The sequence below is a fragment of the Tsuneonella sp. HG094 genome (assembly GCF_053819285.1).
The window spans coordinates 2,521,057-2,576,656 of record NZ_JBSORA010000001.1 but is presented as its reverse complement, the minus strand read 5'-3'; the positions used below and the strand labels follow the sequence as shown (position 1 = coordinate 2,576,656).

Here is a 55,600-nt window from a genome sequence, read left to right as displayed (position 1 = left end):
AGAACCGCTACATGCACGTGCCCGAATTGAACCGCATGGGCGCGCACATCGAAACTTCGGGACGCACCGCGATCGTCCATGGGGTGGCCAAGCTGACCGGCGCAGAAGTTATGGCGACCGACCTGCGTGCTTCGATGAGCCTGGTCATCGCGGGCCTCGCTGCCGAAGGGCAGACCGAGGTGCGCCGCCTGTACCACCTCGATCGCGGCTACGAGCGGCTCGAGGAAAAGCTCGCGCTGGTCGGTGCGCAGGTGGAGCGTGTGGGCGACGAATGATCGCAGCCGCGAATCGGTGACGAATCGAGGCGGCACTCGATTCGTCGATTCGGCCACGATCGCGGGACACTTTTCCGGTTCACCGGCGTTGGCTGGTAAACGGAAAGAGAGGTTCGCAATGCTGCTCAAACTCACGGCGCTCGGCGCGCTCGGGTATGTAGGTTACCAGTACTACAGGAAAAATGTCGCCGGCCACGATTCCCGCGCTGCCTTTGCCGGTGGCCAGGGGCACGAAGGCAACATTCATCAGGTGCGCGAAGCCGGACCTGATGCTATGCGAGACGATACCGCGGCCAACTGGGACAAGGCGGACCAGGCCAGCGATGAAAGCTTCCCCGCCAGCGATCCCCCGGCGACCTATTAAAGGAGCAACGGGACTGGATCGCTCCTGACGGGGCGAGAGGCGGGCGGAACCCTTGATGGGCTCCGCCCGCTTTTTTAATGCTGGCGCACTATTGCGGGCCGAAATCGGCGTGCTAGTGCATCGGTAGCGGGGCAAAGCGGCCTCCCGCTCAGGCACGGACGGTGCCCAAGCGTCGCGGTTCAGCGGGCGAATTTCGTCCGAAGGAGCGCGCATGACACCTGCCCTGGCCCCCTCTTTTTCCGAACTGGTCAGAACTTCCGCCCGCGTCGGCGCCCTCAGCTTTGGCGGGCCCGCCGGGCAGATCGCGCTGATGCACCGCGAAATCGTCGACGAGCGCAAGTGGGTCGACGAAGGCGCGTTCCTGCGCGCGCTCAACCTGTGCCACCTGCTGCCAGGACCCGAGGCGCAGCAGCTCGCGACGTGGATCGGCTGGCGCCTCCACGGAGTGCGCGGGGGGCTGGTCGCGGGCCTGCTGTTCGTGCTGCCCGGTGCGGCGGTCATGCTGGCGCTGTCGATGCTGTACGTCGCGGCGGCCGGGCTCGGCTGGTTCGCCGCGTTGTTCCTCGGGATCAAGGCGGCGGTTCTCGCGATCGTCGCGCAGGCGCTTTGGCGGGTCGCCGGGCGGGCGCTCAGGACCCGGTTCAAGCAGGCGTTGGCGGTGGTCGCATTTCTCGCGCTGGCCATCGCCGGGGCACCGTTCCCGGTGGTCGTGGCAATCGCGGGCGTGATCGGCGCGGTCGTGGCGCGGATCCGGCCCGAATGGCTCGATACCCACGCCCCGCAAGCCGAAGCGCGCACCGAGCCAAGTGGACAGTCACTGGCGCGTTCCACCGCCATTACGGTCGTGGCCTGGCTTGCCATCTGGGCCGCTCCGATGGTTTTGGTCGCCGCAACGCTGGGCACTGACCACGTGCTGTGGGACGTCGGCGCGTTTTTTTCGAAGCTTGCTGTCGTCACCTTCGGCGGGGCCTACGCGGTGCTCGGCTACATGGCGCAGGAGGCGGCGGGCGGGCTCGGCTGGTTGCGGCCCGGCGAGATGGCCGATGGCCTCGGCCTCGCGGAGACGACGCCCGGTCCCCTGATCATGGTGACCCAGTTCGTCGGCTTCCTCGCGGGTTGGCGCGATGCCGCGCCGCTGACGCCCTTGGCCGGCGCGGTCGCGGCGGCGGCGCTGACGACATGGGTGACGTTCGCGCCCTGCTTCCTGTGGATTTTCGCCTGCGCCCCGTGGATGGACCGGCTCGAGCGCAGCCCGGCGCTGCAGGGCGCGCTGGCGGCGATCACCGCCGCAGTGGTGGGAGTGATCGCCAACCTCGCGCTGTGGTTCGGCTGGCACGTGCTGTTCCCGGCGTTCGATACCTCGGTGCCGGGATGGGGCTTCGACTGGCGCGCGGGGGTAATTGCCCTGGTGGCGTTGGGGCTGATCTTCGTGTTCAAGCGCGGGATTCTCACCACGCTCGCCGTCTGCGCCGCTTTAGGCTTGGCGCTCGGCCTCGCCTTCCCGCTCGGTTGAAACCAGCCAGAGCCGGATAGCCCCCGCTAGCCCGCACGGCGTGGCGCTGGCGATGCGCTCCTCGTCGATCTGCGCGACGAGAGCATTTAGCGGGACCCCCTCCCGCACAGCGGCCCCGCGGAGCATGTCCCAGAACATCGGCTCGAGGCTGATCGAGGTCTTGTGTCCGGCGATCTCGACCGAGCGCTTGACCGGCGGGTGGTACGGTGTGGCCATCGCCAGAGCGCTAAGGCGAACCTGTCGCCTGCACAACAACGCGATACGCCGCCATACAGGCGCGATCCAGTAGGGGCGGATGGATGGACGAGGTGGGCCTTCCATACGCGGCGCAGCGACGCCGGTTCCTCACCGGCGCGGGTGTCGCGGCGGTCGGGCTGACGCTGCCGCTGCTCTCGAGCGGGTTGCGGCCCGCGCCTTTCGCCGCGCCGCTGCCGGCGATCCTCCCAGCCGCTTCGCGCGCCGAACCCGACCTCGCCATGCCGCGCCTCTATCCGCGCGCGATGGCCGCGCTCGACCGGCATGGCGGCTCGATCGTCCACCGCGACCGGATCGGCATCGTCGACTTTTCGCAACCCTCGCGAGAGCCGCGTCTGCACCTCGTCGACCTCGAAAGCGGCAAAGTCGATTCGCTGCTCGTATCGCATGGCAAGGGTTCGGACCCGGCGCGCAGCGGGTGGCTCCAGAGCTTTTCCAATGTGCCCGATTCCGAGGCCTCCTCGCGCGGCGCCTACCTCACTGGCGCGGAATACATCGGCAAGCACGGCCGCTCGCGGAGATTGGCCGGGCTCGACCCGGATAACAACCTCGCGCAGCCGCGCGCGATCGTGATCCACGGCGCGGAATATGTGAGCGAGGCGATGGCCTCGGCGCAGGGACTGGTCGGGCGCAGCCAGGGCTGTTTCGCGGTGGCGCAGGATGCGATCGGCGATGTGCTCGAGCGGCTGGGCGAGGGGCGGTTGCTGTTTGCGTGGAAGTGAGGGGATAGCGAGGGGAAAGCCGCCGCCGAGAGCCTGCCCCGGCGAAGTCGGGCATCGAATGGGTTTGTCGGCTGTCAGCCGCCAACCCGCCGGCCGAGCCGGGCGGTGCCGCATTCTGTGCGGCCCCGGCGCCGACGTGACCGCGCCTCCGCCCGTCAGTACATGTGCTGGCCGCCGTTGATGCTCATCGTCGAACCGGTGACGAAGCCGCCTGCGTCGCTCGTCAGGAAGGCCACACCGCGGGCGATTTCGTCCGCTTGGCCGAGGCGGCCGACGGGGATTTTGGCGACGATCTTTTCCAGCACCGGTTCGGGCACCGCGGCGACCATGTCGGTGTCGATGTAGCCTGGGGCGATCGCGTTCACGGTGACGCCCTTCTTGGCGCCTTCCTGTGCCAGCGCCTTGGTGAAGCCGTGAATGCCGCTCTTGGCCGCGGCATAGTTGACCTGGCCGTACTGGCCGGCCTGCCCGTTGATCGAGCCGATATTGACGATCCGGCCCCAGCCGCGCTGGACCATGCCGCCGAACGTGGCCTTCGCCATGTTGAAGCACCCACCGAGGTTGATGCGCATGACGTCGTTCCAGTCGTCGAAGCTCATCCGCGCGAGTGTGCCGTCGCGGGTGATGCCGGCGTTGTTCACGACGATATCGACCGGGCCGATGTCCGCCTCGATCTGCGCGCACCCGTCGATGCAGGCCTGGTGATCGCCCACGTCCCAGCGATAGACCGCGATCCCGTGCGCGTCGGCGAACGCCTTCGCCTTGGCATCGTTGCCGGCGTAGTTGGCGACGACGGTGCGCCCCTGTTCCTTAAGCGCGAGGCTGATCGCCTCGCCGATACCGCGGGTACCCCCGGTCACGATTGCCACGCGCGTCATGTCGGCTCCTTGCCTGTCAGGTTTGCCTCTCCAGGCTTCTGACTAGGCCACCGCCGGGGATTCGCAATGAAAAACCCGGCACATGGCCGGGCGTTCATACCAATTCACGAGTTCCGGGCGGCGACGTCAGAAACGGAACTGCGTGCCCACGTAAACCGCTTGGTCGTCGCGCACCGCGTCGGTGAGCGGGGCGAGACGATCGCGGTCCTGCGACAGGCGCAGGCCGGCGGTGACGTTGAGGTTGCGCGACAGACGGTATCCGGCGCCGAGATCGACAGCCTGCTCGCCGGCACCGGCCAGCGTTCGCGGGCTGCGACCGGCTTCGCTGACCGCTTCGAGCGCAAGGCGCGGCTGGAGGCGGCCCGGCGCTTCCTTGGCGCCTTCGCGCGGGCGGTAGCTGGCAAGGTCGGGCATCTCGATCTTCTTCAGGTCGAGTGCGGGGGCGGTGGTCTTCGCGAAGCTTTCGTACCCGCGCGAAATGCCGAGGTTGTAGCGGCCGCGGGCGAGGGTCGCGATCGACGGGCCGTTGCCCGGTTCGCCCTGCGCGGCGGCGATGGCGCTGCGCACCGAAATCGCGCGCGCCTCGTCGGGAGCGACGCGGATCGCAACCGTCGCGCGGCGATCGCTGTCGAGCGCGGTGCCGGCGGGGGTGAAGCGCATCGAATGTCCGCGCGCGGCCATCTTGGCAGCGACGCGCCGGGCGATTGCCGGATCGACATTGGCAGGAGTGAATGGAGCGAAGCGCGCCATGCTCGGTGCGGCAGGGACGCTATCATCGGGAACCGCGAGAACCGCGGTCGGGACGGCCGCGAGCAGCGCAGCCGCAAGCAGCAGCGATGAGCCGCGACCGGCTCCGCCACCCTTTTGCCCCGCACTGTTCCCCGCGTGAATCACGCCAAAAGCCTTCCCGTTCTCCCCGCCAGCATCTCGCTCATCCCTTTGTCCAGCGAGACTGAACGATCCATGAGTCATCCGGTTTCGCCTGAAACCGACTCACCCCGGATCGTTCCGGCGGGCATATTTCATAGATTCATCCCAATGATTTTTCCAGCTTTTCCACATCCGCAATGCGGTTCGCGGCGGATGTGTTGCCTTGACCGCACAAAACTCCGGCTTGGGCGATTAAGCGGCTATTCAGCGCTCCGGACGGTTAGTGCCGACGACGCCTTGCCCGCATCGCGCGGGCGCACTAGAGGCGATGACGACTTACCTCATGAGGACCTTTCCTTGAGCATGACCGCCCCTTCGCGCCCCGTCCGTCTGTCTCGCGCCGCTGTCGCCATCGCCGCGCTTGCCGCGCTTGCCGCGTGCGGTGGCAAGGAGCGCCCCAAGGCCGACCTCGCCGCCAGCCAAGTGACGACGATCGGCGTCAACGCCTACCTCTGGCGCGCCGCGCTCGAAACCGTGAGCTTTGCTCCGCTGCTCCAGTCCGACAGCAATGGCGGCGTGATCGTGACCGACTGGTACGCCAACCCGCGCAACCCGGGTGAGCGGGTCAAGATGACCGTCTCGATTCTCGACCAGGACCTGCGCGCCGATGCGGTGCGCGTCGCTGCGAGCCGCCAGGTGTCGCAAGGCGGCCAGTGGGTCGATGCTCCGGTCCAGGCGGCCACCGTGCAGAAGCTCGAGGACATCATTCTCACCAAGGCGCGCGCGCTGCGCCGCCAGGCGATCGCCTCCTGATTTGCCGCGAGGCGGCCTGCAAAGCGAGGCCGCCTCCGCTTCCGGTGCTCACGACCCGGAAGGTCACCGCGCGCCGATTCTCGATGGCCCCAATTTGGCCTTTGGCCAGCTTCGCTTCCGCCTTCGCCTGACGACAAATCACAGGTATGCGAATTTCATGACTGCCGAACGCTTCGAACCCGGATCCGCTGATGCGAAGTGGCAGCGCGCCTGGGACGAGGCCGAGGCATTCCGGGCCGACAGCGCCAGCAACAAGCCCAAGAGCTACGTGCTCGAGATGTTCCCCTACCCCTCGGGGCGCATCCACATCGGCCACGTGCGCAACTACACGATGGGCGACGTCCTTGCCCGCTACAAGAAGCTGACCGGACACGAAGTGCTCCACCCGATGGGGTGGGACGCGTTCGGGATGCCGGCCGAAAACGCGGCGATGGAAAAGGGCGTCCATCCGGGCGGCTGGACCCGCGCGAACATCGATCACATGAAGGCGCAACTGAAGCGCCTCGGCTTCGCGCTTGACTGGAGCCGCGAGCTCGCGACCTGCGACCCCGAATACTACGGGCACGAACAGGCGCTGTTCCTCAAGCTCTACGAAGCCGGCCTCGTCTACCGCAAGGAAAGCGAGGTCAACTGGGACCCGGTCGATATGACCGTGCTCGCCAACGAGCAGGTCATCGACGGCAAGGGCTGGCGCTCGGGCGCTGAGGTCGAGAAGCGCAAGCTGAGCCAGTGGTTCCTGCGGATCACCCAGTTCGCCGAGGAACTGCTCGACGGGCTCGGCAGCCTCGATACCTGGCCCGACAAGGTCCGGCTGATGCAGGAGAACTGGATCGGCAAGAGCCAGGGCCTGCGCGCGACGTTTAGGCTGGTCGACAGCCCGACCGGAATCGAGGTGTTCACCACCCGGCCCGATACGCTTTACGGCGCCAGCTTCGTGGCAATCGCCGCCGACCATCCGCTTGCCCGCAGCATGGCACAGAACGTGCCCGAACTCGCCGCGTTCATCGCCGAGTGCAAGAAGGGCGGCACCACCGCGGCGGAAATCGAGACGCAGGAGAAGAAGGGCTTCAACACCGGCCTTTCGGTGTCGCACCCGCTCGAACCGGCGTGGCACCTGCCGGTCTACGTCGCGAACTTCGTGCTGATGGAATACGGCACCGGGGCGATCTTCGGCTGCCCGGCGCACGACCAGCGCGACCTCGATTTCGCAAGGAAATACGAACTGCCGGTCCACCGCGTCGTGGCTGACGGCGACGATGACGGCGAGGTGTTCACCGGCAGCGAGGCCTACACCGGGCCGGGGCGGATCGTTAATTCGCGCTGGCTCGACGGGATGACCGTCGAAGAGGCGAAGGCGGCGGTGGCTGCCAAGGCGCAGCACGAGGGCTGGGGCCAGGGCGAGACGCAGTGGCGCCTGCGCGACTGGGGCGTCAGCCGCCAGCGCTACTGGGGCACGCCGATCCCGTTCATCCACTGCGGCACCTGCGGCATCGTCCCGGTGCCGGAGGCGCAGCTCCCCGTCGTGCTGCCCGACGACGTCGACTTCCAGACGCCGGGCAATCCGCTCGATCGCCATCCGACGTGGAAGCACGTCGACTGCCCCCAATGCGGCAGCGCGGCCACGCGCGAGACCGACACGCTTGATACCTTCGTCGATTCGAGCTGGTACTTCCTGCGCTTCGCCAGCCAGCCGGGCGACAAGCCGTTCGACCGCGACGAGGTGGCGAAGTGGCTGCCGGTCGAGCAGTACATCGGCGGCATCGAGCACGCGATCCTGCACCTGCTCTACGCCCGCTTCTGGACCCGCGCGCTCAAGCACATCGGCCTGATCGACTTCGCCGAGCCGTTCGCCTCGCTGTTCACGCAAGGCATGGTGACGCACGAGACCTACTCGCGCCGCGACACCGATCGCGACGTGTGGTTCGGCCCCGACGAAGTGGCCCGCTCCGGCAACGGCGCGACCCTGCTCGCCGATGGCGCGCCGGTGACGATCGGCAAGGTCGTCAAGATGTCGAAGTCGAAGAAGAACGTCGTCGATCCCGACACGATCATCGACCGCTTCGGCGCGGATGCCGTCCGCTGGTTCATGCTGTCCGACAGCCCGCCCGAACGCGACCTGCCGTGGTCTGAAGCGGGGATCGAAGGCTGCTCGCGCTTCGTGCAGCGCCTCTGGCGCCTGTTCGGCGAACACGATGCAGCGGTTTCGGGTGCCGATGCAGCGATTGATCGCAAGCTCCACCAGACGATCGACGCGGTCGGCCGCGATATCGAGGCGCTGGCCTTCAACAAGGCCGTCGCGCGGATTTACGAGCTGACCAGTGCGGTCGAAAAGGCCGCGCATTCCGCCAGCCGCAGCCTTGCGATCCGCACGCTCGTCCAGCTCGTCGCGCCGATGATGCCGCACCTTGCGGAAGAGGCATGGTCGCAGCTCGGGCAGCCCGGCCTCGTCGCGCAGTCGGACTGGCCAGCGGTCGATCCCGCGCTGCTGGTCGAGGACGAGGTCACCATCGCAGTGCAGGTCAAGGGCAAGCTGCGCGATACGCTGACGGTTGCCAAGGGCCTGCCGCAGGCCGAGCTTGAAGCTCTTGCGCTCGCCTCCGACAAGGTCCAGCGTTCGCTCGAAGGAGCAGCCGTGCGCAAGGTGATCGTGGTGCCCGACCGTCTGGTGAATATCGTCGCATGACGCGTCTCGCAGCCCTCGTCGCGGCGTCGCTCGCGCTGGCCGGATGCGGCCTCCAGCCGATGTACGCGGGCGGGTCGAGCGGGGTGGTCGCGAGCCAGCTCGCCTCGGTCGAGGTGCCGGCGATCCAGGGCCAGGCGGGCTGGCTCGTGCGTAATGCGCTGGTCGACCGGCTCGGCGCCGGCGGACAGGCCGCCGCGCGCTACCGGCTCGACGTCGCGCTGGATGACAAGCTGCAGGGACTCGGCGTGCTGAGCGACGACACGGTCGGCCGCGAACGGCGCACGTTGCGCGCGCGCTACCAGCTTGTGGACCTGTCGAACGGCACAATCCTTCTCGACGAGACCGCCGGATCTGATGCGGGCATCGACGTCGTGTCGAGCGAGTACGCGACCATCGCGGCCGAGCAGACCGCGCTCGAGAACCTGTCGAAGGAAGTCGCTTCGCAGATCACCAGCCGGCTCGCGCTCGCCCTGCGCGAGCAGCGATGAAGGCGACCCAGAAGGACTTCGCCGCTGTCGCCCCCCGCGCGGTGCGGGCGTGCAAGACCTACTTCTTCTGCGGGCCCGACGAAGCCGGTGCCGCCGCCGCCGCGCAGCGCATCGCAGCGATGCTCGAAAATCCGGGCGAACGCATCGAGCTGTCAGGCGCGGACCTGCGACGCGATCCGGTTCTGCTGGCCGACGAAGCACGCTCGACCTCGCTGTTTGCCGAAGCGCGGCACGTGGTGGTGCGGGCGAGCGGCGACGAGGCGCACGATGCGCTGGCCAACCACCTCGCCGCGATCGACGCCGATGAGGGGGCGCCGTGCCCGGTGCTGGTGGTGGCAACGTCGGCGACCGACAAGGCCCGCAGCGCGAAGCTCCTCGAAGGGCGCGCCGATGCGCTCGTCGCGATGTTCTACCCGCCGGACCTGGCGCAGATTCGCGAATCGATCCGCACCATGGGCGAGGAGCGCGGCTTGCGCATGTCCGGGCAGCTCGCGGAGCGGATCGCGCGGGCGACCAGCTTCGACGTGCGCCTCGCCCAGTCCGAGATCGAGAAGCTGGCGCTTTATCTCGATGCCGCGCCCGAAGCACCCGTAACTCCCGACGCGCAGGCGCTCGACGCGATCGGCGCGCGCACCGAAGACGACGGTTTCATGCCGCTGGTGAATGCCGTCCTGTCCGGCCAGACCGATCGGCTCGCGGCGGAGCTGTCGCGCTTTCGCGAGCTGTCGATCAATCCGGTCGGCCTGCTGCTGGCCTTCGAGCGCCGCGCCGCGCAGCTCGCCCAGCTCAATGCGCGGCTTCCACGCGGGGGACGGGTGAAGGATTTCGTGCAGGCCGAAAGCAAAGCACGGCGGGTCTTCTTCAAGGACGTGCCGGACATCTCGGTCCAGCTCGAACGGTGGCGCGGACGGCGGCTCGAGAGGCTGGTTGCCCGGCTGGTCGAACTCCACCGCGAGCTCCTTGCCAACAGCGCGGCGAGCGAGACGCTGATCGCCCAGGCGATGGCGGGCATGGCCGGCATGGGCCAGCGACCGGCCGAGCGGGGGTCCGGCATTCCGACCCGATAGTTTCGTTTGCCGGGGCGCTCGACAGTGGTTACTGCATGCATGTTGCTGCAATGCAGCGCAAAAGTGTGATAGCGACCCGCTGCAATAGTACCGGCGAAGTAGCACACGAGTTGAGCCGGTCATCGCGGAGCGGAGCATGAATGCGCCTGTGAACGACCACTCAAAGACGGGCGCGGCAATACCGCTGGTGCCGTCGCTCGAGCGGCGGCGGGTGCGCATCTACCTCTTCATGGTCCTGCTCGATGTCGCGATCCTGCTCGGATCGTTCGCCTTGGTGAGCGAGGCGTATGCTTTCGGACGGGCGTCGCGATCCAACCTGTTCGAGGCGCAACTGCTGTTGCCGCTCTATCTCACACTGGCGCTCTACCAGCCGACCTACTCGATCAATTCGCTCCAGACGTGGCAGTTCGCCGCACGCAAGGCGATCTGGGCGCTGGCGCTGTCGGCCGCGCTGCTGCTGTTCGTGACGTTCTTTGCGAAAAGCACTGCCGTGTTTTCGCGCGTGGTCCTGACCGGCGGCCTGGTGACGACCGCCTCCATGCTCCTGGTGAGCCGGGTCGCTCTCGCGTCGTGGATCCGGCGCTCGTGGGGAATGCGGGTCATCAACACGCTGGTGATCGACGCCGGCGGCCCTGCTGTGCCGCTCGCGAATGCGTTCCGCCTCGACGCCGGCAACCTCGATGTCGTGCCCGATTCCTCCAGTCCGCGCGCGCTCGATCGTCTCGGGCGATACCTGCTCAACATGGACCGGGTCGTGGTGAGTTGTCCGTTCGAGACTCGCAGCGATTGGTCGCGAGTATTGCGCGCGGCGGGCGTGCGCGGCGAGATCGTGACCGACCGGCTGGAGGATCTCGCGCCGATCGGCCTTGCCGTCGAAGACGGCTGGCGCTCGCTGGTGGTCTCGACCGGTCCGCTCGGCCTGCGCCAGCGCGTGATGAAGCGCGGGTTCGATTGCGTGGTGGCGGTCGGGGCTGCGATCGTCCTCGCGCCGGTGATGGCGCTCACCGCGATCGCCATTAAGCTGGAGGATGGCGGCCCGATCCTGTTCGTCCAGCCGCGGCTCGGCCGGGGGAACCGGTTCTTCGACATGCTCAAGTTCCGTTCGATGCGCAGCGAGGCATCCGATCACGCGGGCAACCGGTCGACGGCGCGCGACGACGACCGGACGACACGGGTCGGACGCTTCATCCGCCGGACCAGCATCGACGAACTGCCGCAGCTCTTCAACGTGATCGCCGGCGACATGAGCATCGTCGGCCCTCGGCCGCACGCGATCGGCTCGCAGGCGGGCAACAAGCTGTTCTGGGAGGTCGACGGGGCATACTGGAACCGCCACACGCTCAAGCCGGGGTTGACCGGACTGGCGCAGATTCGCGGCTATCGCGGGGCGACGGACGAGGAACGACACCTTGTCGACCGACTCGACGCCGACCTCGAATACATCGCAGACTGGAGCCTGTGGACCGATGCCCTGATCGTCTTGAAGACGATCGGGGTGGTCATCCATCCCCGCGCGTTCTGACCTGTCTCGGTTGCGCTTAGTTGCCTTGGGGCACGCTGAACGACCCGCTGACCCGGCCGCCGCTCGAGCCGCTGACGTTGCCTGTCACCGACGACGATCCGTTCGCGCGCCCGTCGACGCTCGAGATGCCGCTCTTGAGGTCGATCACGAGCCTTCCGCCGTTGAGTGTATCGCCGCCACGGTTGAGGCGAACGTTGCCGGCCATCGTGATGACCCGCCGGTTGAAGTCGTAGACCGCCACATCGCCCGCCGCGCGCTCGCCGCCGCGGGTCACCGTTACCCCGCCGGTCGCGGTTATGCGCTGGATCTTGAGCGACCCGGCATCGGAGTAGTTCACTTGGGTCCGCGCCGCCTGCAGGCGCAGGCCGGCCTGGGTGATGTCGACCCCGCCCGACAGGACCACGCGGTTCTGCTTGTCCTGCAATTCGATCCTGTCGGCGGCGTAGTTCACCGGGGCGTTGGAATTGTGCCCGGCGATCCCCTGCGCGCCCGCCTGGATCCCGGCGAACACCGCCGCCGTGGCGAGGAACGAGGCGAGGCCCCAGCGGGCCGCGGTGCTGGCGTGAGACTTCATCAGGGCATCCTCAGCTTGCCGGGGACCATGTTGAGCCGGGCATTGCCCGACAGGGTGACGGTGCGCGCATCGAGGTCGGCCTCGAGCCGGTTGGCCGAGAACGTGCCGGCGGGGATCGCCCCGCTGACCCCGCCCGAACCGACCATGCGCTTTTCGGGAATATCGACCGAGACGCCTGTCGCGGTCATCCGGTAGCCGTCGGAGGCGACCACCCGCACGCCATCGGGCACGCTCATCACTTCGTCGCGGATGTCGTACTGGCCGCTGGTCGCGGTTACGCTGGCGGGCCCCTCGGGCAGCAGGATGCGCGCGACGAGGTTACTCAGGCGCACGATGCCTTCGGCGCCGGAGCGCTGCACCGCCTCGCCCGCGGTCAACGAGAACGGGCGGCCTTGCGCGTCGGCACCGCGATACATCGCATTGTCGACCCGCAGCCGCTCGTCGATCACCTGCACCTTGTTGCGGTCGAGCAGAAAGCTGACTTCGCCGCGGGGGGACAGCGGCGTCACCACCATCAGCGCCGCGATCACCCCGATACCCATCGGCAGGGCGCGAGCAAGAAACGCGACGACCTTGTCGTGCGATCCGCCGGGCGCGGCGAAGTGCTGGCGCGCACTGCGCAGCGCCTTGGCCTCCTGGGTCTCGATGCGGGGGGAAAGGGTCATTGCATTGGCCTAACGCGCGAACGCCCTAATCGTGGCTGAACATGTCGCGATCGGCCCAGCCGGCCAGGTCGAGCCGGGCCCGCGTAGGCAGGAAATCGAAGCACGCTTGCGCGATCTCGGTGCGGTTCTCGCGCGCGAGGCGCTCGGTCAGCACTTCCTGCAGCCGGTGAAGATAGCGCACGTCGGACGCCGCGTATTCGCGCTGAGCGTCGGTAAGCACCGGGGCGCCCCAGTCGGACAGCTGCTGCTGCTTCGAGATGTCGGCGGCGAGCAGTTCCGAGACGAGGTTCTTGAGCCCGTGGCGATCGGTGTACGTGCGCGTCAGCTTGCTGGCGATCTTGGTGCAGAACACCGGCGCGGCCATGAAGCCGAGGTAGAAGTACATCGCCGCAAGATCGAACCGGGCATAGTGGAACAGCTTCAACCGGCCGGGATCGCCGAGCAGCGCCTTGAGGTTCGGCGCATCGTACTTGCTGCCGGGATTGAAGCGCACCAGGTGCTCGTCGCCGTGCCCGTCGGACAGCTGGACCACGCACAGCCGGTCGCGGTGGGTGATCAGGCCGAGCGTCTCGGTATCGACAGCGATCGGGCCGTCGGCAAATTCGAGCCCGGCGGGCAGGTCTTCTTCGTGGAAATGGACAGTCATCGGGGCAAGGCCTTAGGCGCATCGGGGATAGAGGGAAAGGGCCGCTGGCGCAGCCGCAAACGGGGGCGTAGCCGGGGCCGATGGGCAGCGAGGCGATCCCCAAAAGCTGGCGGCCGGTGCTGGAGCCCGTGCTCGCGGCGCCCGAGGCTCGGCGCCTCGGCGGCTGGCTGAGTGCGGAGGAAGCGGCGGGCAGGACCGTCTACCCGCCGCGCGGCAGCCGGTTGAAGGCATTCGCACTGACCTCGCTCGATGCGGTGCGAGTCGTGATCCTCGGTCAGGACCCCTACCACGGACCGGGACAGGCGATGGGTCTCGCGTTTTCGGTCCCCCACGGCGAGCGCCCACCGCCGAGCCTTTCGAATATCTACAAGGAGATGGAAGTTGACCTCGGCCTGCCGCGCCCCGCTCACGGCGACCTGACGCACTGGGCGCAGCAGGGCGTGCTGCTGCTGAACACCAGCCTCACGGTCGAGGCGGGCAAGGCGGGCAGTCATGCGGGGCGCGGTTGGGAGGCGCTGACCGACGCGGCGATCGAAGCGGTCGCCGCACGGCCCGATCCGACGGTGTTCGTCCTTTGGGGCAGCCACGCGCAGGGCAAGGTGGCGCGCATTCCCGGGTTGCAGGACGGCTCGCGCCATCTCGTGATCCGGAGTCCGCATCCGAGTCCCCTGTCGGCGCATCGCGGATTCTTTGGTTCGCGCCCGTTCAGCCGCGCCAACGCCTTCCTGGAAGAGCATGGGAGGGGTACGATAGACTGGGACCTGTCACACTGACCGGCCGGTTTTCCGAAATGGAACGCGTCTACATTTCTCTCGCAGTCCCAAAGGTTTGCGGCCGTACAGCGGGCCGCATGTATGACTTTCGCGAATCGCGCGGAGCGGCGGTGGCGTAGGAGTGGGTCGGCGATCATTTCGGCACCCAAACACTGGTCCCCCTCTGTAGGAAAATCGTTTCGCGTATTTTCGCTTCCGTTGCCAAAGGCGGCGTAGCATCAGGGAGCGATGAATCGCTTCGTTCCGGGACTTCTCGCCCTCCTCGCCACAAGTTGCGCCGCCACGATGGCGGCTCCCGACGCCCCCGCCCCCTCGGCCGATGCTCCGAGTGCTGCCGCGACCTCGCGCCCGTTGTTCGACATGGGCCCGGCCTATCTCGGCGGCCCGCTGCCGGGCGGCGAGACGCTGGTCGGTCCGCCGCCTGCCGAGGGGTCGGAGGCGCTCGCCCGCGACCGCGCTGCGAACGCGGCCGCGCTCAAGTTGTATGGATCGGCGCGGTTCGCGCTTGCCGGGCGCGATGCCGACCTCGGCCCCGGCGCGGTGCCGCACGCGTTTTCCTGCGCGGCGGGCGTGGCGATCTCGGATGCCGGCACCCCCGCGATCGCGCACCTGCTGCGCCGCGTAACCGCCGATTTCGGCGATTCGACCAGCGGCGTGAAGAAGCTCCACATGCGCGCGCGGCCCTATACCGTGAACAACGCGCCGACCTGCACGCCCGAAGCGGAAGCCGCGCTCAGGACCAACGGCTCCTACCCCAGCGGCCACAGCGCGATCGGGTATGGCGACGCGCTGGTGCTGGCGGCGGTCTTCCCGGCGCGCGCGGCGGCGATCATGAAACGCGGCATCGACCACGGCGACAGCCGCCGCGTCTGCAACGTCCACTGGCTGAGCGATGTCGAGGCGGGCCGCACCGTCGCCGCCGCGACCTTCGCGCGGCTCCAGTCCGATCCGGCCTTCCGCGCCGACCTCGTGAAGGCACAGGAAGAGGCCAAGGGCAGCTTGCCCGCGCCGGATGCGTCGGCCTGCGCTTTGGACAGCTCGGCGATGGCGTCGGGCTGAGGCAACCCGCCGCCAGATCGAGGATCAGTCCGCGATCAGCGAGCCGATGAATTCGCGACCGTCGGTGTGGGCCACGTTGAAGATGATGAAGGCTTCCTCGCGGTTCGGTCCAGCGAGCGCACCGACGAAGGTGCCCTTGAAGGCATTGGTCGTGTCGTCGATCGTGCCGTTGAACGCGTCGCCGGTTCCCAGCGTCGCCGAGATCGGCAGGACCGCGCGGACGGTGGCCGTGCCGCCGACGGTCTCGACGATCGTGATGGTAGCGGCGATCTTCTTGTCGCTGGCGGTGACCGTCAGCGTCGTCGGCTGCGCGCTGAACACGCCCGGCGGGGTCGTCTTGGGCGTGCCGCCGGCAACCGTCGCGGTGCCGGTGTAGACGAGGTTGGTCGCGATCGCGGCGGTCGTCGTGACTTCGTTGAAGAACAAGGTCACGCGGTTGCTGCGGAGCAGACCCGCAACGCTGTCGCGCGTGAAGTTCTCGACCTTTTCGTAGGTCACGCGCAGCACGTTCTGAAACGGCAGTTCCAGCGTGATGGCGTTCGTGCCGTTGCGATAGGTGCGCAGCGTGGTTGTCGCGGTCTGTCGGTCGGCGCCGGTGAAGCCCGCCAGAGTCGCCGCATCGGGCCAGGTGAACGCGACGCTCTCGGGCGAGACGGCGTACTTGATCGTGCTGGTGCCGTTCTGGCGCGAACCGTCGTTCCAGGTTTCGGTCCCGCCGGTGGGCGCGAAATAGGCAAACACGTACGAAGCATTGGTCACGCTGTCTTCAAACGCCGAGGCGAAGCCGAAGGCGACCGGCGTGGGCGTTGCGGTCGGCGTGGGGGTGGGCGTTGCGGTTGCGGTGGGCGTTGGCGTGGGCGTGTCGCCACCGCCTCCGCCGAAGCACGCTGCGACCAGGGTGCAGCTTGCCGCCACGCCCAGCATGAGACCAATCTTGCGGTGCACGAAGGGGCACTCCCGTCCAGAACTGCGCCCGCGGGGGTACGGGCGGAACAGCGCGCCTACCCGTCTTTGCGAAAGGCCCGCAAGCAAATTGAGACGGATAGCGCCTGTGCAGCCGGGCCCGGCGGGCTCAGCGCGGCAGTTCCGATGCTCCCATCAGCGACAGGTCGACCGCGCGGGCGGCCTGGCGGCCTTCGCGGATCGCCCATACGATGAGGCTCTGCCCCCGGCGCATGTCGCCGCAGGCGAAGACCTGGGGATCGCTGGTGACATAGTCGGTCACGTTCGCCGCGACGTTGCCGCGCGCATCGAGCGCGACGCCGGCCTGGTCGACCATGCCCGCCTTGATCGGGCCGGTAAAACCCATCGCCAGCAGGATGAGGTCGGCGGGAATGGTGAACTCGCTGCCCGCGACTTCTTCCATCTGGCCGTTCTTCCACTCGACGCGGACGCATTCGAGGCCGGTCACGGTATCGCCTTCGCCTGCGACGCGCTTGGTCAGCACGGCCCAGTCGCGTTGGGCGCCTTCCTCGTGGCTGGAGGACGTGCGCAGCTTCAGCGGCCAGTCGGGCCAGGTCAGCGCCTTGTCTTCCTTTTCGGGCGGGCGCGGCATGATTTCCAGTTGGACGACGCTTTCCGCGCCCTGCCGGTTGCTGGTGCCGACGCAGTCGCTGCCGGTATCGCCGCCGCCGATCACGACGACCTTCTTGCCCGTGGCCACCAGGCTGCCGCGCGGCGCAGCGCGCACTTCGTCGTCGCCGGCGTTGCGCTTGTTCTGCTGGGTGAGGAATTCCATCGCGAGGCGCACCCCGGGCAGCTCCGCCCCGGGGATGCCGAGCCGCCGCGGCTCTTCCGCGCCGCCAGCCAGGACGACCGCGTCGAAGTTCTCCTTGAGCGAAGCGAACGACACGTCGACGCCGACTTCGGTGCTGGTGCGGAAGTTCACGCCCTCGGCTTCCATCTGCACCGCTCGCCGGTTGACGAGGTGCTTTTCCATCTTGAAGTCGGGGATGCCGTAGCGGAGCAGGCCGCCGAGGCGGTCGTTCTTCTCGAACACGGTGACCGAGTGTCCCGCGCGGGCAAGCTGCTGCGCACAGGCGAGGCCCGCGGGGCCGCTGCCGACGACCGCGATGCGCTTGCCGGTCTTCTCGGCCGGGGGCTGGGGCACGATCCAGCCCTCGTTCCACCCGCGATCGACGATGGCGCATTCGATCGATTTGATGGTCACCGGCTGGTCGACGATGTTGAGCGTGCAGCTCGCCTCGCATGGGGCGGGGCAGACGCGGCCGGTGAATTCGGGGAAGTTGTTGGTGCTGTGGAGCGCCTCGAGCGCGTTCTTCCAATCCGCCTCGTAGACGAGGTGGTTCCAGTCGGGGATCAGGTTGTTCACCGGGCACCCGTTGTGACAATACGGGATGCCGCAGTTCATGCACCGCGCCGCCTGCAGCCGCAGGTCGGGTTCGGCGTGGGGGACGACGAACTCCTTGTAGTGGCGCACGCGTTCCTTCGGATCGGCGTAGCTGCGATCCTTGCGCTCGTATTCGAGGAAGCCGGTTTCCTTGCCCATTATTCTGCCGCTTCCATTTCAGCTTCGGCCCGTTCGGCCTCGAGTTGCTTGAGCGCCCGTGCATAGTCGGTCGGCATGACCTTCACGAACCGGCCTACTGCATTGTCCCAGTCGTCGAGGATGGCGCCCGCCTTCTTGCTGCCGGTGTGCAGCTTGTGCCGCTCGACGAGCACGCGCAGCCGCTCGGCGTCGTGGCGCAGCATATCGCCGAGGCCCAAGTCGTCGACCGAACGCGGACGCTGGAGCGGGCGACCGGTGCCATCCTCCTCGTCGCGCGCGTTTTCGACCGGCGAAAGCTCGACCTGCGCCGTGTTGCACAGCTTCGCGAACGCGCCGTCCTCGTCGTAGACATAGGCGACGCCGCCGCTCATCCCGGCCGCGAAGTTGCGACCGGTCTTGCCGAGCACCACCACCGCGCCGCCGGTCATGTACTCGCAGCCGTGGTCGCCGCAACCTTCGACCACTGCGATCGCGCCCGAATTGCGCACCGCGAACCGCTCGCCCGCAACGCCTCCGAGGTAGGCCTCGCCCGCGATCGCGCCGTAGAGCACGGTGTTGCCGACGATGATGTTCGCCCCGGGGTCGCGCGCGACGCCGTCGGGCTGGCGCACCACGATGCGGCCGCCCGAGAGGCCCTTGCCGACATAGTCGTTGGCATCGCCGGTCAGCCGCAGGGTGATCCCGTGCGCAAGCCAGGCGCCGAAGCTCTGCCCCGCGACTCCGGTGAATTCGATGCGGATCGTTTCGGGCGCCAAGCCCGCGTGACCATGCGACTTGGCGACTTCGCCCGACAGCATCGCGCCGGCGGTGCGATTGACGTTGCGGATCGCGCGGTCGAGCTGGACGGGGGTGCCTTTGTCGATCGCGTCGCGGCAAGCCGCTATCAGTTCGACGTCGAGCGCGCCGCCGAGCGCGTGGTCCTGTTCCTGCGAGTGGTAGAGCGTGTGCCCTTCCACCGGCTGGACCTGGTGGAGCAGGCGCGACAGGTCGATGCCGTGCGCCTTCCAGTGGCGGACCGCGCGGTTCATGTCGATCCGGTCTACCCGACCGACCATGTCCTGAACCGTGCGGAAGCCCATCTCGGCCATAATCGCGCGCAGTTCTTCGGCGACGAAGAAGAAGTAGTTGATCACGTGCTCGGGCGTGCCGGTGAAGCGCTTGCGCAATACCGGGTCCTGGGTCGCGACGCCGACCGGGCAGGTGTTGAGGTGGCACTTCCTCATCATGATGCAGCCCGCCGCGATCAGCGGGGCGGTGGCGAAGCCGAACTCGTCAGCGCCCAGCAGCGCGCCGATCGCGACGTCGCGGCCGGTCCGCAGGCCGCCATCGACCTGCACCGCGATACGGCTCCTGAGGTCGTTGAGCAGCAGCGTCTGCTGGGTTTCGGCGAGGCCGATCTCCCACGGGGAACCGGCGTGGGTCAGCGAGGTCAGCGGCGAGGCGCCGGTGCCGCCCTCGTAGCCCGAGATGGTCACGTGGTCGGCCTTGCACTTCGAAACGCCTGCGGCGACCGTGCCGACGCCGACCTCGGACACCAGCTTGACGGAAATGCGTGCCTGGCGGTTCACGTTCTTGAGGTCGTGGATCAGCTGCGCGAGATCCTCGATCGAATAGATGTCGTGGTGCGGCGGCGGACTGATGAGGCCCACGCCCGGAGTCGCATGGCGGACCTTGCCGATCGTCTTGTCGACCTTGTGGCCCGGCAGCTGGCCGCCCTCGCCGGGCTTCGCGCCCTGCGCCATCTTGATCTGGATGTCGTCCGAATTGACGAGGTATTCGGTGGTCACGCCGAAGCGGCCGCTGGCGACCTGCTTGATCTTCGAGCGCATCGTGTCGCCGTTCGCCATCGGCACGAAGCGGTCGGGCTCCTCGCCCCCTTCGCCGGTGTTCGAACGGCCGCCGATGCGGTTCATCGCGATGGCGAGCGTGGTGTGCGCCTCCCTCGAGATCGAGCCGAAGCTCATCGCACCCGTGGCGAACCGCTTGACGATCTCGACCGCGGGTTCGACCTCGTCGATGTCGAGCGGCTTCTCGGCCGGCTTCAGTTCCATCAGCCCGCGGATCGTCAGCAGCCGCTCGGACTGCTCGTTGATATCCTTCGCGAACGCCTCGTAGCGGTCGAGGCTGTTGCCGCGCACCGCGTGCTGCAAATTGGCGACCGTGCCCGGCGTCCAGGCGTGGTCCTCGCCGCGCAGGCGGTACTGGTAGATGCCGCCGACATCCAGCATGTGCTCGTAGATCGGGTTGTGGCCATAGGCGAGCGCGTGGCGGCGCACCGCTTCTTCGGCGACTTCGGCCAGGCCCACGCCTTCGATCGTGGTGGCGGTGCCGGTGAAATACGTGTCGATGAACGCGCTCGACAGGCCGACCGCGTCGAAGATCTGCGCCCCGCAGTAGGACTGGTAGGTGCTGATGCCCATCTTGGACATGACCTTGAGCACGCCCTTGCCGATCGCCTTGACATAGTTTTTCGCCACGTCTTTGGCCTCGAGGTGCGGCAGCTTGGTCTGGCGGATGTCCTCCAGCGTCTCGAACGCGACGTAGGGGTTGATCGCCTCCGCGCCGTAGCCCGCCAGCACGCAGAAGTGGTGCACTTCGCGCGCTTCTCCGGTCTCGACGACGAGGCCGGTCTGCATCCGCAGGCCCTGTCGGACGAGGTGATGGTGGACCGCCGCGGTCGCCAGCAGCGCCGGGATCGCGATCCGGCCGGGGCTCTGCGCGCGGTCGCTGAGGACGAGGATGTTATGATCCTGCAGCACTGCTTCGGTCGCCGCCCAGCACATTTCCTTGAGCGCCAGCTCGAGCCCTTCGGCACCCGAGCTCGCGTCCCAGCAGATGTCGATCGTCGCACAACGGAACGCACCGTCGAGCGCGGCCTCGATCGAGCGGATCTTGGCGAGATCGTCGTTGGTGAGGATCGGCTGGCTGACTTCGAGCCGCTTGTGCGTGCCGGCATCACGGCCCAGCAGGTTCGGGCGCGGGCCGATCATGCTGGTGAGGCTCATGACCAGTTCCTCGCGGATCGGGTCGATCGGCGGGTTGGTAACCTGCGCGAAGTTCTGTTTGAAATAGTCGAACAGCAGGCGCGGCTTCGAAGACAGCACGGCGATCGGGGTGTCGGTGCCCATCGACCCGATCGGATCGTCGCCGAGCTGCGCCATCGGCTCGAGGAAGCGGGTCACGTCTTCCTGCGTGTAGCCGAAGGCCTGCTGGCGCTCCAGCAGGTCGGTCGCCGGTTCGGGCACGGCCGACAGCTCGGGCTCGATGTGGTCGAGATCGTCGAGCTTGTACTGCGCCGCTTCGAGCCATTCGGCATAGGGCTGCGCCGACGAGAGCTGCGCCTTCAGTTCCTCGTCCTCGATGATGCGGCCCTGTTCGAGGTCGACGAGCAACATCCGACCCGGCTGGAGCCGCCACTTGCGCACGATGTCCTCTTCGGCGAACGGCAGCACGCCGCTTTCCGAAGCGAGGCAGATGAGGTCGTCCTTGGTCACCACGAAACGCGCCGGGCGCAGCCCGTTGCGATCGAGCGTGGCGCCGATCTGGCGGCCGTCGGTGAAGCACACGGCGGCGGGTCCGTCCCACGGCTCCATCAGCGCGGCATGGTATTCATAGAACGCGCGGCGCTCGGGATCCATCAGTGGAGCCTTGGCCCATGCTTCCGGGATCAGCATCATCATCGCGTGGGCGAGGTCGTACCCGCCGAGCAACAGCAGTTCGAGCGCGTTGTCGAGGCAGGCGGTGTCCGACTGGCCGTGCGGGATGATCGGCCACAGCTTGTCGAGGTCCGCGCCGAGCAGCGGCGATTCCATCGTGCGGCGGCGGGCGTTCATCCAGTTCACGTTGCCGCGAACGGTGTTGATCTCGCCGTTGTGCGCCATGAACCGGTACGGGTGCGCAAGTCGCCAGCTGGGGAACGTATTGGTCGAGAACCGCTGGTGCACGAGGCCGAGCGCGCTGACGCAATCGGGATCGCGCAGGTCGTCGTAGAAGCTGCCTACCTGGGTCGCGAGCAGCAGCCCCTTGTAGACGATCGTGCGGCTGGAAAAGCTCGGGATATAGAGCTGGCTCAATCCGGGGATGCCGAGCTTTTCTTCCTGCTTGCGCAGCGGGTTCTGCGTCTGCTTGCGGATGACGATCAGCTTCCGCTCGAACGCGTCCTGGTCGGCGCAGTTGGGGCCGCGCGCGATCACGCACTGGCGCATGACCGGCATCGAGGCGACGACCGCCTTGCCGAGCCCGTCGAGCGTTGTCGGCACCTCGCGCCAGCCCACGAGGCGCTGGCCTTCCTTGACGATGAACTTCTCGAACTGCTCCTTCACGAAAGCGCGCGCGCGGTCGTCCTGCGGCATCATGCACTGGGCGATCGCGTAGTCGCCCGGTGCGGGCAGGTCGTGGCCGTTCGCTGCAGCCCACTTGCGGATGATCGGGTCGGGAATCTGGATCAGGATGCCCGCACCGTCGCCCAGCAGCGGATCGGCGCCGACCGCGCCGCGGTGGTCGAGGTTGGCGAGGATTTCGAGCGCGTCGCTGACGATCCGGTGCGTTTTCTCGCCCTTGATGTGCGCCAGCAGGCCGACGCCGCACGCGTCATGCTCGTTCTTCTGGTCGTACAGCCCCTGTGGCGGCGGAAAAGCCATCGCGTCGCAGTCCATCCCGTCGTGGCCCGGACGCGCATTCTACACGACCGGGCAATGAAGCGCGACTCGCCCTGCCGCCCCGCGCAGCAAAGTTATCGCAGCAGTCGGCAATGAAGAAACGAAGGGTTTTCCGCAACCGCGAAGGGATTTGCGCCGGATAAAGCGGGGCTATCGCCCGCTCGCTCAAGTCACAGCGGGAAGTGTCAGGCGGCGCCGCTCATCCGCTGCAGCTTTTCAAGCGCTTCGCGCAGCGCGCGCTCAGTGTCGCGCGTCGCTGGCGCTGCCGGGGCGAACCCGCGCGATGGGGCTTCAACTGAAGCGAGGGCCTCGACGCGTGCCGCCGGGGCATCGAACGGACGCAGCGGCGAAGGCGAGGCGAACGGGGTCGCCTCGCGCGCGGCCTGACCTGGGAAGACGACGACCGGTTCGGGCACGAAGTCGTCTTCGGACGATTCGTCCTCGATCCGCACGGCTTCGCGCGGGAGGCCGTTGGGGTTTTTCATCGCGAGCAGCGAGGAATAGCCGTCGTCGCCCTCGTCGGCGAATTCTTCGTCGTCATGATCGTCGTCCGCGGCATCCCATCCAACCGGCCGCGGCGCGGTCGGGAGTGCGCGGGCTGGCACCTCGACGGCCTCGGCGACCACCTCGGGTTCGGGGGTGCGACTGCCCAGCGCGAAGGTCAGGTCGACGAGCGGTTCGGGTGTCGGTGCAACAGCCGCGGCGTCTTCCGCGCGGGCGCTTTCGCGATGCTGCTCGAGCGCTCGGGCAAACCGGGCGACCAGCGCGGCGATGGGCTCGCTGCCGGAAGCGGGCGCGCTATGCTGCGGGGTCGAGGTGGCGGCGAAATCGCGCATGGAGGCTTCCTCCGAATTCGGGTCGAGTTGCGGTTGCGGAACGGGGGCGGCTGCGCCCTGCCATGAAGGAACGTCCGCCGGTTCAAGCTCCTCGTGGAGCCCGGTGAGCTCGAGCGAATTGATGGGGTATTCGGCGGGCAATTCGTCGATGATCTCTTCGGCGCTGACTTCTTCCGCGACGACCGGCTCCGACTCGAAGGCAGGAGATTCGGGCTCCGCATAGCGGGGCAGAGAAGCCGCTTCGAGGAATTCGCTGCCGGCACCGTCTTCGCTAACCGACAGCTCGCGGCGGCCGGGCATGAAATCGCGCGGCGAGAAATCGTCGTCGGCGAAATCGGGATCGCCGAACTCCTCGTGAGCGGAGATCGGCCGATTGGCCGGTACGCGCTGCTCGGAACCGCGCTTGCGGGCGGGGCGCGACCTGCTCGCGGCCGCAAGGCGTCCGGCCAGCACGAGGCCAAGTGTCGCGCCGAAACCGGCGGCGGTCGCGGCGACGAGGATGCGGGCGGTCACGCCGAGCGGCGCCTGCGCGGCAGCGACGACGGATGCGAGCCCCATGACCTCGCTCGCCCGTTCGAACAGTTGCACCGGCAGGACCAGGCTGCCGAGACCGAGAAGCGCGGCGAACCACAGAGCGACGATCGCCGGGAACGCCGGATGAGCGCTGATCGGAGCCTTCGCGGCCGCCCTGCGCTTCGACTTGTCCGCCACTCGATTAACCCCGTTTTCCGGCCTGTGAACCCGTCCGCACCCGGTCAGGCAACGGCGGATAGCGACTCATTGGCCGCTAGCGTTAGCAGGTGGTGGTAAACGGTCTGATAACGACGAACGTTTGCCGCCCAGTCGTGCCGTTCGGCAACGTGGGCTCGGGCAGCCGCGCGCAGGGCGGGCCAGGCATGGCGCGCGTCGATCAGCGCGGCGAGCGCGTCGGCGCAGGCCTCTGCATCATCAGGCGGGAACAGCACGCCGGTGCACCCGTCGGCAATGAGTTCGCGATGGCCTCCGACGTCGCTCGCCGCGACGATCCGCCCCTGCGCCATTGCTTCCAGCGGTTTCAGCGGCGTGACCAGCTCGGTCAGGCGGCTGGCCTTGCGCGGATAGGCAAGCGCGTCGACCAGCGAATAGTACCGCTCGACATCGTGATGCGGCACCCGTCCGGTGAAGTGAATCGCGCGGGCGGCGGGCGAGGCAGCCGCCTGCGCACGCAGTGCCGCATCCATCGGCCCGCCGCCGACGAGCAGTAGCCGCGCACCCGGATGCCGCTCGCGCAGCAGCGGCAGCGCGTCGATCAGGATGTTCAGCCCTTCGTAGTCGTAGAAGCTGCCGATGAAGCCGATCACTGGATCGTCGGCGCCGAAGCCGAGTTCGGCGGCGAGCGCCTCGTCGCGCGGCGGCGGATCTCCGAACAGCGCCATGTCGACCCCGTTGGGCGAAAGACCGATCTTGCCGGCAGGGTGCCCGCGCGCCACGAGATCGTCGCGCAGGCCGTGGCAGATCGTGAAGATGGCGTCGGCATCGGCGACCACGCGGTCCTCGAGCGCGCGGGTCATTCGATACTTTACCGACCCCGCGCGGCCAGTCCCGTTGCCGACCGCGGCATCCTCCCAGAAGGCGCGGATCTCGTAGACCACCGGAATGCCCAGCGCGCGGCCCGCCCGCACAGCGGCAAGGCCGCAGAGTGCGGGCGAATGCGCGTGCAGCACGTCGGGCCGCCAGTCGCGGGCGAGCGCCACGATCGCGTCGGCCAGCCGGGCGATTTCGCGCCATTCGCGTAGCGGGGCGGGGCCGCTCGCCTCGCCGTGAGTACGGTGGAACAGCAGGCCGTCGGCCACCTCTGCCGCGGGGCCATCTGCTGCATGGCGCAGCCCGGTGATCCCGCGCACGTCGAAGCCCGAAGCCGCCTGCGCGGTCATGATCGCACGGGTGCGGAATGTGTAGCCGCTGTGGAGCGGCAATGAATGGTCGAGGACATGCAGCACGCGGGTCATGCCCACGCTTGTCGCACGACAGGCTTAACGGGCCGTCAACCGCGTCCTGCTAGCGCGGGCGGCAACGATGATCGACCTCTTCGCCCTCGCGCTGACGCACGGCCTGTTGCTGCTGATGGTGCTGCGGCTGATGCGCCGCGACGATCTCGACCGTGAGCCAAAGCCTGGCCCGGATGCCGTCGCAGAGACGGACCTCAAGCCGTGATAGACCTCGCGCTGCTCGGGTTCATCGCCGCAATGATGGCGGTCGGCGTCCGCCGTCCGTTCGTGTGGGTGCTCGCCTACATCTACATCGATACGCTCGCCCCGCAGGACATCGGCTGGCGCTTCGTCAACGCGCTGCCGGTCTCCCTGATCGCCTTCTGCGCCGCGTTCGGCGGCTGGCTGCTGGCCGATCGCAAGGAAGGCGCGCGGTTCTCCGGGCGGCAATGGCTGATGGCGATCCTGCTCGCCTGGTGTGCGGTCACGACCATGACCGCGGACTTCCCGGTCGATGCCGCGGCGAAGTGGGCCTGGGTGTGGAAGGCATTGGTCTTCGCGATCTTCCTGCCGCTGACGCTGACCACCCGCCTCAGGATCGAGGCGGCGGTGCTCACGCTCGTGCTCACCGCGGCGGCGATCATCATCGACGGGGCATTGAAGACGCTGGCAGGCGGGGGCGGCTATGGCGTCCTTCACCTGTTCGTTTCGAACAACACCGGGCTCTACGAAAGCTCGACGCTTGCGATGGTTTCCATCGCGCTGATCCCGCTTATCGTCTGGCTCGCCCGGCATGGGACCATTTTCCCGCCGAGCCGCGCGGTGCGCTTGTTCGCCGCCGCGCTGGTGTTCGCCTGCCTGCTCATCGTCGTCGGGACCGAGGCGCGCACCGGCCTGCTGTGCATCGGCGTGCTGGCGGTGCTGGCGCTGCGCGACGCGAAGCGACGGTTTCTCTATATCGGCAGCGCGGCGGCGCTGGCGTTGGTTTCGCTGCCTTTCCTGCCGCAGAGCTACCTCGCGCGGATGTCGACGATCGAGACCCACGACGAGGACGAATCGGCTTCCACCCGCGTGGCGGTGTGGAACTGGACCATCGACTACGCGATCGAACATCCACTGGGCGGCGGGTTCGACGCCTACCGCGGCAACAGCTTTGCCTATCGCATCCCGGTCCGGGTCGACACCGGTCCGAATTCCAGCGCCACGCGCTATGTGGAAACCGTCGATCGCGGCCGCGCCTATCACTCGGCCTATTTCGAGATGCTGGGCGAGCAAGGCTGGCCAGGCCTTGCGTTGTGGCTCGCACTGCACCTCTCGGGCCTGTGGCAGATGCAGCGGATTCGCTCGCGGTATCGGGCGCGCGCCGCGGAGGGTGAGACCTGGCAGGCCCCACTCGCGACCGCACTGCAGATCGGGCAGGTCATCGCGCTTGTCGGTTCGCTGTTCGTCGGCATCGCATTCCAGCCGACCGTGCTGGTGCTGCTGGGCGTGCAATGCGCGCTGTGGAGCTACGTCGCCCGCACCGATCCGCAAACGCGCCGCGGTCGCCCGCGCATGCTGCCTCCCGTAAAGCCGGCTGCGGTGGCGTCGTGAGGGAAGAGCGCGGACACCTCGACGCACTGACCGGCATCCGCGGTATCGCCGCGTGGCTGGTGGTGCTGTTCCACGTGCGCGAAACGCTGGCGGGGATCGTCCCCGCTGCCGCGCTCGCGGTGATGGACAAGGGCTATCTCGCGGTCGATCTGTTCTTCGTCCTTTCGGGCTTCGTGATCTGGTTCAACTACGCCGAACGCGTCGGCGATGCGGGCGGGATCGGCGCGTTTTTGTGGAAGCGCTTTGCCCGGGTCTGGCCGCTCCACGCGGTCGTCCTTGCCGGGTTCGTGATACTCGTTGTGCTGCTCGTCGCGAGCGGCCGCGATCCAGCGGGCTACCCGGTCGGCGAACTGCCGCTTCACCTGCTGCTGATGCAGAACTGGGGGCTGACGCCCGAGCTCACCTGGAACCACCCCGCGTGGTCGATCAGCGCTGAGACCGGCGCCTATCTCGCGTTTCCTTTGATAGCGCTCGCGCTGGCGAAGGTTCCTTCCAGGGTCCTGCCGCTCGGCGCTGTCGGAGCGGCGCTGTGCGGCGCGATCTGGGCAATCTACGCAGCCGCGGGCCACGACACGCTGGGCGAGGCCATACCGCAACTCGGCCTGCTGCGCTGCCTTGGCGAATTCGCGCTCGGATGCGTGGTGGCGCGCGCCTGGCTGGTCTGGCGCGATCGGCCGGGCCTTCCGCTCGTCGCCGGAGCGGCCGGGGCGGTGATAGCAGCCCTCGCGCTCGTTTTTGGCTGGGCCGAGACCGCGACCGTCCCGGCGCTGTTCGCCCTGGCGGTGCTGGTACTGGCGTGCGGGCGCGATCCGCTTTCGGCGCTGTGCCGCACCCGTCCGCTGCTCTATCTCGGGGAAATCAGCTATTCGACCTATCTCGCCCACTACGGCCTGTTCATCGTCTTCAAGCTGCTGTTGGTGGATGCGTCGTTGATGTTGGGATGGTGGCAGTTGGCCGGTTATCTGGCGCTGGTCCTCATTGCCTCGATCGCCCTCTTCCACGGGGTCGAGCGGCCGGCACAACGATGGCTTCTTCGCCATCCCCCGGGCTGGGCCGGGCTCCAAGACCGCCGCGCGCCCACACAGGAGCGTCCCGCCACACCCTCCGTATGACGGCATGAAAGCCGTGCCGACTTGCGCGTTGCGCTGGCGGCCGAATTGCGCCATTGACGTGCCGCTTTACGTTTACGGCAAGTCAAAAGGAGAGGCGCATGTCCCCGCAGGAGCTAGCCGCCAAGGTCGGCGAAACGATCGGCACGAGCGAGTGGGTCGAGGTCAGCCAGGAGCGGATCAACCAGTTCGCCGACGCGACCGGTGACCATCAGTTCATCCACATCAACGAGGAAGCCGCGAAGATGACGCCGTTCGGCGGCACGATCGCGCACGGTTTCCTCACCCTGTCGCTGATCCCGATGCTGCGCGCACAATCCGACTGCCCGCGCCCCGACGGGGTGAAGATGGGCGTCAATTATGGCGGCAATAAAGTGCGCTTCCTCGCCCCGGTGCGCTCGGGCAAGCGGGTGCGCGGCCACTTCAAGCTGCTCGAACTGGTCGAAAAGCGCCCCGGCCAGTGGCAGGAAACCATGGAAACCACGATCGAGATCGAAGGCGAGGACAAGCCCGCCCTGATCGCCGAGTGGATGAGCCAGTTCTTCGTCTGACCGACTTCCTCCCCGGGATCGGATCAACCAACACAACGCAGGAATTTCACCATGTCACGTGACGCCGTTATCGTTTCCACCGCCCGCACTCCGCTGACCAAGGCGGCGCGCGGGGCGTTCAACAACACTACCGGCGCCACCCTCGGTGCGTGGTCGATCAAGGCCGCGGTCGAGCGCGCCGGGATCGACGGCGCGGAAGTCGACGACGTAATCATGGGCTGCGCGGTGCAGCAGGGCTCGACCGGCGGCAACGTCGCGCGGCTCGCCAGTCTGCGCGCGGGACTGCCCGTCTCGGTCCCGGGCATGACGATCGACCGCCAGTGCTCGTCGGGCCTGATGAGCATAGCCACCGCCGCCAAGCAGGTGACGGTCGACCGGATGGACATCTGCGTCGCGGGCGGTCTCGAATCGATCTCGAAGGTGGTCGGCAGCGGCAAGATGTTCATCGAGCCCGATCGCGAGCTGCTCGAGATGCACCCGCACATCTACATGCCGATGATCGGCACCGCCGAAGTCGTCGCCAAGCGCTATGGCATCTCGCGTGAGGCGCAGGATGAATACTCGCTCCAGTCGCAACAGCGCACCGCGGCCGCGCAGGCGGCGGGCAAGTTCGACGACGAGATCGTCGCGTGCACCGCCAACATGGCGATCGTGAACAAGGAGACCAAGGAAGTCTCCTATCAGGAAGTCACCGCCAACAAGGACGACTGCAACCGTCCCGACACCACGCTCGAAGGGCTTGCCAGCCTGAAGCCCGTCATGGGCGAAGGCGGGGTGATCACCGCGGGCAACGCCAGCCAGCTGTCGGACGGTTCGTCGTCGTGCGTGGTGATGGAAGCGGCCGTCGCCTCGAAGCGCGGGCTCGAGCCGCTGGGCCGTTATGTCGGCATGGCAGTCGCGGGCACCGAGCCCGACGAGATGGGCATCGGCCCGGTTTTCGCGATCCCCAAGCTGCTCGAGGCCTTCGACCTCAAGATGGACGACATCGGCCTGTGGGAGCTGAACGAGGCGTTCGCAGTGCAGGTGCTGTATTGCCGCGACAAGCTCGGCATTCCGGACGAACTCCTCAACGTAAACGGCGGCTCGATCTCGATCGGCCACCCGTTCGGCATGACCGGCGCCCGCTGCGCCGGCCACGCGCTGATCGAAGGCAAGCGCCGCGGCGTGAAGTACGCCGTCGTCACCATGTGCATCGGCGGCGGCCAGGGCGCGGCCGGCCTGTTCGAGGTTTTCTAAGCGCGTTGAATTAAGCGACAATCAGGCGCATCTCCCTCGCGGGTAACCGCGGGGGAGACACGCGCATGGGTCTGATCGAAATCCTCGGCATCGCGGGCAGCGTCAGCCTGCTGGCGGGCTGGCGGCTCTACCTCGCGATCTTCGCCACCGGCATGGCGATGCGCCTCGGCGCGCTGCCGATCCCCGAACACCTCGCCGCGCTCGACGTCTTGGCAAACCCGTGGGTCATGGGCGTGGCTGGCCTCGCCGCCTTTGCCGAGTTCTTCGCCGACAAGATCGCCTGGCTCGATAGCGCGTGGGACGCGGTGCATACTTTCGTGCGGCCGGTCGGCGGCGCGATGCTGGCGCTGGCGATCGTCGACCCGGGCGATCCCGCAACGCAGGCGATCGCCTTCATCCTCGGCGGCGGAGCGGCGCTCGCGGCGCATGGCGGCAAGGCAGGGGCGCGGGCGGTGGTCAACGCCAGCCCCGAACCGTTCAGCAACGTCGTCGTCTCCTCGGTGGAGGACGTCGCGACCGCGGGGCTGCTGTGGGCGACCTACGAGTATCCTTACGCCGCGGGCGCCATCGCGCTCGTGCTGCTGGCGCTCACCGTGTGGTTGCTGCTGATGGCGCGGCGGGTGCTGCGGCGGCTGTTCGGACGGCAGCCGAAGCCGTCGCCAGACCTGCCGCCGCCATCGGCGGGCTAGGCGACCGCCTTCAGCTTCCTCGACGCGTGACGCGCCATGAACGCCTCCACCTCGGGGGCGATCTTTGTGCGCCAGCGACTGCCGTTGAAGATGCCGTAGTGGCCCGCGCCCTCGGCGAGGAGGTACTGCTTCTTCGACTTGGCCAGGTTCGTCGCCAGTTCGAGCGCCGCCTTGGTCTGGCCGATGCCCGAGATGTCGTCGCGCTCACCCTCAACCGCGAGCAGCGCCGTATCGGTGATCGCGCCGAGGTCGACCGCCTTGCCGCGATGAACGAAGGTCCCGTTCGGGATGGAGTGCTTCTGGAACACTTCCTCGATCGTCTGGAGATAGAATTCCGCCGTCATGTCGCAGACCGAGCGGTACTCGTCGTAAAAGGCCTTGGTCATGTCGGCGCTGGCATCGTCGCCCACGGTGAGATGCTTGAACATCTCGTAGTGGCTCATCATGTGGTTGCCCAGGTTCATGCTCATGAACCCGGCAAGCTGCAGGAAGCCCGGATAGACCCGGCGCCCGCCGCCCGGATACTGCATCGGCACCGTGGCGATCACGTTGTGCCGGAACCACTCGATCGGCCGCTCCATCGCGAGGTCGTTCACCGAGGTCGGCGAGCAGCGTGTGTCGATCGGCCCGCCCATCATGGTGAGCGTGGCCGGACGCGCAGGGTGCTTGGCCGCGTTCATCACGGCAGTCGCGGCAAACGCGGGAACCGAGGGTTGGCACACCGCGATAACGTGCGTGCCTGGCCCGATGAAGGCGAGGAAGTCGATCAGGTAGTCGATGTAGTCGTCGAGGTCGAACCGGCCTTCGCGGGGCGACACCATGCGCGCGTCGGCCCAGTCGGTGATGTAGACATCGCTGGTCTCGGACATCCGCTCGACCGTGCCGCGCAGCAGCGTGGCGTAGTGGCCGCTCATCGGCGCGACGATCAGAACCTTGGGCGCGTCTGCGGGCAATCCGTCGCGGGTGAAACGGCGTAGGTCTCCGAAGGGACGGGGGCGGACGATCGATTCGGTGACGGTGTAGGAATGCCCGTCGACGACCACAGCATCGATCCCGAATTCGGGCTTGCCGCGCGGCTGGGTGGCATGGGCGAACACCTCAAGCGCGCTGGCCGCCATCGGCGCCATGCCGAGATAGCCCATCGGAAACCGCGGGTTCGTCATCAGCTCCGAAGCGACCGAAGCCCAGGCGCTGACCCCGTTGAGCCAGGCGCGCTGCATTTCATAGGCGTGGTAAAGCAATCCGAATTCCCCTGCTGGCGCCTCTGCCGGACGCATGTTGCGGTGCATCGTGCGCCGATTCGTTTCTTTGTGCAACGCACAATGGTTGGTTATGCTCCCAAAGGACGGCACCAGTGGATTTCGCCTTGGCTCGCCCTTATGGGGCAAGAGATGGACGAGAGCGAGCAGGCGGCCCCGGCCGAAAACGGCGAAGCGGCAAGCGAGGCGGCGACCCCGCCTCCCAAGGCGCGGAGCATCCGGCCGCTGGTGATGATCTGGCGGCAGGCTCTCAATTACCCGGGCCAGGTTGCCCTGGCACTCGTCGCGCTGGCGATCACGGCAGCGGCGACGCTGGCCATCCCGGCCTATTTCAAGGTCCTGATCGACAAGGGCTTCTCGTCCGGCGGCGATGTCGCGGGGATCGAGCACGCGGTGCGCCTGTTGTTCGGCGTGGTCGTGGTCCTCGGCCTCGGCACTGCGATGCGGTTCTATTTCGTGAGCTGGCTGGGCGAGCGGGTCGTCGCCGACATCCGCCAGCGGGTGCAGGACAATCTCCTGCGTCTTGCCCCGGGCTTCTACGAGGAGAACAGCCCGAAGGAAATTTCCAGCCGCATGACCAGCGATACCACGCTGATCGAACAGGTCGTCGGCACCACCGTCTCGGTCGCGCTGCGCAATTCGCTGATGGCGATCGGCGGCACGATCTACCTGTTCACGCTGGTGCCAACGCTGACGATGTGGATGGTGCTGGTGATCCCTGCGATCATTATCCCGATCACGATCTTCGGACGCCGCCTGCGCACCGTATCGCGCACGAGCCAGGACCGGGTGGCCGATATCGGCGCGATAGTCACCGAAGTGCTCGGTGCGATGAAAGTCGTGCAGGCGTTCAACCAGGAAGCGCGCGAGGGCCAGCGGTTCCGCGACGCGGTCGAGCGCACTTTCGCCACCGCGCGGCGGCGCATCCTGATCCGTGCGACGATGACTGCGCTGGTCATCATGATCGTGTTCGGGGCGATCGTGCTGCTGCTGTGGCGCGGCGCGGTCGGGGTCGCGAGCGGGGAAATTTCGGGCGGCACGATCGCTGCCGTGGTGCTCACCGCGGGCCTCGTCGCAGGTGCGTTCGGCGCGCTGACCGAGGTGTACGGCGACCTGCTTCGCGGGGCTGGTGCGGCGAGCCGCCTTGCCGAACTGCTGCACGAGGAACCGGCGATCGCGCCGCCCACCCGGCCCGAGGCGCTGCCCGAGCCGCCGCGCGGGGCGATCTCCTTTCGCAACGTCAGCTTCCGCTACCCCACCCGGCTGGAAAGCCCGGCGCTGCGCGACTTCACGCTCGAGGTGCAGCCGGGCGAGACGGTTGCCATCGTCGGACCGTCGGGTGCGGGCAAGAGCACGATCTTCCAGCTCGCCGAGCGGTTCTACGATCCGCAGGCGGGCACCATCCGCCTCGACGGGGTGCCGCTGACGAGCGCGGACCCTGCCGCGATCCGCCGCCGCATGGCCTTCGTGCCGCAGGAAGGCGTGCTGTTCAGCGCCAACGCGCGCGACAACCTGCGCTACGGGAATTGGGACGCGAGCGACGAGGCGATCTGGGAAGCCGCGCGCGCGGCCAACGCAGAAACGTTCCTGCGTGCCCTGCCGCAGGGGCTCGACACGTTCCTCGGTGAGAACGGTACCCAGCTTTCGGGCGGCCAGCGCCAGCGCATCGCGATCGCCCGCGCGATCCTGCGCGACGCGCCGATCCTGCTGCTCGACGAGGCGACGAGCGCACTCGATGCCGAAAGCGAGCGGCTGGTGCAGGATGCGCTGGAACGGCTGATGGCGGATCGCACCACGCTTGTGATTGCCCACCGCCTTGCCACCGTGCGCGCGGCGGACCGCATCGTGGTGATGGACGAAGGGCGCATCGTCGAACAGGGAAGTCACGGCGTGCTCGCGACTGCAGGCGGTCTCTATGCGCGATTGGCAAAACTCCAGTTCGGCGCGACCGAGGCGGCCTGAAACTCTGCGTCAGCGGGCTCGTTCATCGCCGCCTCAGCGACCCTCATCTACCAAGTGCGCGCAGCCGCCGACGAGCGGCGTTGACGCGGGGCGCTCCGGCGGCTTGCGGTAAACCGCATCAGCCGGGCCACCTGAGCCCGCTTGGGGACAAGGGACAGACATGATCAGCAAGATTTTCGCCACCGGCGCCAGCGCGCTCGCGCTCGCCATCGCCGCCCCGGCGTTCGCGCAGGATGCGCCCGCCACCACCTCTGCCGCAAAGCCCACCGAGGCGACCCCGCTGCCGACGATGAGCTTCGGCACTTGGGGCTTCGATCCGGCTGCGCTCGACAAGTCGATCGATCCGGGTGACGACTTCTTCGCCTACGCCAACAAGCGCTGGCTCGATGCCAACCCGCTGCCAGCCGAATTCAGCCGCTTCGGCGCGTTCAACCTGCTGCGCGAGAAATCGACGAGCGACGTCAAGACCCTGGTCGACGAACTGGTCGCCAAGGACCCGGCCATGCTCTCGGCCGACGAGAAGCGCATCGTCGACAGCTACAACGCCTTCCTCGACACCGCCGCGATCGAGGCTGCGGGTTTCGCCCCGGCCAAGCCCTACATCGATGCGATCAAGGGGGCGGACACGCTCGCCAAGCTGGCGGACCTGTGGGGCAAGACGGGCTATCCCTCACCGATGGGCGCGGGCGTGACGGTCGATGCCAAGGAGCCGGACCGCTACAGCGTGGCGGTCGGTTCGGGCGGCCTCGGCCTGCCCGATCGCGACTATTACCTCGACACCACCGAAAAGGGCCAGGGCATCCAGGCCAAGTACCGCGAGTACATCGCCTTCCTGCTCGGCCAGGCGGGCTATGCCGACGCCGCCGCGATGGCGGGTCAGGTCTATGCCTTCGAGGACAAGATTGCCCGCACCGTTGCGTGGGACCGCGCGGTGCGCCGCAACCGCGACCTGACCTACAACGCGCTCTCCCCGGCCGAACTTGCCGCGCTCGACCCGGCATTCCCGACCGCCGCGTTTCTCGCCTCGTCGGGCGTGGCGAGCACGGATCGCTATCTCGTCGGCGACTTGCCGCCGACCGCGGAGGAAATCGCTGCGCTCAAGCTCGATGAAGCGACCGTCGCCAAGATCGGCGGTGGCACGCCCGCGATGATGGCGCTGCTCCGCGCGACTCCGGTGGAGGTGCTGCAGGCGTGGATGGTCAAGGGCTTCCTCAACGGCAACGCCTCGGTCCTGCCCAAGGCGATCGACGACGCCTCGTTCGCGTTCAACCAGCAGCTGCTGACCGGCGTGCCGGAACAGCGTGCCCGCTGGAAGCGCGCGATCTCCGAAAGCGAAGGGCTGCTCGGCGAACTCGTCGGCGCCTCCTACGTGCAGCGCTACTTCCCGGCCCAGAACAAGGCCGCGATGGTCGATCTGGTCGCCAACTTGCGGAAGGCGATGGCGCTCAACATCGCCGACAACACGTGGATGGGCGAGGAGACCAAGAAGCAGGCGATCGCCAAGCTCGACGCGTTCGATCCCAAGATCGGTTACCGCGACGAGCTCGAGACCTATCCCGGCCTCGCGATCGGTGCGGGCACTCCGCTCGCCAATCGCATGGCGGCGGGCGAATGGGCTCGGGTAGACAACCTGTCGAAGCTCGGCGGGCCGATCGACCGCACCGAATGGGGCATGCTGCCGCAGACCGTGAACGCGTACTACAACCCGACCAAGAACGAGATCGTGTTCCCGGCCGGCATCCTCCAGCAACCGTTCTTCGGCCTCACCGCCGACGCGGCGGTGAACTATGGTGGGATCGGCGGCGTGATCGGCCACGAAATGGGCCACGGGTTCGACGACCAGGGATCGAAGTCCGACGGCACCGGCATGCTGCGCAACTGGTGGACCGACGCCGACCGCGCGGCGTTCGACAAGCTCGGCGATGCGCTCGTGGCGCAGTACAACGCGTTCTGTCCGCTCGACGACGGCAAGACCTGCGTCAACGGACGCCTGACGCTGGGCGAGAACATCGGCGATCTCGGCGGGCTCAGCCTCGCCTACCGCGCTTACAAGCTGCATCTCAATGGCAAGCCCGACAAGGTGATCGACGGGCTGACCGGCGACCAGCGGTTCTTCCTCGCCTGGGCGCAGGTGTGGCGCGCGCAGGAGCGTGACGACAACACCCGCAACCGCCTGCGCACCGACCCGCACAGCCCGGAAATGTACCGCACCAACGGCGTCGTGCGGAACCTCGACGAATGGTACAAGGCGTTCAACGTGACCGCCGACGACGCGCTGTACCTGCCGCCGGAAAAGCGCATCCGCATCTGGTAAGACCGGAATCGGCAGGGCAGGTCGCTTGACTTGTCCTGCCGATGCCGCTTGTTCGCGGACCCATGGGTCTGATCCTCACCGCTATCCTGCTCGGCATGCTCGAAGGGCTGACCGAGTTTCTTCCGGTCTCCTCGACCGGGCACCTGATCCTTTCGCAGGCCATCTTCGGCTACGACCCGAAGGAATGGTCGCAGTTCAACATCGTGATCCAGCTCGGCGCGATCACCGCGGTGCTGGTGACCTATCGCAACCTGTTCTGGTTCACCGGCGTCGGACTGCTGCGCGGCAAGGGCGAGTCCATTCGCTTTGTCCGCAACATCCTCGCCGGGTTCTTGCCCGCGGCGGTGATCGGCTTGCTGGCGAAGGATGCGATCGACGTCATGCTCGGCAGTCCGCTGGTCGTCGCGAGCGCGCTGCTCGTCGGCGGGATTGCGATGCTCGTACTCGAACGGACGATCCCTGCGAGCGAGGACACCGGCGTCACCGAAATGCCGATGCGCACCGCGATGCTCATCGGCCTCGCGCAGTGCCTCGCCATGATCCCGGGTACGAGCCGTTCGGGCGCGACGATCCTCGGCGCGCTGGCGCTCGGCGTGGGACGCAAGACCGCGGCGGAGTTCTCGTTCTTCCTTGCCGTGCCGACCATGCTGGGCGCGGCGACGGTCAAGATCCTCGACGATCCGGCCTTGCTGGCGGGCGATGCCGCGATCGGCTGGGGCGAGATCGCCGCAGGATTCCTGTCGGCATTCGTTGTGGCGATGATCGTGATCCGCGTGTTCGTCGCTTATGTCTCGCGTCGCGGGTTTGCGCCGTTCGCGTGGTACCGCATCGTGGTCGGAGCGGCGGCGCTCGCCTGGCTCACCCTCGGATGATTGCCTGAGGGCCGGTTGCCATCGTTTCGTCGCATTCTCCGGAACCAACCCGCCTTTCGCTGTTTGTGAGCGTCAGGACTGCAACGTAGGCGCGAGTATCAGGTGGGTTTTATCGTTCTTCTGGCCGTTGGCGGCGTATTGTCGTGGCTGGCGTCTATCCTGACGCGGGACGATGACGCGCGCTCGATCCTCGTCAACGTGATCGTCGGCGAGATTGGCGCGCTGGTGCTCGGCATCCTGGTGAGCCGGGAATCGCTGCTCGTGGGGATCACCCCGACGGCGCTGCTTGCGAGCATGGCCGGGGCGATCGCCGCCCTCGCCGCGCTTTCGTTCACCCGGATGCGACTGGTCCGCTGAAGCTGCCTTATTTTAGACTTACAACCGGAGGGTCGGCGCAGTATGCAGGCCCCCCATCCAAAAAGGGGAAGAGAGAAATGAAGAAACTCATTGCCATTTCGTCGGCGCTGGCCCTCGGTCTCACCGTCGCCGCTTGCGACGGTCCGAAGGAAAATGCGGCCGAAGACGCCGGTGAGCAGGCCGCCGAAGTCGTGAACGAGCAGGCGGAAGCCGCCGAAGACGCCGGCGCGATGACCGACGCCCAGGCCGACGCCGTGACCGACGCCGCCGAAGACAAGGCGGACGCGGCGGAAGAAGCTGGCGAAGCGGCCGACCAGGCCGACGGCACGACCACCGATCCGACCTGATCCTTTCGGGTTAATCGCAAACAGGAAGCGGCCTCGGAGAAATCCGGGGCCGTTTTCCTTTGGGGCTTCAGGCCGGCTTTGCGCCGCTCCCGCGTCCGCCGCGCAGCAGGTATTCCTGCGTCCCGCGGTGCACGACGTTGTCGAGGTCGATCACCGCGCTGTTGGCGTAGGTGAAGCCCGGCGACAGCGAGCGATAAAGACGGTCGAAATCGCGCTCCACCGTCTGGCGGTAGAGGTCCTCGAAACTCTCGATCACGAAGTAGGTCGGCTGGAGGTCGTCGATCACGTAGTCGGTCCGCATGACGCGGTCGACATTGAGCATGATGCGGTTGGGACTCGCCGCCTCGGTAGCGAAGACTACTTCGGTGGGGCCCGAGAGGATGCCGGCACCGTAGGCCTTGATGCCGCCGGCTTCCTCGATCAATCCGAACTCGACCGTGTACCAGTAGAGCGCACCGAGAGCTTTGAGCCGGTTATAGCGCATCGCCTTCCATCCGGCGCGGCCGTATTCCTGCATGTAATCGGCATAGACCGGGTCGGTCAGCATCGGCACATGGCCGAACACGTCGTGGAAGACGTCGGGCTCCTGGATGTAGTCGAAGGTCTCGCGCGTGCGAATAAAGTTCCCCGCCGGAAAGCGCCGGTTGGCAAGGTGCCAGAAGAACACGTGATCGGGGATCAGCATCGGCACCGGCACCACCGACCAGCCGGTCAGCGCCGAGAGGTCCTCGGAGAGCTTGCCAAACTCCGGCACGCCGCCGCGATTGAGGTTCAGCTTCTGCAGGCCTGCCATGAAGGCGCTCGCGGCGCGGCCCGGTAACACGTCGATCTGGCGGGCAAACAGGTCGTTCCAGATCGCGTCGTCGTCGGACGAGTAATCGGCCTGCCGCGGTTCGAGCCAGTCCTCGCCCACATGCGCGGGTCGCTTGAGCGGTGCGGTGAAAACGTCCGCCGGAAGGTCCGGCAGCGCGGCGAAGTCGTCATACGGTTGTGCGATCGTGGCCATGGTTTCGAATGAAACTAGCATCGCCGCACGGCCGCGGCAAACGTGCGTATCAGCCCGCGCGTTCGAACACCGCGGCGATGCCCTGGCCGCCGCCGATGCACATCGTCTCGAGGCCGTAGCGCGCGCCGCGCCGGTGCATCTCGTGCGCCATGTCGGCGAGGATCCGCCCGCCGGTTGCGCCGATCGGATGGCCGAGGCTGATGCCCGATCCGTTGACGTTGAGCAGGTCCATCCGGCTGTCGCCGTCCGACCAGCCCCAACCCCTGAGCACCGCGAGAGCCTGCGGGGCGAATGCCTCGTTGAGTTCGACCATTTCGATGTCGGCCCAGCCGAGACCGGTGCGCGCGAACAGCCGCTCGACCGCCGGTACCGGGCCGATGCCCATCCGGCTGGGGTCGCAGCCCGCCGCCGCATAGCCCGAGAACCACAGCATCGGTTCGAGACCCAGTTCCTCGAGCTTGTCCTCCGCCACCACGAGACAGGCGGCCGCCGCATCGTTTTGCTGGCTGGCGTTGCCCGCGGTCACCACGCCGCCTTCGAGCGCGCGCAGCTTGCCGAGGCTTTCCATGCTGGCGTCGGCGCGGAACCCTTCGTCTTTCGCGAATGTGACCGGATCGCCCTTTCGCTGCGGCACGTCAACCGGCACGAGCTGGGCATCGAACTTGCCTGCATCCCACGCGGCAGCGGCGTTCCGGTGCGAGCGGACGGCGAAGGCATCGGCCTCCTCGCGGGTAATGCCGTAGTCTTTCGCCAGGTTCTCGGCGGTCTCGATCATCCCGCTGATCACGCCGAACCGCTCGACCGGCTGGCTCATCAGACGGCCGCGGGTGAGCCGGTCCCACAGCTCCATGTTGCCCGCGCGGACCCCGCCGCGCAGCCGCGTGGTGTAGTGTTCCACGTTCGACATGCTCTCGCAGCCCCCCGCGACGACAACGTCGGCGTGGCCCGCCTCGATCATCATCGCTGCGTTGACGACGGCCTGCAGGCCCGAGCCGCAGCGACGGTCGAGTTGATAGCCGGGCACTTCGAGCGGGAGGCCGGCGGCAAGCCAGCTCCAGTGGCCGATCGCGGGCGCCTCGCCGTTGCCATAGCCTTGGCTGAACACGACGTCATCGACCCGCTCGGGATCGATCCCGCTGCGCTCGACCAGCGCCTTCAGGATCACCGCGCCGAGCTGGCCCGCCTCGAGCGAGGCGAGCGAGCCCTGGAACTTGCCCACTGCCGTGCGCAGGGGGCTGACGATGGCGGCGCGGCGTTTGCTCATGCGGGTTTCCTCGGATGGTGCCGGTCGCTGCGCGCGACGACATTGCGGTCGATAAGGTCGGCGATAGCACCGGACGAGAGGCACAGCCGATCGGCCAGCACCTGCTCGCTGTCCTGGCCGAGGTACGGCGCAGGCTGCGGATCGCCCGCCTCGCGTTCCGGCAGATTGGCGAAGCTGCGGGTGGCGGGATAGGCGAAGCCGCTGGGATTGTCGGGCGACGGGCCGAACAGCGGGTTGTCTGCCACCAGCGCGGGGTCGTTTGCCGCTTCGAAGGCCGTGCGATAGCGTTCGAAGGTCGCTCCTGCGAGGGTCAGGCGATCGGCGATCGCGGCATAGTCGAGTGCGCCGGCGGCCCCTTGGACGATCGCGAACAACGCATCGCGGTGGACGAAGCGATTGTGATCCGAGCTTGCGAACGACACGCCGGTGTCCGCCTCCAGTGCCGCGATCGGCACGGCAAGGTCGAGCGCGTCGACCAACGCCCGCCACTGCTTGGCGGTCAGCACCGCGACCATGAAGCGCTTGCCGTCGCGGCTGGTGAAGTCGCGGCCGAGTGCGCCCCAGATCGCGTTGCCAAGCCGCGGGCGATCGCCGCCGCGATAGAGCATTTCGGCCATCGTGCCCGAATTGGCGAGCGTGCCGATCGCCACGTCGCCCAGCGGCACGCGCACCTCGCTCCCCTCCCCGGTCGCGGTTCGGTGGTGGACCGCCGCCATCAGCGCGAAGGCGCAATAGGCGCCGGTTATGAAGTCCCATGCCGGCATGATCTGGTTGACCGGCGGGGCCGTTTGCGGATCCCACTCGGCCGGGCCGGTCATCAGCGGATAGCCGCTCGCCGCGTTGACGGTGAAGTCCATCGCCTGCCGCCCGTCGTGCCAGCCCATCACGCGCACGCTGATCATGTCGGGCCGCCCGGCGCTGAGCGCGGCGTGGCCCAGGAAGCTCGCCTCGGGCAGGTTGGTGACGAGCTGGCCGGTCTTGCGCGCGAGTTCCGCGCACAGCTCGCGGCCTTCGCCCGATCGCAGGTCGAGCGCGACCGACTTCTTTGCCCGGTTGAGGTTCTCCCAGCTCAGCGAGCGCCCTTCGGCGGTGAGCATGTAGCGATCGTAGTCGAGCCCGCCGCCGATCTGGTCGACCCGGATCACCTCGGCCCCCATCTGAGCGCAGTAGAGCCCCACGGTGGGCGAGGCGACGAAGCTGGAAACCTCGACCAGCGAAAGGTCGGACAGGAGCCGGTACATCAGCCTTGCGCAGCGAAATCGCGCAGCATGTGCTTGGCGATCTGGAGTTGCAGGATTTGCGTCGTGCCTTCGTAGATGCGGTAGATGCGCGCATCGCGGAAGAACCGTTCCGCGTCGTATTCGGCGAGGTATCCCGCGCCGCCGTAGATCTGCACCACGCGGTCGACCACGCGGCCGCACATCTCGGAAGCGAAGACCTTGAACGCGGCGGCCTTGCGCAGGACATTCTCGCCCGCATCGGCACGCGCGGTGACATCGGCCATCATGCATTCGGCCGCGTAGATCTCGGTCTCGCTGTCGGCCAGCATCGCCTGGATCAACTGGAAGTTCGCGATCGGCTCGCCGAAGGCCTTGCGCTCGGTGGCATAGCGCAGCGCGCTGTCGAGCGCGCGGCGGGCATAGCCGGTCGATGCCGCGCCGACCGAGATGCGCCCGTTGTCGAGGCTTTTCATCGCGAATACGAAACCCTTGCCGGTCTCGCCGCCGAGCAACGCCTCGCCCGGCACGTGCACGTCTTCCAGGATAACGTCGGCGATCTGCGCACCCGACTGGCCCATTTTCTTGTCCGCCGAACCGACGCTGACGCCGGGCGTGTCCATCGGCACGATGAAGGCGGACACGTGCGCGTTCTTGGGCAGCGCCTCCTTCTCGGTGCGCGCCATGATCAGGCCGACCGCGGCTTGCGGAGAGTTGGTGATGTAACGCTTGGTCCCGTTGAGGATCCAGCCGTTGCCCGAAGGATCGGGTCGGGCAGTGGTAGCCATGGCCGCGCTGTCGCTGCCGGAGCCTGGCTCGGTCAGGCCGAAACAGGCGACTTCGCCGGCGGCGATGCGCGGCCACCACTCGGCCTTTTGCGCTTCGGTCGCGCCGGTCTTGATCGCCGAATTGAACATGCCGACGTTGATCGAGAAGATGCTGCGAAAGGCGGGTGCGGCATAGGCCATCGTCTTCACGACGCGGGCATACTGCGAGATGCTGAGGCCCGCGCCGCCGTACTCCTCGGGCACGGTGAGGCCGAACAGGCCCATCTCGCGCATTTCGGTGACGATCGCTTCGGGGATGCGGTCGGCCTCGATCACCTCGCGCTCGGCGGGGATCAGGCGCTCGCGGACATAGCGTTCGAGCTGGTCGATGAACTGTTCGAACAGTTCGGGGTCCATACCGGTCATTGCACCTCTCCCGTGGTGGCCGCCGTCGCTGTGGCGGAGGGAGAGGCTTGGGGCAAGGCCTCGACTGGCAGGCGGCGCTGCTCGAGCATCTCGGCCGCCTCGTCGAGCGCCTTCGCTTCGCCGACGGTCACGCCGCCCGGGCCGGGATCGGTCTCGGCCGGGCCGCATCCGGCCAGCAGGAGGAGCGCGGAGGCGAGCGTTGCGGTTGTGCGGAGCATGGCGCCGACCATACCCTGTCTTCGGAAAACGAAAAGCGGGCGAATCGCTGAGGTGCGATTCGCCCGCTTCGGGTTACTGGCCCAACAGGATTACTGCGGCGCGTCGGCGTCGTTGGCAGCCTCGGCGGCGGCAGCGGCGGCCTGCGCGCGGGCGGCGACGTCGGCAGCGTTCGCGCCGGCCTCGGCAGCCGTCGCTTCGGTCGCGGCATCGGTCGGCTCGGCGGCGGCATCGGCCGCGGCGTTGGCGTTCGGATCGACCGCCGGTTCCTCGGTGACGCCGGCCATCGCTTCGTCGGCGGGCATCTCGACGGTGTCGGCCTCGGCAGTGGTCGAGGCGTCGTCGGTGCCGCCGCAGGCGGCGAGCGCGAAGGTCAGCGGGGCAATGGCAAGGACAAGCTTCTTCATGGGTAGGCTCCTCGAAGGGGGTATGGCGCTCTCCTAGCGGCGGCCCGATTGCGCCGCAATCCACAGCGCGCCATTTCCTTCGCGTAGCGGGCTGTGCCAAGGCATCCGGGCATGGACGCGGTCGCAGCCTCTCCCCCTCTCGACGCCGCACGCGGGCGCCTGCGCGAACTGTTCGGGTTCGACGATTTCCGCGGCGTGCAGCCGCAGGTGATCGAGCGCGTGCTGGCGGGCCGCTCGACGCTGGCGGTCATGCCGACGGGGGCGGGCAAGTCGCTCACCTACCAGCTGCCCGCCACGATGCTGGCGGGGACCTGCGTGGTGGTCAGCCCGCTGATTGCCTTGATGCACGACCAGCTCCGCAGCGCGCAGGCGAACGGGATCGCTGCCGCCACGTTGACCAGCGCCGATGCCGACTGGCGCGAGACGATGGATGCGTTCCGCGAAGGATCGCTCGACCTGCTTTACGTCGCACCCGAGCGGGCGAGCCAGCCGGCGTGCCGCGACCTGCTGTCGTCGGCCCGGATCGCGCTGTTCGCGATCGACGAGGCGCACTGCGTTTCCGAGTGGGGCCACGATTTCCGCCCCGACTATCGCCAGCTGCGTCCGCTGATGGATGCCTTCGCAACCGTCCCCCGGCTGGCGCTGACGGCGACCGCGGACGCGCACACGCGGGCGGACATCCTGGCCCAGCTCGGTATCCCGGAGGAGGGGCTGATCGTCGCCGGGTTCGACCGGCCGAACATCCGCTACGCAATCCGCCACCGCGACAATCCCGTGCGCCAGATCGCGGACCTGATGCGCAGCGAGCCGGGTCCGGGCATCGTCTATGCTCCGACCCGCGCCAAGGTGGATAAGCTGGCCGACCAGCTCGCAGCCGCGAGCGGGCGTCCGGTGCTGCCATACCACGCCGGCCTCGACCCGGCGGTTCGCGCCGCCAACCAGTCTGCCTTCGTCGACAGCGAGGACATGGTCATCGTCGCGACGATCGCGTTCGGGATGGGCATCGACAAGCCCGACGTGCGGTTCGTGGCGCACGCGGGTGTGCCCAAGTCGATCGAGGCCTATTACCAAGAGACCGGCCGCGCCGGGCGCGACGGCGATCCGTCGCAGGCGGTCATGCTGTGGGGCGCGGGCGATTTCGCCACCGCGCGCCAGCGGCTCGCGGAATTGTCCGAGGATCGCCGCGGTGGCGAGCGGGGGCGGCTCGATGCGCTTGCCGGGCTGGTCGAAACCGCCGGGTGCCGCCGCGCGGTGCTGCTACGCCATTTTGGCGAAGACCCGCCTGCAACCTGCGGCAACTGCGACAACTGCCTCGACGCGCCGGGTGTCACCGACGTGACCGAGATCGCGCAGAAGCTGCTCTCGGCCGCCTACCGCACAGGCCAGAGCTTCGGCTTCGGGCACCTCCAGAAGGTGCTTACCGGATCGAGCGACGAGCGAGTGCTACAGCGCGGGCACGATTCGTTGAGCGTGTTCGGCATCGTCGGCGGCGACGACGCGCGGCTGCTCCAGCCGGTCGCCCGCGCTCTCCAGGCCCGCGGCGCACTGGTCGCGACCGAGCACGGCGGGCTGCAACTCGGCGGCGAAGCGAAGGCCATCCTCAAGGGCGAGCGCACGGTCGAGATCGTCGTGCCCCTAACGCGCGAGCGGTCGCGGCACGGGCGGGGTAGTAGCAGTGAGGCGAACCCGGTGGGCGATCCGTTGTTCGAGGCTTTGCGCGAGGTGCGCCGCGATATTGCCAAGGCGGCGGGCCTACCGCCCTACGTTATCTTCCACGATGCCACCTTGCGCGAGATGGCGGCGCTGCGCCCGCAGACCCGCAACCAGCTTGGCGAGATCGCCGGGGTCGGCGCGAAGAAACTCGACGCTTATGGCGCCGCGTTCCTCGAAGCGATCCGCGGCGCCGATACCTGAGGAGAACCTGATGCGACCGGTGTTTTGGGCCTTGGCCCCGCTCCTGCTGGCGGGCTGTACGACACACGGCGTTGCGCCTGCGAGTTCGCCGGTATCCGCGCCCGATGGATTCGCATTCGAGGTGAAATCCTGGGGCGCGCCGGTGCACAGCTGGATCGTTCTGGCGGACGGCGCGGCGACCTCGATCGTCCGGGTCTCGGATAGCGGAGGGCCGTTCCCGCCCTATGCCCTCGAACACCGGCGGTTTGCGCTCTCGTCCGATGCACTCGCTCGATTGCGATCGCTTGCGACGACGATCCCTCGGCCCGTTCCCACCGATAGTGAGTGCGAGAAGCGGATGACGGACGCCGCCTATGGCACCCTGTCGCTCGTGCGTGGAGGCGAGACCGAGGCGCTGGCGTTCTACGAAGGCTGCTTCGACGCCTATTATCGCCCCTATCTCGGCACGCTCAAGGCGATGGATGCGATCGTGATGGATGCGAGCAAGCTGGCCCCCGTCGAGCATCGCGAGGAGGTTGGCGCCAAATCCGGTTGACGCCAGGTCCTTTCGATATAAATATGATATCACTTTTATATCGGAGGAGTGATTCGTCATGTCGGTCGAACAGGGGACCCAACGTCTCGGGGGAATGAACACCAGCCGCGAACGGCCTGCGGCGACTTTCAACGGCTATGCCATGCTGGCGGTGGGTCTCGTGCTCTCGGCAGCGACGGTCTGGCGCTTCATCGAATTCGTCCAGCGCGCCAAGCTGGACCTGCCGGCGGGAGGCGAACTCGGTATCTCGGGCCTGCTGCTCCTGCTGGCGATTCTCGCGTTGTCGGGGTTCTACATGATCCAGCCCAACCAGGCCGCGGTGATCACGCTGTTCGGCGCCTATCGCGGGACCGACCGGACCGAGGGGCTGCGCTGGATCTGGCCGTGGATGATCCGCAAGAAAGTCTCGGTACGCGCGCACAACGTCCATTCGGACAAGGTCAAGATCAACGACCTGAAGGGCAATCCGATCGACATCGCGTGCAATGTGGTGTGGCGCGTGGCGGACAGCGCGCAGGCGGTGTTCGACGTGGACGACTTCAAGACGTTCGTGGAAATCCAGATCGAGGCAGGCCTTCGCACCGTGGGCGCGCGGCACCCCTACGACGACCTCGAGGAAGAGGAAGTCACCCTGCGCGGCAGCCCCGACGTGGTGAACTCGGAGCTTCAGGCCGAGCTCAACGACCGGCTCGTGGTCGCGGGCATCGTGGTCGACGAAGCCGGCCTTACCCACCTTGCCTACGCCGCGGAGATCGCCGGCGCCATGCTCCGCCGCCAGCAGGCCGAAGCCGTGATCGCCGCGCGGGCCAAGCTGGTGATGGGCGCGGTCAGCATGGTCGAGATGGCGCTCAACAAGCTGTCGAACGACGGCATCATCGACCTCGACCACGAGCGCAAGGCGACGATGGTGTCGAACCTGATGGTCGTGCTGTGCGGCGAGCGCGAGGCGCAGCCGGTGGTCAACGCCGGGACGCTCTACCAGTAGGGTTCGCGGCATGAGCGGTTCGCAGAAAAAGGCCTTCGCCCTCCGTCTCGATCCGGCAGTTCATGCCGCGGTCGAGCGGCTGGCGTCGGCCGAACTGCGCAGTGCCAACGCCCAGATCGAAATGCTGCTGCGCGAGGCGCTCGAAGTCCGCGGTCTCGCGGTGCACGGCAGCGGCAAGCCCCGCCGGGGACGTCCGCCGAAGGAGGGCGAAGCGGATGCGTGACGAAGACAAGCCTTTCATTCTCTACAAAAGCGGCTTCGGCTTTCGCATCGTTCCGCGGAATGCAGCCGGCTATCGCGCGACGTTCGTCTGGCTGCTGTCGCTCGCCCCGGTCGTCGGCGCGTTCATCTATGCCATGTCGCAGGTCGAAGACGGCACAAGCGTTGCGATCGCCATCGCGCTCTACACTGCCGCGATGCTGACGTGGGTGATCCTTGGCGTTCGCTGGATGAAGGCCCGCAGCGAGGTCGTCGACATGCGCGAGCTGCTCGAGATCAAGCGCGAGCGGGACCGGAACCGCACCCGGCGCTGACCGCGCAAAGCCGGTCATTGAATCGAAAGCAGACTTGTGAGACCTTCCCCCTGATCGTGGGACCGGGGGGTCTGTCGATATGCGAATTGTGCTGCGCGTGGCGGCCATGGCCGCTGCCTTGTCTCTGATGCCCGCGCCGGCGAGCGCGGACGAACTCACGCTGCCGAAAGGCCTGGGCGAGCAATCGGCCACGCTGATCCGGCCGGTCCCGTTTGCCGCGACCGTCCTGATCGTGCCCGGCAAGAAGGCCACCGCCGAGGAGAACGACGCGCTGGCGGCGCTGGCCGCGGCGCTGGGCGATCGCGGTTTCGGCAGCGTGCGAATCGAAAAGGCCGCCGATCTGCCCGCCTGGTCCGCCGCCACGCAGCGTGCGACCGGCGGCGAATGTGTCTGGCTGCTGGGCCATGGCAAGGGTGGCCGGGCCGCGGTCGCCGCCACCGGACGGACGCAGAACCTGTGCGGCGTGATCCTCGTCGCGGCACCGGCCAGGGCGGGCAAGGGCGCACTGGCGCTGTCCCGATCAGCCGGGAAGGGTGCGCTGCCGCTGCTGGTCGTCAGCGCCGGGCGCGATCCTCAGGCCGGTTTTGCCGACGGGGCGGCCATTCGCGCCGCCAATCCCGGCGCTACCCACACGATGATCCTCGCGATGGACGGCACCTTGCGCGAGGAAGGGGCGGGTAGCGCCGTCTCGCCGGGTCTCGTCGACGCGGTGACCGCCTTCCTGTTCGAGAACGGCCCGCAGATCCAGGAAACCAGCTACCGCAAGAAAGCCAAGTCGCGCGGACGCCGCAGTGCGGAGCTGGCGAGCCCGTTCGGCAGGAGCCGCCGCGCAAGGAGTTGACGGTCCGTTAACCTTGATTGGTTACCCCGGGCGGCATGGATAGCCTCGCGCGCAATTGTCCGGCCCGCCCTTCGCTCAAGCTGGTCTGCGTTCTGGCCGCGCTCGCGGTGTCCGCAATCCCGGTCGCGGCGGTGCTGGCGCAAGCGCAGACAGACACTCCGTTCACGCTGGTCGAGAGCGGTCGCGGCTTTTCCTCGTTGCAGCAGGCGATCGACGCGATCGGCGGCGGCAGCGGGACCATCTCGGTCGCATCCGGCACCTATCGCCAGTGCGCCGTGCAGGAAGCGGGCGACCTGACCATCGTCGCCGCCGAAGCGGGCAAGGCGGTGTTCGACGGCGCGACGTGCGAAGGCAAGGCGGCGCTGGTGCTGCGCGGTCGCAGCGCGCGCCTCTCGGGCCTCGTGTTCCGCGGCATGGCGGTGCCCGATCGCAACGGTGCGGGCATCCGGCTCGAGCAGGGCGACCTCGTGGTGGCGCAAAGCTGGTTCCTCGACAGCGAGCAGGGCATCCTCACCCACGACGACCCGAACGGCACGATCGTCATCGACAAGAGCACTTTCGCGGGCCTCGGCAACTGCGAGAATTCCGCCGGCTGCGCGCATTCGATCTACATCGGCAACTACGGCCGCCTGCGCGTGACCCGCAGCCGTTTCGAGCGCGGGACCGGCGGCCACTACGTCAAGTCACGCTCCCGGCAGGTCGAGATCGCGGCGTCGAGCTTCGACGATTCGGCTGGTCGCGCGACCAACTACATGATCGATCTTCCCGCCGGATCGGTCGGCCAGATCACCAACAACTGGTTCGTGCAGGGCCGCGACAAGGAAAATTACTCGGCCTTCGTCGCGGTCGCGGCGGAAGACCAGCTCCACCCGGCCACCGGCCTTGTGATCGCGGGCAACGATGCGCGCTTTGCGCCGGGTGTGCGGCGGTCGAGCGTGTTCGTGGCGAACTGGTCGCGCGACAAGCTCGCTGTCGGCGATAATGCGCTCGGGACCGGTATCAAGCTCTACGAGGAACGCTAGCGCGGAACCTGCTACACCCGCGCGGGGTTGAACGGGCGAGGAGCGCGACATGGCCGGTGGATGGACCCGCGATGGCGCGGTGCAGGACCAGATCGACGACACCGTCAAAGACGCGGTCGCGGCAGCCCGCGCCCGCACGCCCAGCGGCGAGAGCGCCGAATTCTGCGACGATTGCGGCGAGGCCATTCCGCCTCGCAGGCGCGAAGCCGTCCCGGGCGTGCGGACCTGCGTCGCCTGCCAGGGCGAGCGCGACGGACAGGTGCGCCACAGCCTCATCAACCGGCGCGGCAGCAAGGACAGCCAGCTGCGTTGACGAACGCGCTCAGTCCTCCCATCGCGCAGCCATGAGTTCCGCCTTCATCCGCGCGCAGCACTTTGCGCCCCAGCACGGCCTGTCGAAGATTGCCGGTCGCATTGCAGACAGTACGACACCGTGGCTCAAAAACCGTCTGATCAAGCGCTTCATTGACGCATACGACGTCGACATGAGCGAGGCTGCGGACCCTGCGAGCGCCTATCCCACGTTCAACGCCTTCTTCACCCGCGCGCTCAAGCCCGGTGCGCGGCCGCTCGCCGACGCGGCCGAATTCGTGCTGAGCCCGGCCGACGGCGCGGTAAGCCAGCTCGGCGCGGTGACCGGCGGGCGGATCGTGCAGGCCAAGGGACGCGATTATTCGGTGGCAGAGCTGCTCGGCGGCGACGCGAGCGATGCCGCGCGGTTCGAGGGCGGCCGGTTTATCACGATCTACCTCTCGCCCAAAGACTATCACCGCGTTCACATGCCGGCATCGGGAACCCTGCAATGCACACGCTACGTCCCGGGCGACCTGTTCTCCGTCAACGCGGTCACCGCCGAGGGAGTGGAGCGGCTGTTCGCCCGCAACGAACGGCTGGCCTGCCTGTTCGACGGCGAACTGGGACACTTCGCCAGCGTGATGGTCGGGGCGATGATCGTCGCCGGAATCGAAACCGTGTGGGGCGGGCGCGTCCAACCGCACGGCCACGCCGTGATCGAGCAGCCGGGAAGCGGCATCGACCTCTCGGCGGGCGACGAGATGGGCCGGTTCTATCTCGGCTCGACGGTGGTCCTACTGTTCGAGCCGGGAAAGATCGACTGGCAGTCTGACCTACAGCCGGGAAGCACGCTGCGCATGGGCCAGGCGATCGCGCGGCGTCTTTAGGGCAGCAGGTGACCCGACCGGTCGCGCTTGGTGGCGAGGTAGCGGGCGTTGTGCGGGTTGTCTGGCAGTCGGTGCGGCACCCGCTCGGTCACCGCGATCCCCGCCGCTTCGAGCGCCGCGACCTTGTCTGGGTTGTTGGTCATCAGTTTCACGGCGTTCGTCCCGAGCAGCCGGAGCATCCGCACCGCCACCGGGAAATCGCGCGCCTCGTCGGGCAGGCCGAGTCGGCGATTGGCATCGATGGTGTCGAAGCCTTCGTCCTGCAAGCGGTAAGCGCGCAGCTTGTTGACGAGGCCGATCCCACGGCCCTCCTGCCGCAAGTAGAGCACGACGCCCCAGCCGCCTTGCCGGGCTTCTTGTTCCGCGGCGTGGAGTGCTGCATCGAGCTGCGGGCCGCAGTCGCACTTGAGGCTACCGAGCACGTCGCCGGTGAGGCATTCGGAGTGTAGCCGCACCAGCGGCGGGCGATCGCTGGAGGGTTGGCCGAAGACGAGCGCGACGTGCTCGCGCAGGTCGTCGGGCGCGCGGAATGCGACGATCTCGCAGTCCTCGCCCGCCGCCACTGGCAGGTGCGCGCGCGCCGCGACGACGAGTCGCGCAGGATCGACGAAGGCCGCGAGGTCCGTCGGGGCGACGGTCACGGGCTCGCCCGCATTCTCTGGATCGACGAGGAACGCAGGAAGGATGCCAGCGATGCGCGCCAGCTCCAGCGCGGCTGCGGCCCCCTCGGCCCAGTCGAGCGGCTCGGCGCGGAAAGGACCCTTCATCGGATTGACGAGGTCGAGCGCGGGATCGGCCACCGCGCGCGCGGCGGAAAGATCGAACGGGTGGGCCCCGCGCAACAACACCGGCGCATGCGGGACCGCTGCCTCGCGCTGGTTGGCGAGCTTGAGCGTTTCGGCCCGCGCCGCGCCGATCAGCATTCGCTGGGCGGTTGCGCCCGGCGCGAAGGCGGTTTCGGCGGGGAGCAGGACCGAGCCACCCTCGATCGCAATCGGCCAGCCATGGCGCAGTGCGTCGATCGCCTGCGCGGCGCGGCGGCCAGACGAAGGGGACGGCAAGGCGCTCAGAGCGCGAACTCCGTTATCAACGGCACGTGGTCGCTCGGCGCATCCCACCGCCGGGTCTCCTCGACGAAGCGGTGGCTCAACGCCTGCGGGGCGAGCTCGGGGCTGGCCCACATGTGGTCGAGCCGCCGCCCCTGGTCCTTCTGCCGCCAGTAGCTGCGGTACGACCACCACGAATAATTGCGTTCCGGCGCGGGGATGAACCGGCGGCCGAGATCGACCCAGCCGTGCGCGTCGGTCAGGCGGCCGAGCGCCTCGACCTCGACGGGCGTATGGCTCACGACCTTGAGCAGCGCCTTGTGGTCGTAGACGTCGGATTCGAGCGGGGCGACATTGAAGTCCCCCACCAGCAGCGTCGGCCGGTCCAGCGCGTCGGCCCAGCGCGTCATCCGCTCGAGGAAATCGAGCTTCTGCCCGAACTTGGGGTTCGCTTCGCGATCGGGTATGTCGCCGCCTGCGGGGATATAGACGTTGTCGACCACCAGGCCCGATCCCTCGAGCTCGACCGCAACGTGCCGTGCCTCGCCGTTGTCCTGCCAGTCGTGACGGTGGTGTTCGCGGAACGGAAGGCGGCTCACGGTGGCGACGCCGTGATAACCCTTCTGACCGTGGACTGCCTGGTAGACGTAGCCGAGATCGGCCAGCGCCTGCGCCGGGAACTGGTGCTCTTGGCACTTGATCTCCTGCAGGCACAGCACGTCGGGGGCCTGCTCACGCAACACGCGCTCGACCTGCGGCAGCCGCAAGCGCACCGAGTTGATGTTCCAGGTGGCAATCGAAACCATCGCTCGCGGATAGCAGCGGAACCGCGCGCCGCAAGCCGGAGGGTCGTTTCGCAAGAGACGGTCCGCGACCAGCGGACCGCAAGCGCGAACGCGCGCCCGAGCTTATGCGAGGAAAGCCAAACAGGCCGGACGGCCTGTGCCGGCGCCTGAGGACGTAACAAGAAAGGAAAAAACCCCCGCGCCGGGGGCATTGGCGCGAGGGTTTCGTTCTGAGCGTTCGTCACGCTTGCGGGCGGCCTCTTGAGAGGTCGGGCAACAGGGGGGAAACCCGCCTCAAACCGTCCCGCGAGACAGGGTTTACGCCGCCGTGGCTTTCACCTGCATGAACACCGTGATTCCACTCGTCGCGGGGAGCGCACGGTGGTCCGGCGAACCGGTCCCTAGCGGCGACCAGCCGAGCGGCGCGGATCGGTGAAACTGAATGCGCTGTCAGCCACCGCCATGCCGTAGCGCTGGTTCGACAGGCGCACGGTCGTGCGGCCGTTCTGCGAATCGAGAGCCACCCAGCTCGTGAGCTGCAAGCCGCCCGGAGCCGAGGCGTTGCGCACGAAGACGAGCGTGATCACGCCGAACTCCGGCTTCTTCGGATCGCGCACTTCGACACCGACGACGTTGTTGCCCGCGACCGGTACCAGCTTGCCGAACCGCTTCACATCGCGGGTGGGGTCGAGCAGCGCGCCGAGCGGCGAATTCGAGATCGGCCAGCGCTGGACCTGCTTTACCTCATAGTCGACAAGGTAGAGCGACTTGCCGTTCGACACGACGAGCATGTCGGCGCCCTTGCCGTACTGAAAGCGGATCTTGCCGGGGCGCTTGAGCGTCAGCTCGCCCGAGAGCGTCTGGCCCTTGCGATCGGTCTGGGTGAAGTTCGCCTTCATCGTCGAAATGCCGCGCAGGGCGGCCACCGCTTCGTCGAGCTGGCTGCTCGACTGCGCCGCGACCGGCGCGGCAGGAAGCGTCAACAGCGCGGCGGGCGCACCAACGGCGAGAGCGCCGGCAATTGCGGCGCGCACGGGGTAACGAGATAGATTCTTCAAGGTATGCATGCTCCGGTAAATGGTTGCGGAGCGTTGAACCACCACTGAACCCTGACGGTTCCGGCGGTTCAGGATGGGTCGGGCTCCAGCGGTCGACATGGGGCAGGATCGCCTTTCAAGCCTCGCGGGATAGAAGTGGCTCGAAGTTCGGGCTGGCTGTCCCGGACGAGAGCTGCGACGACGCCCGCGGGGCTTGAAAGGCGACCGCGAAGCGGCGGGCCGCAATCGGCCCATTGCAGCGTCGCTCGTCAGTCACGATGGAATTCCATCGCTCCTTCCTCGCTTCTCGCACTGAGCCGATTTCGGCTCCGTCATGCCCCATGCCGATCGCCGGAGCCCGACCCGCTTACTTGATCTTGGCTTCCTTGAATTCGACGTGCTTCCGGGCAACCGGATCGTACTTGCGGAAGGTGAACTTCTCGGTGTGGTTGCGCGGGTTCTTCTTCGTCACGTAGAAGAAGCCGGTGTCGGCGGTCGAGACCAGCCGGATCTTGACGGTTGCGGGCTTCGCCATGGCAAATTCCTGATTCTCTGACGGGCCCCAATTCTCGATGAAGACCGAGGGCCACAAATACCAAGGGCGGCGCACGCGCACCGCCCGTCGGGGGCGGCCATTGGTCCAAAGGGCGACGAAAGTCAACCCGGCCGCGCGCCCGCTACCACTCCACCCTGCCGCGATTGGCCTTCACCGTGCCGCGCGACTTCTTTTCCTTGATGCGGGCTTCCTTGCCCACCCGGTTGAGGCGACTTTTGGCGCGCTTCGCAGGCGCGTCGAACGCGCCGCGAATCATCGCCTCGAGCCGTTCGCGCCCGTCGGCCCGATTCGCCTCCTGCGTGCGGAAACGGCGGGCGGTAAGGACGATCTCGCCCGCAGCGGTCATCCGGCTGCCGGCAGCGGTCTTGAGCCGGGCGAACACCTGCGGCTGCAAGCGCAAGGCATAGACGTCGAGCCGAAGCTGCGCGGCGGTCGCCACCTTGTTGACGTTCTGCCCGCCCGGTCCCGAGGCGGCGATGAAACTCTCCTGCACCAGGCCCATCGCCCGCGCGACGGCCTCGTCTGCCTCATTCATCCGCGAAGCCGAGCGCCGCGAAATCGGCCGGCAACGGCGCGTGCGCACTGATCGGTGGCTTCGCTTCGCGCGGAACGACGAGGTCGGCGGCATGGAGCATCGTGCGCGGTGCACCGCCCTTGCGGCCGTAAACCGGGTCACCGAGCAGTGGGATACCGAGGCCCGACGCCGCGTGAACGCGAATCTGGTGCGTGCGACCGGTCTCCGGGCGGAACTCGACCAGGGTCAGGCCGCCCTGCACGTCGAGCTTGCGCCAGTGGGTGACCGCGGGCTTGCCCTTCTTCGCCGGGATCATCCGCCAGCCTTTTTCCGCCGAGCTGATCTTGCTCAGCGACAGCGCGATGGTGCCAGCGTCTTCCGCCACCGCGCCCGCGACAATCCCGAGATAGCGTTTCTCGACTACGCGATCCTCGAACGCGCGGTTGAAGCGGGCGAGCACCTTGGGATTGCGCGCGAGCAGCAGGCAACCGCTGGTATCGGTATCGAGCCGGTGGACCGCGACCGGGTCGCGCTGGAAGCCCAGCCGCAATTCGGCGAGGTGGTCCCCGAGCGAACGCCCGCCTGCTCGCGGCCGCTCGATCGGCAGTCCGGCAGGCTTGTCGATCACCAGCGCCTCGCCGTCTTCGTAGAGGATGGGGATCATGGTAGGAGCCTCGCCGCCATCAGTCCGCGCACCGCGTTGCCGAGGAGGAAGCCGTCCGCGAGGTCGTCGAGCGTGAGCGCGGCCTCGTGCGCTGCGCCGCTGTCGATCAGGGAGCGGCGCAGGATGCCGGGCAGCAGGCCGAGTGAAGCCGGCGGTGTCAGCAACGCGCCGTCGCGCTCCACGAATACGTTGGCAGTCATACCCTCGGTCACCAGACCCTCGTCGGTCACGAATACCGCCGTGCCGGCACCCGCATCGCGCGCGGCATCGTTTCCGGCGTCGTAGAACCAGCGGTCGGTGGTCTTGTGGGCGAGGCGCAGGTCGCCTGCGTCGACCGGCAAGGGCAGCGCGATGCAGGTGGTCATGTCTGGCACCGCTCCAAGCGGCTGTGCCTCGAGCGCGGTTGCGCCGCTCCGGCCGAGCAGCAGGCGGATTTTCGCGGGCGCCTCCAGTTCGAAGCACAGCGCCTGGATGCGGTTGCGCGCGGCATGGCGGTCGAACGCGAAGCCGAGGGTTTCGGCGCTCGCTTTCATGCGTTCGAGGTGGAGTTCGAGGAGCGCGATTCCTTCCTCGGGATCGAAGCGCATCGCCTCGATCAGGTCGAACCCGGCGGCGGAGCGCTGGGCGAACCCGGACTTCAGGTGGCTTTCGCGCCATTCGGCGAGCGGCTCGCTGTCGGCGACGATCGCCGAGCCGACGCCGAGCACCGCACTGCCGTGCGCGTTCTCGATCTCGGTCAGCCGCAGCGTTCGGATCGCGACGTTGAAAGCGGCATCGCCGTTCGCCCCGACCCGTCCGATCGCGCCGCAATAGGGACCGCGCGCATCGCGCTCTACCTCGCCGATCAGTTCCATCGCGCGGATCTTGGGCGCGCCGGTGATCGAACCGCAAGGGAACAGCGCCCGGACGAGGTCCATCGCGCCCTTGCCGTCGGCGAGGCGGGCGCGGATCGTCGACACCATCTGGTGGACCGTAGGGTAGCTCTCGACCGCGAAGGGAGTTTCGACCCAGACCGATCCAGCCTCGGCGACGCGCGACAGGTCGTTGCGCATCAGGTCGACGATCATCAGGTTTTCGGCGCGGTCCTTTTCCGAGGTCGCGAGCTCCTCGGCCAGCGCGCGATCGGCCGCTTCGTCTGCTGCGCGCGGACGCGTGCCCTTCATCGGCTTGGCCTTGGCCTCGCCGCGCTTCAGGCTGACGAAGAGTTCCGGCGACAGGCTCAGCAGCCAGTGCTGCCCGTCGAACACCACCCCGCCAT

At 67.7% G+C, this 55,600-nt stretch carries 56 protein-coding genes (2 of these 56 running past the window's edge); 31 read left to right on the top strand and 25 right to left on the bottom strand.

Annotated features, from left to right (window positions below; translation table 11 throughout):
• The 3 genes from murA to chrA form a co-directional block, all read left to right on the top strand.
• On the top strand, positions 1-275 hold the 3' portion of the coding sequence (gene murA / locus ACWPMX_RS12800) for a UDP-N-acetylglucosamine 1-carboxyvinyltransferase (RefSeq protein WP_455700380.1). 1,009 nt of this gene lie to the left of the window's left edge; only the last 275 of its 1,284 coding nucleotides appear in the window; its start codon lies beyond the left edge, outside the window; the stop codon is at positions 273-275.
• A 118-nt stretch (positions 276-393) separates the two neighbouring features.
• Entirely contained in the window at positions 394-639 is a 246-nt protein-coding gene (locus ACWPMX_RS12795) for a hypothetical protein (protein ID WP_455700379.1), read from the top strand.
• A 211-nt stretch (positions 640-850) separates the two neighbouring features.
• A complete protein-coding gene (gene chrA, locus ACWPMX_RS12790; protein ID WP_455700378.1) occupies positions 851-2,152 on the top strand; it encodes a chromate efflux transporter in 1,302 nt (433 codons plus the stop codon).
• Here chrA and ACWPMX_RS12785 read toward each other — a convergent pair.
• Complete coding sequence (locus tag ACWPMX_RS12785; protein ID WP_455700377.1) at positions 2,114-2,368, bottom strand: ribbon-helix-helix domain-containing protein; 255 nt, start codon at positions 2,366-2,368, stop codon at positions 2,114-2,116. The two genes, chrA and ACWPMX_RS12785, sit on opposite strands and share 39 nt — an antisense overlap.
• 83 nt (positions 2,369-2,451) lie before the next feature.
• Here ACWPMX_RS12785 and ACWPMX_RS12780 point away from each other — a divergent pair, with 83 nt between their 5' ends.
• Entirely contained in the window at positions 2,452-3,129 is a 678-nt protein-coding gene (locus tag ACWPMX_RS12780; protein ID WP_455700376.1) for a murein L,D-transpeptidase catalytic domain family protein, read from the top strand.
• A gap of 155 nt (positions 3,130-3,284) precedes the next feature.
• Here ACWPMX_RS12780 and phbB read toward each other — a convergent pair whose 3' ends face one another.
• Positions 3,285-4,007, bottom strand: coding sequence for an acetoacetyl-CoA reductase (gene phbB / locus ACWPMX_RS12775; protein ID WP_455700375.1), 723 nt, complete (start codon positions 4,005-4,007; stop codon positions 3,285-3,287).
• Between the two features lie 126 nt (positions 4,008-4,133).
• Complete coding sequence (locus ACWPMX_RS12770) at positions 4,134-4,901, bottom strand: hypothetical protein (protein WP_455700374.1); 768 nt, start codon at positions 4,899-4,901, stop codon at positions 4,134-4,136.
• A 339-nt stretch (positions 4,902-5,240) separates the two neighbouring features.
• On the opposite strand from ACWPMX_RS12770, the gene ACWPMX_RS12765 reads away from it, so the two are divergent.
• The 5 genes from ACWPMX_RS12765 (at position 5,241) to ACWPMX_RS12745 (ending at position 11,450) form a co-directional block, all read left to right on the top strand.
• Positions 5,241-5,690: a DUF3576 domain-containing protein gene (locus tag ACWPMX_RS12765; protein ID WP_455700373.1), complete on the top strand. Its 450-nt coding sequence runs from the start codon at positions 5,241-5,243 to the stop codon at positions 5,688-5,690.
• A 157-nt stretch (positions 5,691-5,847) separates the two neighbouring features.
• A complete protein-coding gene (leuS, locus tag ACWPMX_RS12760) occupies positions 5,848-8,373 on the top strand; it encodes a leucine--tRNA ligase (RefSeq protein ID WP_455700372.1) in 2,526 nt (841 codons plus the stop codon).
• Positions 8,370-8,861 (top strand): LPS assembly lipoprotein LptE, encoded by a 492-nt coding sequence (gene lptE / locus ACWPMX_RS12755; RefSeq protein WP_455700371.1) that lies wholly within the window; start codon positions 8,370-8,372, stop codon positions 8,859-8,861. Before leuS ends, lptE begins: the two co-directional genes overlap by 4 nt.
• Positions 8,858-9,928 carry a DNA polymerase III subunit delta gene (holA, locus tag ACWPMX_RS12750; protein ID WP_455700370.1) on the top strand — a complete coding sequence of 357 codons (1,071 nt, stop codon included), beginning with the start codon at positions 8,858-8,860 and terminating at the stop codon, positions 9,926-9,928. The genes lptE and holA overlap by 4 nt, the downstream gene beginning before the upstream one ends.
• Positions 9,929-10,064: 136 nt before the next feature.
• Positions 10,065-11,450, top strand: coding sequence for a sugar transferase (locus ACWPMX_RS12745; protein ID WP_455700369.1), 1,386 nt, complete (start codon positions 10,065-10,067; stop codon positions 11,448-11,450).
• A gap of 16 nt (positions 11,451-11,466) precedes the next feature.
• On the opposite strand, the gene ACWPMX_RS12740 is transcribed toward ACWPMX_RS12745, so the two are convergent.
• From ACWPMX_RS12740 to ACWPMX_RS12730, 3 genes are read right to left on the bottom strand one after another with little or no spacing between them, the layout of a single operon-like run.
• Complete coding sequence (locus ACWPMX_RS12740) at positions 11,467-12,024, bottom strand: LptA/OstA family protein (protein WP_455700368.1); 558 nt, start codon at positions 12,022-12,024, stop codon at positions 11,467-11,469.
• Positions 12,024-12,689: an LPS export ABC transporter periplasmic protein LptC gene (lptC, locus tag ACWPMX_RS12735; RefSeq protein WP_455700367.1), complete on the bottom strand. Its 666-nt coding sequence runs from the start codon at positions 12,687-12,689 to the stop codon at positions 12,024-12,026. Before lptC ends, ACWPMX_RS12740 begins: the two co-directional genes overlap by 1 nt.
• Before the next feature lie 25 nt (positions 12,690-12,714).
• On the bottom strand, positions 12,715-13,335 hold the full coding sequence (locus tag ACWPMX_RS12730) for a ribonuclease D (protein WP_455700366.1): 621 nt from the start codon (positions 13,333-13,335) through the stop codon (positions 12,715-12,717).
• Positions 13,336-13,415: 80 nt separating this feature from the next.
• On the opposite strand from ACWPMX_RS12730, the gene ACWPMX_RS12725 reads away from it, so the two are divergent.
• Both ACWPMX_RS12725 and ACWPMX_RS12720 read left to right on the top strand, forming a co-directional pair.
• Positions 13,416-14,108 carry a uracil-DNA glycosylase gene (locus ACWPMX_RS12725; RefSeq protein ID WP_455700365.1) on the top strand — a complete coding sequence of 231 codons (693 nt, stop codon included), beginning with the start codon at positions 13,416-13,418 and terminating at the stop codon, positions 14,106-14,108.
• 228 nt (positions 14,109-14,336) lie between these two features.
• Positions 14,337-15,167: an acid phosphatase gene (locus tag ACWPMX_RS12720; RefSeq protein WP_455700364.1), complete on the top strand. Its 831-nt coding sequence runs from the start codon at positions 14,337-14,339 to the stop codon at positions 15,165-15,167.
• Positions 15,168-15,191: 24 nt separating this feature from the next.
• On the opposite strand, the gene ACWPMX_RS12715 is transcribed toward ACWPMX_RS12720, so the two are convergent.
• From ACWPMX_RS12715 to ACWPMX_RS12695, 5 genes are all read right to left on the bottom strand, one after another.
• Positions 15,192-16,112, bottom strand: a complete 921-nt coding sequence (locus ACWPMX_RS12715) for a hypothetical protein (RefSeq protein WP_455700363.1) — start codon at positions 16,110-16,112, stop codon at positions 15,192-15,194.
• Positions 16,113-16,239: 127 nt separating this feature from the next.
• The gene (locus tag ACWPMX_RS12710; protein ID WP_455700362.1) at positions 16,240-17,676 is read right to left on the bottom strand and encodes a glutamate synthase subunit beta; all 1,437 of its coding nucleotides are present in this window, start codon (positions 17,674-17,676) and stop codon (positions 16,240-16,242) included.
• Entirely contained in the window at positions 17,676-22,316 is a 4,641-nt protein-coding gene (gene gltB, locus ACWPMX_RS12705) for a glutamate synthase large subunit (RefSeq protein ID WP_455700361.1), read from the bottom strand. Before gltB ends, ACWPMX_RS12710 begins: the two co-directional genes overlap by 1 nt.
• 203 nt (positions 22,317-22,519) lie before the next feature.
• Positions 22,520-23,881: a hypothetical protein gene (locus tag ACWPMX_RS12700; protein ID WP_455700360.1), complete on the bottom strand. Its 1,362-nt coding sequence runs from the start codon at positions 23,879-23,881 to the stop codon at positions 22,520-22,522.
• Between the two features lie 44 nt (positions 23,882-23,925).
• Positions 23,926-25,158, bottom strand: coding sequence for a TIGR04063 family PEP-CTERM/XrtA system glycosyltransferase (locus ACWPMX_RS12695; protein WP_455700359.1), 1,233 nt, complete (start codon positions 25,156-25,158; stop codon positions 23,926-23,928).
• A gap of 67 nt (positions 25,159-25,225) precedes the next feature.
• Here ACWPMX_RS12695 and ACWPMX_RS12690 point away from each other — a divergent pair, with 67 nt between their 5' ends.
• The 6 genes from ACWPMX_RS12690 (at position 25,226) to ACWPMX_RS12665 (ending at position 30,315) form a co-directional block, all read left to right on the top strand.
• Positions 25,226-25,363 (top strand): hypothetical protein, encoded by a 138-nt coding sequence (locus tag ACWPMX_RS12690; RefSeq protein ID WP_455700358.1) that lies wholly within the window; start codon positions 25,226-25,228, stop codon positions 25,361-25,363.
• Positions 25,360-26,730: a DUF5935 domain-containing protein gene (locus ACWPMX_RS12685; RefSeq protein WP_455700357.1), complete on the top strand. Its 1,371-nt coding sequence runs from the start codon at positions 25,360-25,362 to the stop codon at positions 26,728-26,730. The genes ACWPMX_RS12690 and ACWPMX_RS12685 overlap by 4 nt, the downstream gene beginning before the upstream one ends.
• Entirely contained in the window at positions 26,727-27,842 is a 1,116-nt protein-coding gene (locus ACWPMX_RS12680; protein ID WP_455700356.1) for an acyltransferase family protein, read from the top strand. The genes ACWPMX_RS12685 and ACWPMX_RS12680 overlap by 4 nt, the downstream gene beginning before the upstream one ends.
• Before the next feature lie 98 nt (positions 27,843-27,940).
• On the top strand, positions 27,941-28,390 hold the full coding sequence (locus ACWPMX_RS12675; RefSeq protein WP_455700355.1) for a MaoC family dehydratase: 450 nt from the start codon (positions 27,941-27,943) through the stop codon (positions 28,388-28,390).
• Positions 28,391-28,441: 51 nt separating this feature from the next.
• Positions 28,442-29,626, top strand: a complete 1,185-nt coding sequence (locus tag ACWPMX_RS12670; protein ID WP_455700354.1) for an acetyl-CoA C-acyltransferase — start codon at positions 28,442-28,444, stop codon at positions 29,624-29,626.
• 65 nt (positions 29,627-29,691) lie between these two features.
• The gene (locus tag ACWPMX_RS12665; protein WP_455700353.1) at positions 29,692-30,315 is read left to right on the top strand and encodes a DUF4126 domain-containing protein; all 624 of its coding nucleotides are present in this window, start codon (positions 29,692-29,694) and stop codon (positions 30,313-30,315) included.
• Here ACWPMX_RS12665 and ACWPMX_RS12660 read toward each other — a convergent pair.
• The gene (locus tag ACWPMX_RS12660; RefSeq protein ID WP_455700787.1) at positions 30,312-31,556 is read right to left on the bottom strand and encodes a polyhydroxyalkanoate depolymerase; all 1,245 of its coding nucleotides are present in this window, start codon (positions 31,554-31,556) and stop codon (positions 30,312-30,314) included. The two genes, ACWPMX_RS12665 and ACWPMX_RS12660, sit on opposite strands and share 4 nt — an antisense overlap.
• Before the next feature lie 150 nt (positions 31,557-31,706).
• Here ACWPMX_RS12660 and ACWPMX_RS12655 point away from each other — a divergent pair, with 150 nt between their 5' ends.
• The 5 genes from ACWPMX_RS12655 to ACWPMX_RS12635 all read left to right on the top strand — a co-directional run bounded on the left by ACWPMX_RS12655 (position 31,707) and on the right by ACWPMX_RS12635 (position 37,426).
• Positions 31,707-33,536 carry an ABC transporter transmembrane domain-containing protein gene (locus tag ACWPMX_RS12655; protein WP_455700352.1) on the top strand — a complete coding sequence of 610 codons (1,830 nt, stop codon included), beginning with the start codon at positions 31,707-31,709 and terminating at the stop codon, positions 33,534-33,536.
• A gap of 160 nt (positions 33,537-33,696) precedes the next feature.
• The gene (locus tag ACWPMX_RS12650; protein ID WP_455700351.1) at positions 33,697-35,850 is read left to right on the top strand and encodes a M13 family metallopeptidase; all 2,154 of its coding nucleotides are present in this window, start codon (positions 33,697-33,699) and stop codon (positions 35,848-35,850) included.
• Between the two features lie 62 nt (positions 35,851-35,912).
• Positions 35,913-36,722 (top strand): undecaprenyl-diphosphate phosphatase, encoded by an 810-nt coding sequence (locus tag ACWPMX_RS12645; RefSeq protein WP_455700350.1) that lies wholly within the window; start codon positions 35,913-35,915, stop codon positions 36,720-36,722.
• 102 nt (positions 36,723-36,824) lie between these two features.
• Complete coding sequence (locus ACWPMX_RS12640) at positions 36,825-37,079, top strand: GlsB/YeaQ/YmgE family stress response membrane protein (protein ID WP_455700349.1); 255 nt, start codon at positions 36,825-36,827, stop codon at positions 37,077-37,079.
• Positions 37,080-37,156: 77 nt separating this feature from the next.
• On the top strand, positions 37,157-37,426 hold the full coding sequence (locus tag ACWPMX_RS12635) for a hypothetical protein (protein ID WP_455700348.1): 270 nt from the start codon (positions 37,157-37,159) through the stop codon (positions 37,424-37,426).
• Between the two features lie 67 nt (positions 37,427-37,493).
• On the opposite strand, the gene phhA is transcribed toward ACWPMX_RS12635, so the two are convergent.
• From phhA to ACWPMX_RS12605, 6 genes are all read right to left on the bottom strand, one after another.
• Positions 37,494-38,432 (bottom strand): phenylalanine 4-monooxygenase, encoded by a 939-nt coding sequence (gene phhA / locus ACWPMX_RS12630; RefSeq protein WP_455700347.1) that lies wholly within the window; start codon positions 38,430-38,432, stop codon positions 37,494-37,496.
• Between the two features lie 49 nt (positions 38,433-38,481).
• Entirely contained in the window at positions 38,482-39,696 is a 1,215-nt protein-coding gene (locus ACWPMX_RS12625) for an acetyl-CoA C-acetyltransferase (protein ID WP_455700346.1), read from the bottom strand.
• Complete coding sequence (locus ACWPMX_RS12620; protein ID WP_455700345.1) at positions 39,693-40,937, bottom strand: CoA transferase; 1,245 nt, start codon at positions 40,935-40,937, stop codon at positions 39,693-39,695. Before ACWPMX_RS12620 ends, ACWPMX_RS12625 begins: the two co-directional genes overlap by 4 nt.
• Positions 40,937-42,097 (bottom strand): acyl-CoA dehydrogenase family protein, encoded by a 1,161-nt coding sequence (locus ACWPMX_RS12615; RefSeq protein ID WP_455700786.1) that lies wholly within the window; start codon positions 42,095-42,097, stop codon positions 40,937-40,939. Before ACWPMX_RS12615 ends, ACWPMX_RS12620 begins: the two co-directional genes overlap by 1 nt.
• Before the next feature lie 5 nt (positions 42,098-42,102).
• The gene (locus tag ACWPMX_RS12610) at positions 42,103-42,324 is read right to left on the bottom strand and encodes a hypothetical protein (RefSeq protein WP_455700344.1); all 222 of its coding nucleotides are present in this window, start codon (positions 42,322-42,324) and stop codon (positions 42,103-42,105) included.
• 90 nt (positions 42,325-42,414) lie between these two features.
• Positions 42,415-42,729 (bottom strand): hypothetical protein, encoded by a 315-nt coding sequence (locus tag ACWPMX_RS12605; protein WP_455700343.1) that lies wholly within the window; start codon positions 42,727-42,729, stop codon positions 42,415-42,417.
• Between the two features lie 111 nt (positions 42,730-42,840).
• Here ACWPMX_RS12605 and recQ point away from each other — a divergent pair, with 111 nt between their 5' ends.
• The 9 genes from recQ to asd all read left to right on the top strand — a co-directional run bounded on the left by recQ (position 42,841) and on the right by asd (position 49,740).
• The gene (gene recQ / locus ACWPMX_RS12600) at positions 42,841-44,643 is read left to right on the top strand and encodes a DNA helicase RecQ (RefSeq protein WP_455700342.1); all 1,803 of its coding nucleotides are present in this window, start codon (positions 42,841-42,843) and stop codon (positions 44,641-44,643) included.
• A gap of 10 nt (positions 44,644-44,653) precedes the next feature.
• The gene (locus ACWPMX_RS12595) at positions 44,654-45,178 is read left to right on the top strand and encodes a hypothetical protein (RefSeq protein ID WP_455700341.1); all 525 of its coding nucleotides are present in this window, start codon (positions 44,654-44,656) and stop codon (positions 45,176-45,178) included.
• A 58-nt stretch (positions 45,179-45,236) separates the two neighbouring features.
• Positions 45,237-46,163, top strand: a complete 927-nt coding sequence (locus ACWPMX_RS12590; RefSeq protein ID WP_455700340.1) for an SPFH domain-containing protein — start codon at positions 45,237-45,239, stop codon at positions 46,161-46,163.
• A 10-nt stretch (positions 46,164-46,173) separates the two neighbouring features.
• A complete protein-coding gene (locus ACWPMX_RS12585) occupies positions 46,174-46,386 on the top strand; it encodes a toxin-antitoxin system HicB family antitoxin (protein ID WP_455700339.1) in 213 nt (70 codons plus the stop codon).
• The gene (locus ACWPMX_RS12580; protein ID WP_455700338.1) at positions 46,379-46,696 is read left to right on the top strand and encodes a hypothetical protein; all 318 of its coding nucleotides are present in this window, start codon (positions 46,379-46,381) and stop codon (positions 46,694-46,696) included. The genes ACWPMX_RS12585 and ACWPMX_RS12580 overlap by 8 nt, the downstream gene beginning before the upstream one ends.
• 79 nt (positions 46,697-46,775) lie before the next feature.
• Positions 46,776-47,537 (top strand): hypothetical protein, encoded by a 762-nt coding sequence (locus ACWPMX_RS12575; RefSeq protein WP_455700337.1) that lies wholly within the window; start codon positions 46,776-46,778, stop codon positions 47,535-47,537.
• Positions 47,538-47,572: 35 nt separating this feature from the next.
• Complete coding sequence (locus ACWPMX_RS12570) at positions 47,573-48,559, top strand: right-handed parallel beta-helix repeat-containing protein (protein ID WP_455700336.1); 987 nt, start codon at positions 47,573-47,575, stop codon at positions 48,557-48,559.
• Positions 48,560-48,608: 49 nt separating this feature from the next.
• A complete protein-coding gene (locus ACWPMX_RS12565; RefSeq protein ID WP_455700335.1) occupies positions 48,609-48,872 on the top strand; it encodes a DksA/TraR family C4-type zinc finger protein in 264 nt (87 codons plus the stop codon).
• Positions 48,873-48,903: 31 nt separating this feature from the next.
• The gene (gene asd / locus ACWPMX_RS12560) at positions 48,904-49,740 is read left to right on the top strand and encodes an archaetidylserine decarboxylase (protein WP_455700334.1); all 837 of its coding nucleotides are present in this window, start codon (positions 48,904-48,906) and stop codon (positions 49,738-49,740) included.
• Here the strand turns inward: asd and ribA are convergent.
• From ribA to pabB, 7 genes are all read right to left on the bottom strand, one after another.
• Entirely contained in the window at positions 49,737-50,801 is a 1,065-nt protein-coding gene (gene ribA / locus ACWPMX_RS12555) for a GTP cyclohydrolase II (RefSeq protein ID WP_455700333.1), read from the bottom strand. The two genes, asd and ribA, sit on opposite strands and share 4 nt — an antisense overlap.
• Before the next feature lie 5 nt (positions 50,802-50,806).
• The gene (locus ACWPMX_RS12550) at positions 50,807-51,592 is read right to left on the bottom strand and encodes an exodeoxyribonuclease III (RefSeq protein WP_455700332.1); all 786 of its coding nucleotides are present in this window, start codon (positions 51,590-51,592) and stop codon (positions 50,807-50,809) included.
• Positions 51,593-51,972: 380 nt separating this feature from the next.
• On the bottom strand, positions 51,973-52,638 hold the full coding sequence (locus ACWPMX_RS12545) for a LolA family protein (protein ID WP_455700331.1): 666 nt from the start codon (positions 52,636-52,638) through the stop codon (positions 51,973-51,975).
• A 337-nt stretch (positions 52,639-52,975) separates the two neighbouring features.
• Complete coding sequence (rpmG, locus tag ACWPMX_RS12540) at positions 52,976-53,143, bottom strand: 50S ribosomal protein L33 (RefSeq protein ID WP_160611214.1); 168 nt, start codon at positions 53,141-53,143, stop codon at positions 52,976-52,978.
• Between the two features lie 142 nt (positions 53,144-53,285).
• Entirely contained in the window at positions 53,286-53,699 is a 414-nt protein-coding gene (gene arfB / locus ACWPMX_RS12535; protein ID WP_455700330.1) for an alternative ribosome rescue aminoacyl-tRNA hydrolase ArfB, read from the bottom strand.
• On the bottom strand, positions 53,692-54,342 hold the full coding sequence (locus tag ACWPMX_RS12530) for an RluA family pseudouridine synthase (RefSeq protein ID WP_455700329.1): 651 nt from the start codon (positions 54,340-54,342) through the stop codon (positions 53,692-53,694). The genes arfB and ACWPMX_RS12530 overlap by 8 nt, the downstream gene beginning before the upstream one ends.
• Positions 54,339-55,600, bottom strand: the 3' portion of a protein-coding gene (gene pabB, locus ACWPMX_RS12525; protein WP_455700328.1) for an aminodeoxychorismate synthase component I. 529 nt of this gene lie beyond the right edge of the window; 1,262 of the gene's 1,791 nt are visible here — the last part of the coding sequence; its start codon lies off the right edge, out of view; its stop codon occupies positions 54,339-54,341. The genes ACWPMX_RS12530 and pabB overlap by 4 nt, the downstream gene beginning before the upstream one ends.

Bases quoted from the DNA above. Each gene is read 5' to 3' on its own strand.
- ACWPMX_RS12795 (WP_455700379.1), top strand. From the start codon at position 394: ATGCTGCTCAAACTCACGGCGCTCGGCGCGCTCGGGTATGTAGGTTAC.
- chrA (WP_455700378.1), top strand. From the start codon at position 851: ATGACACCTGCCCTGGCCCCCTCTTTTTCCGAACTGGTCAGAACTTCC.
- ACWPMX_RS12785 (WP_455700377.1), bottom strand. From the start codon at position 2,368: ATGGCCACACCGTACCACCCGCCGGTCAAGCGCTCGGTCGAGATCGCC.
- ACWPMX_RS12780 (WP_455700376.1), top strand. From the start codon at position 2,452: ATGGACGAGGTGGGCCTTCCATACGCGGCGCAGCGACGCCGGTTCCTC.
- phbB (WP_455700375.1), bottom strand. From the start codon at position 4,007: ATGACGCGCGTGGCAATCGTGACCGGGGGTACCCGCGGTATCGGCGAG.
- ACWPMX_RS12765 (WP_455700373.1), top strand. From the start codon at position 5,241: ATGACCGCCCCTTCGCGCCCCGTCCGTCTGTCTCGCGCCGCTGTCGCC.
- leuS (WP_455700372.1), top strand. From the start codon at position 5,848: ATGACTGCCGAACGCTTCGAACCCGGATCCGCTGATGCGAAGTGGCAG.
- lptE (WP_455700371.1), top strand. From the start codon at position 8,370: ATGACGCGTCTCGCAGCCCTCGTCGCGGCGTCGCTCGCGCTGGCCGGA.
- holA (WP_455700370.1), top strand. From the start codon at position 8,858: ATGAAGGCGACCCAGAAGGACTTCGCCGCTGTCGCCCCCCGCGCGGTG.
- ACWPMX_RS12745 (WP_455700369.1), top strand. From the start codon at position 10,065: ATGAATGCGCCTGTGAACGACCACTCAAAGACGGGCGCGGCAATACCG.
- ACWPMX_RS12740 (WP_455700368.1), bottom strand. From the start codon at position 12,024: ATGAAGTCTCACGCCAGCACCGCGGCCCGCTGGGGCCTCGCCTCGTTC.
- lptC (WP_455700367.1), bottom strand. From the start codon at position 12,689: ATGACCCTTTCCCCCCGCATCGAGACCCAGGAGGCCAAGGCGCTGCGC.
- ACWPMX_RS12730 (WP_455700366.1), bottom strand. From the start codon at position 13,335: ATGACTGTCCATTTCCACGAAGAAGACCTGCCCGCCGGGCTCGAATTT.
- ACWPMX_RS12725 (WP_455700365.1), top strand. From the start codon at position 13,416: ATGGGCAGCGAGGCGATCCCCAAAAGCTGGCGGCCGGTGCTGGAGCCC.
- ACWPMX_RS12720 (WP_455700364.1), top strand. From the start codon at position 14,337: ATGAATCGCTTCGTTCCGGGACTTCTCGCCCTCCTCGCCACAAGTTGC.
- ACWPMX_RS12710 (WP_455700362.1), bottom strand. From the start codon at position 17,676: ATGGGCAAGGAAACCGGCTTCCTCGAATACGAGCGCAAGGATCGCAGC.
- gltB (WP_455700361.1), bottom strand. From the start codon at position 22,316: ATGGCTTTTCCGCCGCCACAGGGGCTGTACGACCAGAAGAACGAGCAT.
- ACWPMX_RS12695 (WP_455700359.1), bottom strand. From the start codon at position 25,158: ATGACCCGCGTGCTGCATGTCCTCGACCATTCATTGCCGCTCCACAGC.
- ACWPMX_RS12690 (WP_455700358.1), top strand. From the start codon at position 25,226: ATGATCGACCTCTTCGCCCTCGCGCTGACGCACGGCCTGTTGCTGCTG.
- ACWPMX_RS12675 (WP_455700355.1), top strand. From the start codon at position 27,941: ATGTCCCCGCAGGAGCTAGCCGCCAAGGTCGGCGAAACGATCGGCACG.
- ACWPMX_RS12670 (WP_455700354.1), top strand. From the start codon at position 28,442: ATGTCACGTGACGCCGTTATCGTTTCCACCGCCCGCACTCCGCTGACC.
- ACWPMX_RS12665 (WP_455700353.1), top strand. From the start codon at position 29,692: ATGGGTCTGATCGAAATCCTCGGCATCGCGGGCAGCGTCAGCCTGCTG.
- ACWPMX_RS12655 (WP_455700352.1), top strand. From the start codon at position 31,707: ATGGACGAGAGCGAGCAGGCGGCCCCGGCCGAAAACGGCGAAGCGGCA.
- ACWPMX_RS12650 (WP_455700351.1), top strand. From the start codon at position 33,697: ATGATCAGCAAGATTTTCGCCACCGGCGCCAGCGCGCTCGCGCTCGCC.
- ACWPMX_RS12645 (WP_455700350.1), top strand. From the start codon at position 35,913: ATGGGTCTGATCCTCACCGCTATCCTGCTCGGCATGCTCGAAGGGCTG.
- ACWPMX_RS12635 (WP_455700348.1), top strand. From the start codon at position 37,157: ATGAAGAAACTCATTGCCATTTCGTCGGCGCTGGCCCTCGGTCTCACC.
- phhA (WP_455700347.1), bottom strand. From the start codon at position 38,432: ATGGCCACGATCGCACAACCGTATGACGACTTCGCCGCGCTGCCGGAC.
- ACWPMX_RS12625 (WP_455700346.1), bottom strand. From the start codon at position 39,696: ATGAGCAAACGCCGCGCCGCCATCGTCAGCCCCCTGCGCACGGCAGTG.
- ACWPMX_RS12620 (WP_455700345.1), bottom strand. From the start codon at position 40,937: ATGTACCGGCTCCTGTCCGACCTTTCGCTGGTCGAGGTTTCCAGCTTC.
- ACWPMX_RS12615 (WP_455700786.1), bottom strand. From the start codon at position 42,097: ATGGACCCCGAACTGTTCGAACAGTTCATCGACCAGCTCGAACGCTAT.
- ACWPMX_RS12610 (WP_455700344.1), bottom strand. From the start codon at position 42,324: ATGCTCCGCACAACCGCAACGCTCGCCTCCGCGCTCCTCCTGCTGGCC.
- ACWPMX_RS12605 (WP_455700343.1), bottom strand. From the start codon at position 42,729: ATGAAGAAGCTTGTCCTTGCCATTGCCCCGCTGACCTTCGCGCTCGCC.
- recQ (WP_455700342.1), top strand. From the start codon at position 42,841: ATGGACGCGGTCGCAGCCTCTCCCCCTCTCGACGCCGCACGCGGGCGC.
- ACWPMX_RS12595 (WP_455700341.1), top strand. From the start codon at position 44,654: ATGCGACCGGTGTTTTGGGCCTTGGCCCCGCTCCTGCTGGCGGGCTGT.
- ACWPMX_RS12590 (WP_455700340.1), top strand. From the start codon at position 45,237: ATGTCGGTCGAACAGGGGACCCAACGTCTCGGGGGAATGAACACCAGC.
- ACWPMX_RS12585 (WP_455700339.1), top strand. From the start codon at position 46,174: ATGAGCGGTTCGCAGAAAAAGGCCTTCGCCCTCCGTCTCGATCCGGCA.
- ACWPMX_RS12580 (WP_455700338.1), top strand. From the start codon at position 46,379: ATGCGTGACGAAGACAAGCCTTTCATTCTCTACAAAAGCGGCTTCGGC.
- ACWPMX_RS12575 (WP_455700337.1), top strand. From the start codon at position 46,776: ATGCGAATTGTGCTGCGCGTGGCGGCCATGGCCGCTGCCTTGTCTCTG.
- ACWPMX_RS12570 (WP_455700336.1), top strand. From the start codon at position 47,573: ATGGATAGCCTCGCGCGCAATTGTCCGGCCCGCCCTTCGCTCAAGCTG.
- ACWPMX_RS12565 (WP_455700335.1), top strand. From the start codon at position 48,609: ATGGCCGGTGGATGGACCCGCGATGGCGCGGTGCAGGACCAGATCGAC.
- asd (WP_455700334.1), top strand. From the start codon at position 48,904: ATGAGTTCCGCCTTCATCCGCGCGCAGCACTTTGCGCCCCAGCACGGC.
- ACWPMX_RS12550 (WP_455700332.1), bottom strand. From the start codon at position 51,592: ATGGTTTCGATTGCCACCTGGAACATCAACTCGGTGCGCTTGCGGCTG.
- ACWPMX_RS12545 (WP_455700331.1), bottom strand. From the start codon at position 52,638: ATGCATACCTTGAAGAATCTATCTCGTTACCCCGTGCGCGCCGCAATT.
- rpmG (WP_160611214.1), bottom strand. From the start codon at position 53,143: ATGGCGAAGCCCGCAACCGTCAAGATCCGGCTGGTCTCGACCGCCGAC.
- arfB (WP_455700330.1), bottom strand. From the start codon at position 53,699: ATGAATGAGGCAGACGAGGCCGTCGCGCGGGCGATGGGCCTGGTGCAG.
- ACWPMX_RS12530 (WP_455700329.1), bottom strand. From the start codon at position 54,342: ATGATCCCCATCCTCTACGAAGACGGCGAGGCGCTGGTGATCGACAAG.